The sequence below is a fragment of the Nonomuraea sp. NPDC051298 genome (assembly GCF_055586305.1).
The window spans coordinates 1-54,748 of record NZ_JBVJIM010000025.1; the positions used below are offsets into that span (position 1 = coordinate 1).

61 protein-coding genes, 2 tRNA genes and 1 riboswitch (1 of these 64 cut by a window edge) are annotated in these 54,748 nt (G+C 70.4%); of the genes, 34 read left to right on the forward strand and 29 right to left on the reverse strand.

Going from position 1 to position 54,748, the window contains the following annotated elements; all coding sequences use genetic code 11:
- From ACZ6S0_RS42765 to ACZ6S0_RS42815, 11 genes are all read left to right on the forward strand, one after another.
- Positions 1-450, forward strand: a 450-nt coding sequence (locus tag ACZ6S0_RS42765) for a hypothetical protein (protein ID WP_465925068.1), incomplete at its 5' end; no start/stop codon positions are given.
- A gap of 101 nt (positions 451-551) precedes the next feature.
- On the forward strand, positions 552-818 hold the full coding sequence (locus ACZ6S0_RS42770) for a hypothetical protein (protein WP_465925069.1): 267 nt from the start codon (positions 552-554) through the stop codon (positions 816-818).
- Positions 819-820: 2 nt separating this feature from the next.
- Complete coding sequence (locus ACZ6S0_RS42775) at positions 821-1,531, forward strand: peptidoglycan recognition protein family protein (RefSeq protein ID WP_465925070.1); 711 nt, start codon at positions 821-823, stop codon at positions 1,529-1,531.
- A gap of 155 nt (positions 1,532-1,686) precedes the next feature.
- A complete protein-coding gene (locus ACZ6S0_RS42780) occupies positions 1,687-1,959 on the forward strand; it encodes a hypothetical protein (RefSeq protein ID WP_465925071.1) in 273 nt (90 codons plus the stop codon).
- 201 nt (positions 1,960-2,160) lie between these two features.
- The gene (locus ACZ6S0_RS42785; RefSeq protein ID WP_465925072.1) at positions 2,161-2,352 is read left to right on the forward strand and encodes a hypothetical protein; all 192 of its coding nucleotides are present in this window, start codon (positions 2,161-2,163) and stop codon (positions 2,350-2,352) included.
- Complete coding sequence (locus ACZ6S0_RS42790) at positions 2,352-2,867, forward strand: DUF6879 family protein (protein WP_465925073.1); 516 nt, start codon at positions 2,352-2,354, stop codon at positions 2,865-2,867. Before ACZ6S0_RS42785 ends, ACZ6S0_RS42790 begins: the two co-directional genes overlap by 1 nt.
- Before the next feature lie 19 nt (positions 2,868-2,886).
- Complete coding sequence (locus tag ACZ6S0_RS42795; RefSeq protein ID WP_465925074.1) at positions 2,887-3,741, forward strand: helix-turn-helix domain-containing protein; 855 nt, start codon at positions 2,887-2,889, stop codon at positions 3,739-3,741.
- Between the two features lie 33 nt (positions 3,742-3,774).
- A complete protein-coding gene (locus tag ACZ6S0_RS42800; RefSeq protein ID WP_465925075.1) occupies positions 3,775-4,059 on the forward strand; it encodes a hypothetical protein in 285 nt (94 codons plus the stop codon).
- Positions 4,056-4,319, forward strand: coding sequence for a DUF6907 domain-containing protein (locus tag ACZ6S0_RS42805; RefSeq protein WP_465925076.1), 264 nt, complete (start codon positions 4,056-4,058; stop codon positions 4,317-4,319). The genes ACZ6S0_RS42800 and ACZ6S0_RS42805 overlap by 4 nt, the downstream gene beginning before the upstream one ends.
- A 190-nt stretch (positions 4,320-4,509) precedes the next feature.
- Positions 4,510-5,181, forward strand: coding sequence for a hypothetical protein (locus ACZ6S0_RS42810; protein WP_465925077.1), 672 nt, complete (start codon positions 4,510-4,512; stop codon positions 5,179-5,181).
- Between the two features lie 218 nt (positions 5,182-5,399).
- Entirely contained in the window at positions 5,400-5,753 is a 354-nt protein-coding gene (locus ACZ6S0_RS42815; RefSeq protein WP_465925078.1) for a hypothetical protein, read from the forward strand.
- 52 nt (positions 5,754-5,805) lie between these two features.
- On the opposite strand, the gene ACZ6S0_RS42820 is transcribed toward ACZ6S0_RS42815, so the two are convergent.
- The 4 genes from ACZ6S0_RS42820 to ACZ6S0_RS42835 all read right to left on the reverse strand — a co-directional run bounded on the left by ACZ6S0_RS42820 (position 5,806) and on the right by ACZ6S0_RS42835 (position 7,853).
- Positions 5,806-6,150, reverse strand: a complete 345-nt coding sequence (locus ACZ6S0_RS42820; protein WP_465925079.1) for a hypothetical protein — start codon at positions 6,148-6,150, stop codon at positions 5,806-5,808.
- A gap of 53 nt (positions 6,151-6,203) precedes the next feature.
- Positions 6,204-6,596 (reverse strand): hypothetical protein, encoded by a 393-nt coding sequence (locus ACZ6S0_RS42825; protein ID WP_465925080.1) that lies wholly within the window; start codon positions 6,594-6,596, stop codon positions 6,204-6,206.
- Complete coding sequence (locus ACZ6S0_RS42830; RefSeq protein ID WP_465925081.1) at positions 6,593-6,949, reverse strand: hypothetical protein; 357 nt, start codon at positions 6,947-6,949, stop codon at positions 6,593-6,595. The genes ACZ6S0_RS42825 and ACZ6S0_RS42830 overlap by 4 nt, the downstream gene beginning before the upstream one ends.
- A 79-nt stretch (positions 6,950-7,028) precedes the next feature.
- Entirely contained in the window at positions 7,029-7,853 is an 825-nt protein-coding gene (locus ACZ6S0_RS42835; protein WP_465925082.1) for a DUF6907 domain-containing protein, read from the reverse strand.
- Positions 7,854-8,033: 180 nt separating this feature from the next.
- Between ACZ6S0_RS42835 and ACZ6S0_RS42840 the strand changes: the two genes are divergently transcribed.
- The 4 genes from ACZ6S0_RS42840 to ACZ6S0_RS42855 all read left to right on the forward strand — a co-directional run bounded on the left by ACZ6S0_RS42840 (position 8,034) and on the right by ACZ6S0_RS42855 (position 10,178).
- A complete protein-coding gene (locus ACZ6S0_RS42840) occupies positions 8,034-8,249 on the forward strand; it encodes a hypothetical protein (protein WP_465925083.1) in 216 nt (71 codons plus the stop codon).
- Positions 8,250-8,440: 191 nt separating this feature from the next.
- Positions 8,441-9,286, forward strand: a complete 846-nt coding sequence (locus tag ACZ6S0_RS42845) for an NUDIX domain-containing protein (RefSeq protein WP_465925084.1) — start codon at positions 8,441-8,443, stop codon at positions 9,284-9,286.
- Positions 9,287-9,473: 187 nt separating this feature from the next.
- Positions 9,474-9,563 (forward strand) — tRNA-Ser (locus tag ACZ6S0_RS42850).
- Between the two features lie 165 nt (positions 9,564-9,728).
- Positions 9,729-10,178, forward strand: coding sequence for a BP74-related protein (locus tag ACZ6S0_RS42855; RefSeq protein ID WP_465925085.1), 450 nt, complete (start codon positions 9,729-9,731; stop codon positions 10,176-10,178).
- Between the two features lie 58 nt (positions 10,179-10,236).
- Here ACZ6S0_RS42855 and ACZ6S0_RS42860 read toward each other — a convergent pair whose 3' ends face one another.
- Entirely contained in the window at positions 10,237-12,504 is a 2,268-nt protein-coding gene (locus ACZ6S0_RS42860) for a MinD/ParA family ATP-binding protein (protein ID WP_465925086.1), read from the reverse strand.
- A 114-nt stretch (positions 12,505-12,618) separates the two neighbouring features.
- Between ACZ6S0_RS42860 and ACZ6S0_RS42865 the strand changes: the two genes are divergently transcribed.
- Both ACZ6S0_RS42865 and ACZ6S0_RS42870 read left to right on the forward strand, forming a co-directional pair.
- A complete protein-coding gene (locus ACZ6S0_RS42865) occupies positions 12,619-13,575 on the forward strand; it encodes an NAD(P)H-quinone oxidoreductase (protein ID WP_465925087.1) in 957 nt (318 codons plus the stop codon).
- A 5-nt stretch (positions 13,576-13,580) separates the two neighbouring features.
- On the forward strand, positions 13,581-14,093 hold the full coding sequence (locus tag ACZ6S0_RS42870; protein ID WP_465925088.1) for a bacterial proteasome activator family protein: 513 nt from the start codon (positions 13,581-13,583) through the stop codon (positions 14,091-14,093).
- Positions 14,094-14,098: 5 nt separating this feature from the next.
- Here the strand turns inward: ACZ6S0_RS42870 and ACZ6S0_RS42875 are convergent, their stop codons facing one another.
- Positions 14,099-14,896 carry an HAD family hydrolase gene (locus tag ACZ6S0_RS42875; protein WP_465925089.1) on the reverse strand — a complete coding sequence of 266 codons (798 nt, stop codon included), beginning with the start codon at positions 14,894-14,896 and terminating at the stop codon, positions 14,099-14,101.
- A 223-nt stretch (positions 14,897-15,119) separates the two neighbouring features.
- Here ACZ6S0_RS42875 and ACZ6S0_RS42880 point away from each other — a divergent pair, with 223 nt between their 5' ends.
- Both ACZ6S0_RS42880 and ACZ6S0_RS42885 read left to right on the forward strand, forming a co-directional pair.
- A complete protein-coding gene (locus ACZ6S0_RS42880; RefSeq protein WP_043619750.1) occupies positions 15,120-15,323 on the forward strand; it encodes a cold-shock protein in 204 nt (67 codons plus the stop codon).
- A 181-nt stretch (positions 15,324-15,504) separates the two neighbouring features.
- Positions 15,505-16,890: a beta propeller repeat protein gene (locus ACZ6S0_RS42885; protein WP_465925090.1), complete on the forward strand. Its 1,386-nt coding sequence runs from the start codon at positions 15,505-15,507 to the stop codon at positions 16,888-16,890.
- Here ACZ6S0_RS42885 and serS read toward each other — a convergent pair.
- From serS to ACZ6S0_RS42905, 4 genes are all read right to left on the reverse strand, one after another.
- The gene (serS, locus tag ACZ6S0_RS42890; RefSeq protein ID WP_465925091.1) at positions 16,854-18,116 is read right to left on the reverse strand and encodes a serine--tRNA ligase; all 1,263 of its coding nucleotides are present in this window, start codon (positions 18,114-18,116) and stop codon (positions 16,854-16,856) included. The genes ACZ6S0_RS42885 and serS overlap by 37 nt on opposite strands.
- A gap of 368 nt (positions 18,117-18,484) precedes the next feature.
- A complete protein-coding gene (gene pheA, locus ACZ6S0_RS42895) occupies positions 18,485-19,405 on the reverse strand; it encodes a prephenate dehydratase (RefSeq protein ID WP_465925092.1) in 921 nt (306 codons plus the stop codon).
- A 129-nt stretch (positions 19,406-19,534) separates the two neighbouring features.
- Positions 19,535-19,954 carry a DUF4446 family protein gene (locus ACZ6S0_RS42900; RefSeq protein ID WP_465925093.1) on the reverse strand — a complete coding sequence of 140 codons (420 nt, stop codon included), beginning with the start codon at positions 19,952-19,954 and terminating at the stop codon, positions 19,535-19,537.
- 22 nt (positions 19,955-19,976) lie between these two features.
- Positions 19,977-21,182 carry a glycosyltransferase 87 family protein gene (locus tag ACZ6S0_RS42905; RefSeq protein WP_465925094.1) on the reverse strand — a complete coding sequence of 402 codons (1,206 nt, stop codon included), beginning with the start codon at positions 21,180-21,182 and terminating at the stop codon, positions 19,977-19,979.
- A 563-nt stretch (positions 21,183-21,745) separates the two neighbouring features.
- Here ACZ6S0_RS42905 and ACZ6S0_RS42910 point away from each other — a divergent pair.
- Positions 21,746-24,346 carry a hypothetical protein gene (locus ACZ6S0_RS42910; RefSeq protein ID WP_465925095.1) on the forward strand — a complete coding sequence of 867 codons (2,601 nt, stop codon included), beginning with the start codon at positions 21,746-21,748 and terminating at the stop codon, positions 24,344-24,346.
- Here ACZ6S0_RS42910 and mptB read toward each other — a convergent pair.
- From mptB to ACZ6S0_RS42930, 4 genes are all read right to left on the reverse strand, one after another.
- Positions 24,231-25,817: a polyprenol phosphomannose-dependent alpha 1,6 mannosyltransferase MptB gene (gene mptB, locus ACZ6S0_RS42915; protein ID WP_465925096.1), complete on the reverse strand. Its 1,587-nt coding sequence runs from the start codon at positions 25,815-25,817 to the stop codon at positions 24,231-24,233. The genes ACZ6S0_RS42910 and mptB overlap by 116 nt on opposite strands.
- Positions 25,818-26,375: 558 nt before the next feature.
- Entirely contained in the window at positions 26,376-26,915 is a 540-nt protein-coding gene (locus tag ACZ6S0_RS42920) for a DinB family protein (protein ID WP_465925097.1), read from the reverse strand.
- 88 nt (positions 26,916-27,003) lie between these two features.
- Complete coding sequence (locus ACZ6S0_RS42925; RefSeq protein ID WP_465925098.1) at positions 27,004-27,732, reverse strand: glycosyltransferase family 2 protein; 729 nt, start codon at positions 27,730-27,732, stop codon at positions 27,004-27,006.
- Positions 27,733-27,874: 142 nt separating this feature from the next.
- Positions 27,875-28,222, reverse strand: a complete 348-nt coding sequence (locus tag ACZ6S0_RS42930) for an STAS domain-containing protein (protein ID WP_344897121.1) — start codon at positions 28,220-28,222, stop codon at positions 27,875-27,877.
- Between the two features lie 238 nt (positions 28,223-28,460).
- On the opposite strand from ACZ6S0_RS42930, the gene ACZ6S0_RS42935 reads away from it, so the two are divergent.
- Complete coding sequence (locus ACZ6S0_RS42935; protein WP_465925099.1) at positions 28,461-28,805, forward strand: hypothetical protein; 345 nt, start codon at positions 28,461-28,463, stop codon at positions 28,803-28,805.
- A 41-nt stretch (positions 28,806-28,846) separates the two neighbouring features.
- Here ACZ6S0_RS42935 and ACZ6S0_RS42940 read toward each other — a convergent pair whose 3' ends face one another.
- Both ACZ6S0_RS42940 and ACZ6S0_RS42945 read right to left on the reverse strand, forming a co-directional pair.
- Positions 28,847-30,001, reverse strand: a complete 1,155-nt coding sequence (locus ACZ6S0_RS42940; RefSeq protein ID WP_465925100.1) for a sensor histidine kinase — start codon at positions 29,999-30,001, stop codon at positions 28,847-28,849.
- Positions 30,001-30,696 (reverse strand): response regulator transcription factor, encoded by a 696-nt coding sequence (locus ACZ6S0_RS42945; protein ID WP_465925101.1) that lies wholly within the window; start codon positions 30,694-30,696, stop codon positions 30,001-30,003. Before ACZ6S0_RS42945 ends, ACZ6S0_RS42940 begins: the two co-directional genes overlap by 1 nt.
- A 94-nt stretch (positions 30,697-30,790) precedes the next feature.
- Here ACZ6S0_RS42945 and ACZ6S0_RS42950 point away from each other — a divergent pair, with 94 nt between their 5' ends.
- The 3 genes from ACZ6S0_RS42950 (at position 30,791) to ACZ6S0_RS42960 (ending at position 31,960) form a co-directional block, all read left to right on the forward strand.
- A complete protein-coding gene (locus ACZ6S0_RS42950) occupies positions 30,791-30,964 on the forward strand; it encodes a hypothetical protein (protein WP_465925102.1) in 174 nt (57 codons plus the stop codon).
- On the forward strand, positions 30,964-31,161 hold the full coding sequence (locus ACZ6S0_RS42955) for a DUF6412 domain-containing protein (RefSeq protein ID WP_344897106.1): 198 nt from the start codon (positions 30,964-30,966) through the stop codon (positions 31,159-31,161). The genes ACZ6S0_RS42950 and ACZ6S0_RS42955 overlap by 1 nt, the downstream gene beginning before the upstream one ends.
- Positions 31,162-31,318: 157 nt before the next feature.
- A complete protein-coding gene (locus tag ACZ6S0_RS42960; protein WP_465925103.1) occupies positions 31,319-31,960 on the forward strand; it encodes a YidC/Oxa1 family membrane protein insertase in 642 nt (213 codons plus the stop codon).
- Here ACZ6S0_RS42960 and ACZ6S0_RS42965 read toward each other — a convergent pair.
- Positions 31,944-32,381, reverse strand: a complete 438-nt coding sequence (locus tag ACZ6S0_RS42965) for an ATP-binding protein (protein WP_465925104.1) — start codon at positions 32,379-32,381, stop codon at positions 31,944-31,946. The genes ACZ6S0_RS42960 and ACZ6S0_RS42965 overlap by 17 nt on opposite strands.
- 136 nt (positions 32,382-32,517) lie before the next feature.
- Positions 32,518-34,386, reverse strand: coding sequence for a sensor histidine kinase (locus ACZ6S0_RS42970; RefSeq protein ID WP_465925105.1), 1,869 nt, complete (start codon positions 34,384-34,386; stop codon positions 32,518-32,520).
- Positions 34,387-34,480: 94 nt separating this feature from the next.
- Here ACZ6S0_RS42970 and ACZ6S0_RS42975 point away from each other — a divergent pair, with 94 nt between their 5' ends.
- Complete coding sequence (locus tag ACZ6S0_RS42975; RefSeq protein WP_465925106.1) at positions 34,481-35,059, forward strand: methylated-DNA--[protein]-cysteine S-methyltransferase; 579 nt, start codon at positions 34,481-34,483, stop codon at positions 35,057-35,059.
- On the opposite strand, the gene ACZ6S0_RS42980 is transcribed toward ACZ6S0_RS42975, so the two are convergent.
- The 7 genes from ACZ6S0_RS42980 to ACZ6S0_RS43010 form a co-directional block, all read right to left on the reverse strand.
- On the reverse strand, positions 35,019-36,356 hold the full coding sequence (locus ACZ6S0_RS42980; protein ID WP_465925107.1) for a purine-cytosine permease family protein: 1,338 nt from the start codon (positions 36,354-36,356) through the stop codon (positions 35,019-35,021). The genes ACZ6S0_RS42975 and ACZ6S0_RS42980 overlap by 41 nt on opposite strands.
- Positions 36,347-36,460, reverse strand: a riboswitch (TPP riboswitch). Its footprint overlaps the gene before it by 10 nt.
- An 87-nt stretch (positions 36,461-36,547) precedes the next feature.
- Positions 36,548-37,705, reverse strand: a complete 1,158-nt coding sequence (locus tag ACZ6S0_RS42985) for a sensor histidine kinase (protein WP_465925108.1) — start codon at positions 37,703-37,705, stop codon at positions 36,548-36,550.
- Positions 37,702-38,358 (reverse strand): response regulator transcription factor, encoded by a 657-nt coding sequence (locus tag ACZ6S0_RS42990; RefSeq protein ID WP_465925109.1) that lies wholly within the window; start codon positions 38,356-38,358, stop codon positions 37,702-37,704. The genes ACZ6S0_RS42985 and ACZ6S0_RS42990 overlap by 4 nt, the downstream gene beginning before the upstream one ends.
- Positions 38,359-38,470: 112 nt before the next feature.
- Positions 38,471-38,794: a rhodanese-like domain-containing protein gene (locus ACZ6S0_RS42995; protein ID WP_465925110.1), complete on the reverse strand. Its 324-nt coding sequence runs from the start codon at positions 38,792-38,794 to the stop codon at positions 38,471-38,473.
- 43 nt (positions 38,795-38,837) lie between these two features.
- Positions 38,838-39,716, reverse strand: coding sequence for an Fpg/Nei family DNA glycosylase (locus ACZ6S0_RS43000; protein WP_465925111.1), 879 nt, complete (start codon positions 39,714-39,716; stop codon positions 38,838-38,840).
- A 30-nt stretch (positions 39,717-39,746) separates the two neighbouring features.
- Positions 39,747-40,352 (reverse strand): TenA family protein, encoded by a 606-nt coding sequence (locus tag ACZ6S0_RS43005; RefSeq protein ID WP_465925112.1) that lies wholly within the window; start codon positions 40,350-40,352, stop codon positions 39,747-39,749.
- A 40-nt stretch (positions 40,353-40,392) separates the two neighbouring features.
- Positions 40,393-41,658 carry an LCP family protein gene (locus tag ACZ6S0_RS43010; protein WP_465925113.1) on the reverse strand — a complete coding sequence of 422 codons (1,266 nt, stop codon included), beginning with the start codon at positions 41,656-41,658 and terminating at the stop codon, positions 40,393-40,395.
- 245 nt (positions 41,659-41,903) lie between these two features.
- Here ACZ6S0_RS43010 and ACZ6S0_RS43015 point away from each other — a divergent pair, with 245 nt between their 5' ends.
- Both ACZ6S0_RS43015 and ACZ6S0_RS43020 read left to right on the forward strand, forming a co-directional pair.
- A complete protein-coding gene (locus ACZ6S0_RS43015; RefSeq protein ID WP_465925114.1) occupies positions 41,904-43,253 on the forward strand; it encodes a hemolysin family protein in 1,350 nt (449 codons plus the stop codon).
- Positions 43,250-44,260: a hemolysin family protein gene (locus tag ACZ6S0_RS43020; RefSeq protein WP_465925115.1), complete on the forward strand. Its 1,011-nt coding sequence runs from the start codon at positions 43,250-43,252 to the stop codon at positions 44,258-44,260. Before ACZ6S0_RS43015 ends, ACZ6S0_RS43020 begins: the two co-directional genes overlap by 4 nt.
- A 280-nt stretch (positions 44,261-44,540) precedes the next feature.
- On the opposite strand, the gene ACZ6S0_RS43025 is transcribed toward ACZ6S0_RS43020, so the two are convergent.
- A tRNA-Leu gene (locus ACZ6S0_RS43025) sits at positions 44,541-44,623 on the reverse strand.
- Positions 44,624-44,823: 200 nt separating this feature from the next.
- Here ACZ6S0_RS43025 and ACZ6S0_RS43030 point away from each other — a divergent pair.
- From ACZ6S0_RS43030 to pknB, 7 genes are all read left to right on the forward strand, one after another.
- On the forward strand, positions 44,824-45,564 hold the full coding sequence (locus tag ACZ6S0_RS43030) for an FhaA domain-containing protein (RefSeq protein WP_465925116.1): 741 nt from the start codon (positions 44,824-44,826) through the stop codon (positions 45,562-45,564).
- Between the two features lie 17 nt (positions 45,565-45,581).
- Positions 45,582-46,052 carry an FHA domain-containing protein FhaB/FipA gene (locus ACZ6S0_RS43035; protein WP_465925117.1) on the forward strand — a complete coding sequence of 157 codons (471 nt, stop codon included), beginning with the start codon at positions 45,582-45,584 and terminating at the stop codon, positions 46,050-46,052.
- Positions 46,049-47,371 (forward strand): Stp1/IreP family PP2C-type Ser/Thr phosphatase, encoded by a 1,323-nt coding sequence (locus ACZ6S0_RS43040; protein WP_465925118.1) that lies wholly within the window; start codon positions 46,049-46,051, stop codon positions 47,369-47,371. Before ACZ6S0_RS43035 ends, ACZ6S0_RS43040 begins: the two co-directional genes overlap by 4 nt.
- A complete protein-coding gene (locus ACZ6S0_RS43045) occupies positions 47,372-48,793 on the forward strand; it encodes an FtsW/RodA/SpoVE family cell cycle protein (RefSeq protein ID WP_465925119.1) in 1,422 nt (473 codons plus the stop codon).
- Positions 48,790-50,250 (forward strand): peptidoglycan D,D-transpeptidase FtsI family protein, encoded by a 1,461-nt coding sequence (locus ACZ6S0_RS43050; RefSeq protein ID WP_465925120.1) that lies wholly within the window; start codon positions 48,790-48,792, stop codon positions 50,248-50,250. Before ACZ6S0_RS43045 ends, ACZ6S0_RS43050 begins: the two co-directional genes overlap by 4 nt.
- A gap of 22 nt (positions 50,251-50,272) precedes the next feature.
- On the forward strand, positions 50,273-51,643 hold the full coding sequence (locus tag ACZ6S0_RS43055) for a serine/threonine-protein kinase (protein ID WP_465925121.1): 1,371 nt from the start codon (positions 50,273-50,275) through the stop codon (positions 51,641-51,643).
- A gap of 82 nt (positions 51,644-51,725) precedes the next feature.
- Positions 51,726-53,597 carry a Stk1 family PASTA domain-containing Ser/Thr kinase gene (gene pknB, locus ACZ6S0_RS43060; protein WP_465925122.1) on the forward strand — a complete coding sequence of 624 codons (1,872 nt, stop codon included), beginning with the start codon at positions 51,726-51,728 and terminating at the stop codon, positions 53,595-53,597.
- A gap of 205 nt (positions 53,598-53,802) precedes the next feature.
- On the opposite strand, the gene ACZ6S0_RS43065 is transcribed toward pknB, so the two are convergent.
- The 3 genes in view from ACZ6S0_RS43065 to ACZ6S0_RS43075 are tightly spaced (at most 1 nt apart) and all read right to left on the reverse strand, a layout consistent with a single transcriptional unit that may run on beyond the window.
- Positions 53,803-54,375 carry an anthranilate synthase component II gene (locus ACZ6S0_RS43065; protein ID WP_465925123.1) on the reverse strand — a complete coding sequence of 191 codons (573 nt, stop codon included), beginning with the start codon at positions 54,373-54,375 and terminating at the stop codon, positions 53,803-53,805.
- The gene (locus ACZ6S0_RS43070; protein ID WP_465925124.1) at positions 54,372-54,530 is read right to left on the reverse strand and encodes a hypothetical protein; all 159 of its coding nucleotides are present in this window, start codon (positions 54,528-54,530) and stop codon (positions 54,372-54,374) included. Before ACZ6S0_RS43070 ends, ACZ6S0_RS43065 begins: the two co-directional genes overlap by 4 nt.
- A 1-nt stretch (position 54,531) precedes the next feature.
- Positions 54,532-54,748, reverse strand: partial view of a class E sortase gene (locus ACZ6S0_RS43075; protein ID WP_465925125.1) — the final stretch only. The gene runs 395 nt beyond the window's last position; only the last 217 of its 612 coding nucleotides appear in the window; its start codon lies beyond the right edge, outside the window; the stop codon is at positions 54,532-54,534.

Genomic DNA, 54,748 nt, shown 5'->3' on the forward strand with positions numbered 1-54,748 from the left:
CAGCCGCCGCTCACCATCGTCCGCAAGAACCAGGCCCAGTCGCTGCCGCGCTTCGCCCACGACCCGGTCACCTGGGACACCCTCGTCCACGACACAGCCGACGCCTACAACTCCAGCGACAGGACACGGCTGACCGCCACCAGGACCGGCTACCACCTGCTCACCCTCCAAATGCAGTGGATCCAGGACCCCATGGAGGCGGACCAGCGCTTCAACCTCGTGTTCATCTACACCCCCGCAGGAGTACGACGCGAAGCGCTGTCCATGTTCAGCAACCGCACCAAGCAAACCTCCGAAAGCCACACCGCCGCCGCAATCATCCAGTTGACCGCCGGCGACTACCTCATCGTCCACGCCAGGAAATGGCCCTCGGCCGACCAACTCGCAGGACTGAACCCCGACAGCGGCCACTACGGCGGCCAGCTCGAAATGCGCTGGCTATCCACCTGACATCCCTGATCGTGCCGCCCGTGGCTGGGTGCGGACGGGCGGCACCCCTTCTTTCACCAACTCGCGGCTGCTCGCCGTACCAACTCAGCAAGGAGTCGTGCGTGACCAGTGACCCCCTTGGTCCGGTGACGATCGGAGCACGCGAAATCTACGACGAGCTGCGCAGCGTCTCCGGCAAGGTCGACCAGCTCGGCAACAAGGTCGACCAGGTGGCAACCGCTCACGAGGACATGCGCAGCGACCTCACCGACCACGAGGCGCGGCTGCGGGTCCTCGAACGCAGCCGCTGGCCGCTCCCGTCCATCGCCGCCCTGTTCGGCGCCGCGAGCCTCGTCATCGCCCTGATCACGCTGATTCAAGGAGGCTGACAGTGCCCTATCTGACCCAGCTCGCCGACGTCGCCCGCCGCACTGGCTTCCCGGTCGAGGAGGTGCCCGGCTGGCGGACGCGCGGCCACGGGCCGCAGCCCGAGGTGGAGGGGTTCGTCTGCCACCACACCGCGGGCCCGGCCGCAGGCGGCGACTACCCGTCCCTCCGCGTCGTACGGGACGGCCGCCCAGGTCTGGACGGCCCGCTCAGCCAGTACGGGCTCGGCCGGTCCGGGCGGATCTACGTGATCGCCGCCGGCCGCTGCTGGCACAACGCCCCCTCGACCAGCGCACTGCACGACAACTCCAGCAGCATCGGGATCGAGGCCGAGAACAACGGGTCGCAGCCCTGGCCGCAGGTCCAGCTCGACGCGTACGTCCGGCTGTGCGCCGAGCTGTGCAAGGAGTTTGGCCTCGACGCCAGCCGGGTGAAGGCCCACCGCGAGGTCAACCGCGGCAAGCCCGACCCCCACAGCATCGACATGACCGACTTCCGCGCCCGGGTGGCGCGGTGGATGGAGGAGGACGACGTGGACATCGACGCGATCTGGCACGACGCCAGGATCGTCATGAACAAGGGCGAGACGGGCGAGTCCTCGCGCAGCCCCGCCGCGTTCCTGCAGGAGATCGAGACCGAGCAGGACCGCATCAAGGCCCGCCTCGACGAGATCAGCGCCAAGCTCGACCAGTTGCTGGCTGCTCGCGTCGCCTGACCTAAAGATCAGGCGTGATTAAATCACGCGCCCTTGTTAGGTCGCGATCACGGTGTTGGAGAACGCCTGATTTTATCAGCGACTTCTCAACACCCTGCCTCGGACCAGCGGAAACACCGCTGAATCTATGACTCCCCGACCTCGTTGGAGGGCCCATGTACGACCTGATCCTGTCCTGGATCCGCACCGCAGTCCCTGCCGCGGTCGGCTCCGTCATCGCCTGGTTCGTGCTCCAGGGGTTCGAGATCGACCCTGACACGGCCACTCAGGTGAGCCTGGCCGTGGGCGGCGCGTGCGTCACCCTCTACCAGGCCGTCGTCTCGACGCTGCAGCGCAAGTGGCCGATCGTCGGCGTACTGCTCGGCTCCACGCGGGTGCCCGTCTACAAGCCGGGCGTCTCCCAGGGACAGCGCATCCACAGCCTGTAAGCCTCGGTAACGAGCGGCCCCGCCATCTCCTTCGGGAGGTGGCGGGGGCTTTCGTCGTGCTGCTACGGAAAGGTGAGAATCACGAGCGAGACAGCCCAGAGCTGGATCGCCGACTCTTGACTCAGGGCTCTGTTGAGCCGAGCATCAAGTGGGTCTACAACACTCTGCAACAAGTGAGGGGCGACGGTGAAAATCACACTCGTGGCAGTAGATCCCGATTCGCAGCCGCAAGGATCCCCCACGCTCTACCAGACCGACCGCGGATCCTGGCTCGTTCAGGGCTGGGTCGTCACTGACCCCGAGGTGCTGGCGCAGATGAACATTCCCGCCGGCGAGGTCGCCTGCGAGATCCCAGACAGGCTCGTCCCCTTCTTCTTCCGCGAAGGCGACTGATGGGGCTCTCATACGAGCAGTTCAATGCGCTATTCACGCAATTCGAACAGTCCGCCATCCACTTGGAGATGCGCGACTCCTACGGCACGGAGGTCGAGCTACCCCATCTGGCCAAGTGGGCGGCCGGTGAACCGGACGACCTCGAATGGCTTCGCGAATGGTGCGACCTCGTGCGCGACGGCACCAAAGCGGGGAAGACGTTCAAGCGCGCCCACGTCGTAAGTGAGCCGCTCAGCGACTATCAGCGCTGGTCACACAGCATCATGCAGCCTCACATCGACGCTGGATGCGGGGTGCGCTGGGTACCTCGACGGCGCGTATCGTCCATCGCGTTCCCCGGCAACGACTTCTGGTTGTTCGACGACCGCATGGTCGTGTTCCACCACTACGCGGGCAACGGCCAGAACATCGACTTCACCACCTCGACCGATCCGCACGACCTCCTGTTGTGCAAGTCGGCCTTCGAGGCTGTCTGGGAGTTGGGTATCCCGCACGACGAATACAAGCCCTCTTGAACGGCGAGAAGATCGCCCAGTGACCAGTTCGGCCCAACAGGCACGGCAAGCCTTCGGTGACCGTCTCCGAGAGATCCGCTTGGATGCAGGTCTCTCGGGACGGCAGCTCGCGGCGGCCGTCGGAATTCATTTCACCAAGGTAAGCCGCGTGGAGCACGGCAGGCAGACCCCCACCGATGCCGAGATCCGCGCCTGGTGCTCCACCTGCAATGCCGAAGACGAGACCCCCGGCCTGATCGCCCAGGCACGCAGAGTTGATTCTCTCTACCGAGAATGGCGCAGGCAGGCGCGAACCGGCCTGCGGCGCCTCCAAGAGGACATCGCGACCCTCTACGAGCGCACCAGACTGTTCCGCGTGCACGAGCACTGGAGCATCCCCGGCCTGCTACAGACCGCCGCCTACTCGGTCGAAAGCATGGCCTACTGGGCTCAACTCCTTGACCTCCCCGACGATCGCGAGGCTGCGACCGCTGCCCGCCTGGCCCGCCAACGCATCCTGCGAGAGGGAGACCACCGCTTCGTGTTCCTGCTCGCGGAGCAAACACTGCGGACCCATGTCGGCTCGGTCGAAACCATGCTGGAGCAGCTCGACCGTGTCATGGCGGCCATGTCGCTGCCCAATGTATCGATCGGGATCATCCCCGCAGGGGCTGGCCTGGGCGCCCACACGCAAACCGCCTTCTGGATCTTCGACCAGGGTCTCGTCAAGGTCGAGACGTTGACGGCAGCACTCGACATCACCAGGACCGAAGAGATCCACATCTATCTGACCGTCTTCGAGCAGATGGGCCGCGCCGCAGTCTACGGGGACGAGGCCAGGTTGCTCATACTCCGGGCGAGAGACGAATTTCTGCAACAACCTGAAACATCGTAGATAGGCGCCCCGGAGCACTTCTACGGTCCCCGTATGAGCAGTCACGGGCTCGAATACCCCATGCGAGCGCCGGTCCGGCGGGACACGGGCGCCCCCACGAGCAGGCCGGCCGGCACCGGGACCGTGACTCGGTGCCGGCCGGCCGTTGAGATCCCCGAGATCCCCGAGTTCCGCGACGTCGAGCAGCGGCCGGACGGTAGCTGGCGGGCGATCCACAAGCCGAGCGGCGATGTCATCACCGCCGGGACGTTCGAGCGCCTGGAAACCATCGAGGCCCCGGCCGCTCGCCTGGCCCACACCTGGCGGGGGCGGTTGTGAGCGGATGCCCGGCCTGGTGCGCCGGAGACCACGAGGGCGAGCGGCGCCACCTCGCCGAGCTGCAGACGGTGCGTCTCGACTTGGCGGATGTCGAGCGCCCTCCGGTGCTGTTCGTCGACCTGCGCCAGGCCCCGCACGACGAACAGCCCACGGTGCATGTGGACGTCGATGAGACGCCGGCTCTCCAGCTCTCGCCGGGCGAGGCCGTGAGCCTCGGCTGGGCGCTCATCGAACTCGCGCTGATGGCGGGCAGGCGATGAATCCCATGGACCGGCACGGCGGCGAGTCAGCTCTCGGGCGTCTCACTGCCGTGCCTCCGCGTGCGGAGGGGCGCGCGGGATCGGCGGCACGGCCCCAGCGCAGTGGGGTCGTGCCGCCCTTCAAGCGGCCACGGTGGGCCTGGGTGGGCGCCTCGGCGTCCCCGTTTCTGGCGGGCGGCGGGGTGACCTGGTGACGGCGCCCCAGGTGGGACACGGTGTCCCGTACGTCACTGCCTACGACGGCGAGGCCATCGGCTACCAGCTTGCTCTGGCACCGCACTCCGGGGCGACGGACGGGATGCGGCTGTCCCACATGGATCCGGTGGAGACGGACTGGCTGTACGGGGTGCTGTGGCACCGGCAGGGCGTATCCCGCGCCGGACGCCCGCTGTGGAAGATGGTCAACACCCCGCGGCAGCGCCGCTGCATGACGCGCCACCTGTGCCAGGTGTGCGGCCGGTCGGCCGTGGACGGCGACGGCCGGATCTGGTGGCTGATGCCCGAGCCCCCAGGAACGACCGGCGGCGGCCTCCAGTTCACGCACGCCCCGCCCTGCTGCCGCCCATGCATCCCCGTGGCCCGCGCGCTGTGCCCGCGCCTACGCCGAGAGTCGCACGTCTACACCGCACAAGGCGCCGAGCCGTACGGGGTCGTCGCGGGCCTCTACCGGCCTGCCCCAGGGCGCACGGTCGTCGTCGTCCAGGACGCCGTGGAACTACCGCTCGACGCCTTCCGGTCCCTCGAATACGCCCTGGCCACGCAACTGATCGTCTCCCTCGACGGGCTGCGGCGGGCCGAACTGGATCACCCGGACAGCCCTGCTCCCGCCTCGCGTCAGGCGTTGCGGACGGGAGCAGGGTGAAGAACTGCCCCCGCCTGGCGCCACACGAAGTGGAGACGCGCCAGACGAGGGCCTCAGACGTGGTCCCCGCCCGCCGCCTTTGGAGGAGTCGGCCCAGGGCGGGGACCACACGGAGCCTTCCCCGGAGGTGCTCCGCGCCGGTCGGGCTCGCGGTCCAACCGACCGCCCCCGCAGCGGAGACCCCGAGCACGGCCGATCGACACGAGAGGAGGTACCCCATGCCAACGTTCGCGACGACGTCGCCGTGCGGCGTCGCCTGGTGCCGCGCCCCACACCGGCCCGGCGACCAGCCCGGCCACGCCGCCCAGCTTGCCGTCTGGACCCTCGGCGAAGTGGTGGTCACGGTGTTCGTCGGCCAGGTGGACCCGCACCCGCCCGTCGTCCGGCTCACCCGTACCGGCGCCCACGGCCGGCGCACACGAGACCTCACCCTGGAGTGCGCCGCCGACCTGGCCGACATCCTGGCCGCGCTGCCCGGTCGCATGCCCGAGCTGATCGCAGCCCTGCGTACAGCAGCGACGGCATCCGCGCCCGAGCAGGCGCCGCCCCCGCGCCACCGGGCTCGTACATGACGACGCCCCGCCGATCAGGTGATCGGCGGGGCGTGCGTGGTGTTCTGGACGGTCAGCGCTCGGCCGCCCGCCGGTCGGGCAGGCCCGCGCGCTCCAGTCGCGCCTGGCGGTGCTCGCGCAGCGACACGACACCGAGCCGGGCCCGCGCCGCCGCGAGGATCGCGCGGCCCTTCACCGCGCGCTCGTAGACGGACTCCCGCTTGATACCGAGAATCCGCCCCAGCTCGGCGAAACTGTAGCCGCGCGGCTTCTCCTGGTTGATCGCGATCGCCGTGTTCATCGCGTCGCGCAGGTGCTCGCGCAGAGGCTCGACGTGGACGAGCCCGGCAGGGTCGTCGGCCAGCCGCACGCCGAGCGCGTCGACCATGCGGTGCAGCATGGCAACGTACTCCTCCATCTCTACGATGCGTGGTGCGCGCTTGCGCCGGGGGGAGGTAGCCATGACCCTGGTCACCGCCCTTCCGGACGCTCAGCGTTAGGCATGGCCTCACGCCCGGGGGTGTGAGGGTCAGCCTCACGCTCGCCAGGCGTCGAGAGAAGGAGCGCCGCGGCGGTCGTCAGCGCCTCTCCGAAGGCCGCGCGGCCGTTGTGGGGCAGCGCCGTGATGGCCCGGCCCATGGTCGCCGCGATGGCGGCCGTGATGTGCGTGACGGTCGTCTCGCTGTCGGTGTCCTCGACGACGACCACGGCCGGGGCCTCGCTGTGGCCGGGCTGCCAGTGCTGATACAGCTCGACGATGACGATCAGGCCGCGGCCGGTGTCCAGCTCGGCGATCTCGCGGGTGTGCGTCTGATAGTCGGCCCGGTGGTGTTGCGCCGTGCACCACGGGATATGGCACTTCACGGCTGGGCCGCCGCGTTCAGTTCGTGGGTCGCCTCCGCGAGAAGTTCGGCGAACTCGCGCAGGCCGCGCCGGTCGAACAGGCCGGGCCCCTCGAACGTGCGGATGATGGACGCGATGGCGTCGGCGTGCTCGGCGGGCAGGTCGATGTACGCGGCGACACCGTGACCCGGGAAGATCAGCCGTACGACGGGCGGCGTGGTGTCGTCGGCGTACAGGTTGACCTCGATCACCTTGTCGGGCTCGTCGAGCAGCTCGATGAGGTCGAGGTTGGCCATGTGGTGGCCGCGCTCGTGGGTGGTGATGCTGCACCACTCGTAGAGGGTGCACCCGGGCGACGGTAGGTTCTGGTTCACGATCTCTCCCTGGTGTTGTCAGGTGACGGGATCCAGGCCCCCGGCCCGGTGCTCCAACACCGGGCCGGGGGCTGTCGTGCTATATCGGGCTGGCCTCGCCACGTCCTTGAGCGACGAGGAACAGCAGGTCGTTCGCGAGCTTCTCGGCCTCGCCCAGCGTGGCGATGGCGCACTGACGGTCGCCCACGGTGAAGCTGATGCGCGGCTGCTTCTCCCTGTACTTGCGCTCCAGGGACAGGGACATCTCCGGCGGCGCGAAGTGCGACGGCGGGCCCGACACGACGGGCTCCATCGTGACGAGCGGGACGGACATCGACACGCCGAAGTGGATACGGTCGTCGGGGGATGTTCCCGTCTCGTGGTCGAGGCCGCCGTAGCACCACGGGTCGCACGGGTCTTCGGTCAGCCACGCGGCGGGCTCGGCGGTCCCGTTGCGGACGCTGCGGCGCATCCGCTGGTGGGCGCGCATCACGCTCAGCCACTGGCCCTTGTACTCCCGGATCGCCCGGACTCCGGCGTCGCGGGCGGCGGCCTGGATCGACGACGGCATCTCGAAGGTGCGGGCGTCGCACCCGTCCGTGTCGTCGCACTGGTACACGTCGCGGCCGTCGACCTCGCCCGCGACGTGTACGGGCCGGCCGGTCGCCCCGCACTCGACGCAGGCGATGCCCGCGCCCTGGTCGTCGGTGACCGGCGGTGCGTCCGCCATGCGGGCGTTGAGGGCGCGCTGGATGATGCCGGCGCACGTCTGGCAGCCGTGTGTTCCAACGCCCGCGATGGTGCGGATGTCTTCGGTGCTGCCGCAGTAGGTGCAGGTGTCGGTGCTGGGCCGTGCCGTCTCGGCGTCGGCACGGTCCCGGGTGGTGTCGGTGGCCTCGCCGTTGAGGCCCGTACGCTGTTGCATGAGCTGGGAGCCTTCTTCCCGGTCAAGGTCCTCGCCCGGTGCTGGAATCGCCTGGCGAGGGCCGCTCCCCACAGGGGCAATATGTGAACTCTCTTGGCCTATTCTGTTCACATTGAACGCTGAGACACAAGAGACTTGGCGAACTTTCTTGGCCAAGCTATTTGTGCAACCATGGTGGGCGTGACGACTGACGAAGAGCGCCTCCAGCGCATCGGGACCCTCCGGAGAGAACTCGACGCCAAGCGCGCCGAACTCTTCGCGGAGATCCACGACGCCTTCCACGAGAACCGCGGCCATCCCCAAGTCCGGGGGTGGCTCGCCAAGGTCGCCAAGGCATCCGACTACACGCGGGAGTACGTCGCGCAGATCCGCGACGGGAAGGTAAAAGCCGAGTGAGCCCTTATCCATGGGCCGCGCGTGGGCCGTTTCTGGGCCGTCTGAGGGCCGACTGAGGCCAATCATGACCAACATCAGCCAATGATGTAATTGCAGATGAAAGGGGGTACCGCACCTAATATGGCAGGTCACGAAATCGCAGGAAGAACTACCAGCATTTCTCCAAGGGCGGCGGCTGAGACAATCCCCTCATGACGGCGAAGGACGGCGACGGCTGGGCCGCGTGTTCCCAAGGCCACCGGCACTGGGGCGTCCACGGCGCCTCCGGGCTCCTCCTCGTGCACCATGACGAGGGCGGCGTCCCGTACGTGCTGATGCAGAAGCGCTCCTGGTGGAGCCACCACGGCGGCACCTGGGGGCTGCCCGGCGGAGCCCGCGACAGCCACGAGGACGCCGTCACCAGCGCGCTGCGCGAGGCCCGCGAGGAGGCGGCGCTCGGCGCGGAGGGGCTGCGGGTGCAGGGGGTCTATCTCGACGACCACGGCGGGTGGGCGTTCGAGACCGTGATCGCCGAGTCGGCCGAGTTGCTGGCCGCCACGCCGGCCAACGCCGAGAGCAGCGAACTGCGCTGGCTGCCCCTGCCCGAGGTGACCGCGCGCAGGCTGCATCCCGGCTTCGCCGCCACGTGGAGCGAGATCCAGGTCGCGATCAGGCCCGAGACCATCGTGCTCGACGTGGCCAACATCGTCGGCGCGCGGGCCGAGCGCGGCTGGTGGAACGACCGGCTGGGGGCGGCGACCCGGCTGCTGCGGGAGGTGTCGGGGCTGCGGCTGACGCATCCGGTGCTGGCCCAGTGGTATCCGCGGGTGGTCGCGGTCGTGGAGGGGGCGGCGAAGAGCGCGCCCGCCGTGCCGGGGATCCAGGTGGTGGCGGCGACGGGGAGCGGCGACGACGCGATCGTCGACGTCGTACGCCGGGCCAAACCGTGGGAACGAGTGCTGGTCGTCACGGCGGACCGCGGGCTTCGGGAACGGGTCCACGCGCTGGGCGCCGAGACCGTGGGCCCGAAGTGGCTGCTGTCACAGCTCGGCGGCTGAGGCCACCCTCTTGGCCCCGCCAGAGTTCGGTGGCGGCCCTGGAGGCCCGTCAGCCGTGAGCTGGTCGAGGTCGCCGTGGAGGCCCACGACCGTGTCACGATCTCCGTGCCGCACCCTCGACGTCGAGATCCGCCACCGCCTGAACTCACACCCCTGTCACCACAGCCGCTATCGTGGTTTCCGCACAGGAGGGTTCGCATAGTGGACGAGTGCAGCCGCCTTGAAAGCGGCCAGGTCAGCGATGGCCTCGTGGGTTCGAATCCCACACCCTCCGCCACCCTCCCCGGGCCGCCGCGAGCCCTGGTGAGCATCCCTTGAGCGTCCTGTCCCCGGGTTCGGGCAGGGTCCTGTGGCCTGGACGCTATTTCACTGTGTGTAGTCACGCCGATACTTTCCGTGGCGTGGGGTTGAGTCCCTCACCCCCCGACCTCGGAGGGAACCAATGTCAGGCATCACCCCCAAGATCGGCGTCTCGTTCGCGGCGGCCCTCGCCGTGCTGACCGCCGCCGGGCCGGCGACGGCGACCGGCACCGCGCGGCAGGCCGCCCCCGTGGCGTACTTCACGATGGAGGACATCACGCGCGAGCGCTTCGTGATCGAGCTGCGCGACCCCGACAAGATCCAGCACGCCCGTGACCTGATCGGCGGTGAGACCCGTTCGCGGCCCCACGTCGTCGGCCGGATCCTGAAGCGGACCGCCCCCTACAATCCCCGCTGGAGCTACCACTACCGGCCGGACACCGTCGACTTCTTCGAGCTGGCCTTCGAGGTGTGCGACGCGACCGTCCCGTACGTCGAGGAGCACCTCGACGAGGCGGGCGGCGCGTTCCTGCCCGGCCTCGTGTGGTGCCCGTGGACCTCCCGGCTGGTGAACGAGGTGTACCCCGCCTGAGGCGTCCCGGCGTGCGGTGCGGAAGTGCTCACCGCGCGCCAGTCCGCCGGCCCGTGACTCACTCGCGGACGCCCGCGAACCCCTCGCCCACGCAGGCGGCGAGTTGGAGGTAGGCGTCTCTGGTCGCCTCCTGGAGGCGGTCGAGGTCGATCTCGGCCCCCTCCTCCAGATGCGGGTCGTACGGCACCCGGATGACCGCCCGGCACCTGGCGGCGAAGTGGGCCTCCAGCTTCTTGATGTCCACCGCCGACTTCGACCGGGGCCTGACGCTGCACAACACCACGGTCGCGTTCTTCACCAGGTCGCCGTGGTGGTGCGCCTCCAGCCAGTCGAGCGTCGCGGAGGCCGCCCTGGCGCCGTCGACCGACGGGGAGCTGACCAGCACGATCTGGTCGGCCAGCCCGAGCACGCCGCCCATGGCCGAGTGCAGCAGCCCGGTGCCGCAGTCGGTGATGCAGATCGAGTAGAAGTTCTCCAGCACCTGGGAGACGGCCTGGTAGTCGGCGCCGCTGAACGCCTCGGAGACCGAGGGGTCGCGGTCGGAGGCCAGCACCTCCAGCCGCGAGGGCGCCTGCGAGGTGAACGCCCTGATGTCGACGTAGCGCTTGACCTGGTCGCGCTCGTTGAGCAGGTCGCGCACGGTGGCCGAGGTCTCCAGGACGAGCTTGTCGGACAGCGTGCCCCGATCGGGGTTGGCGTCGACGGCGATGACGCGGTCACCGCGCATCTGGGCCAGGGTGGCGCCGAGGCCGACCGTGGTCGTGGTCTTGCCCACGCCGCCCTTCAGGCTCAGCACGGCCACCCGGTGGTGCCCGGCGGTGACGGGGGTGCGGGCCCTGGTGATCAGCTCGCGGCGGCGGCGCACCTCCGGCGGCTCGCCCGGCTTGATCCACCCGCCGGACGCCTTGTACACCACCCGGCGCCAGCCCTTGGAGGGCGCGTTGCGCCGGCCGCGAAGCAGGGACTCCGGGTCGAGGCTCTCGGCGGTCGGGCGTCCGGTCACCGGCGGCCTGGGCTGGACGGTGAACACCGGGGTGGGGGCCGGGCTGCGGCGCGGCGGGGTCGGCGGGATCTCCCGCTCGGCGGGCCGCCATTCGGGTTGCTCGCCGCGCTGCGAACGCTCCGGCTCGGCCGGCTCCGCCCATTGCGGGGGCTCCGGCTGCTCGTTCCACTGCGGCGGCTGCTCGGGCTCCTCGGCCCGCTGCGGGCGCTCCTGCTCGCTCCACGAGGGCCGTTCGGGCTGCTCGCTCCACTGCGAACGCTCCGGCGCCTCGCGCTGCTCGCTCCACTGCGAACGCTCCGGCTCCGGCCACGAGGGGCGCGAGTCCCGCTCCGGCCACTGAGCGCGCTCGGGCTCCCGCTCCGGCCACTGCGGACGCTCGGACGACTGCTCCGGCCACTGCGGAGCGCTGTCCTGCGGCCGCTCCTCGGCGCGCGCCTCCGGATCGCTCCACAGCGGGCGGTCGGCACGCGGCATCGTCTCCGACGCCTCGGCGGCCCGCTGGGGGCGGTCGAGGTGCGGGCGGGTCTCCGGCGCGTCCAGAGACTCCGTGGCGGACCCGGTAGCCGACCCGGTGGACCCGGGAGGCGACACAGTGGACCCGGGAGGCGACACAGTGGACCCGGTAGCCGGGGCGGCGGCCTGTGGCTCGGCGTCGGCCCAGGCCGGGCGCTCGCCGCCCGGCTGGGTGTCGGCCCAGGCGACCCGCTCCTCCTTGACCGGCTCTTCCTCGGCGTGGGGCGCGGGCGCGGGCGCGGGTGGCGCGGGCTGCTCCTCGGCGGAGACCGGCTCCGGCTCCGCCTCCGGCCGCGCGGGCTCCCCGGCGGACGGCCGGTCACCCTCCTCCTGCCGCCCCTGGTCCCGGCCCGGCCCCGGCCAGTCGGACGGCGACAGCCACGCCGTCTCCTCCGCCGACTCGGGCGACGTGAACGGCAACGCGTACGTGTCGGTGTCGTCGGGTCGCGGCAGCGGCTTCAGCGGCGCGTGGAACGGATCGTCCGCGCTCGGCGCGGCCGGGGTCGCGGGCTCGTCCTTGGCTCCGGCCCTGCCGAGCCACTCCCCCGCCTCGCTCTCGCTCTGGGGGACGCCCTCGGCCACCGCTGGGCCGTACACGGTGTCGACCGCCGCGCGGAACAGCGGCGGCGTCGGCGTCTCGTGCTGCTGGGGCACCAGGAGCCAGGGGTCTTTGGGGTACGGCGATGCGACCGGCTCGTCAGCCGGAGCAGCGGAAGCGCTGACAGGGACGGGGGCCTCCTCCGTCTCCTTGATCGCGTCGAGCCAGGCGAGCTGCTCCTCGAGAGATTCCTCTCGATCGTGTCTTGCCACCGTGTTCCCCCTCGGGTGGGTCTAAAGGGGCAGCAAATACATTGCAGGTTAACGCCATCGGCTCGTCCGCAGCCCGGCAACCCACAACTTCTTTGCCCGGCTACCGTGGTTCGCATGCGAGCCATTGAGATCGCCGAGCCTGGCGGGCCTGAGGTGCTGGAGTGGCGCGAGGCGCCGGAGCCACGCGTCGAACGGGGAGACGTGCTCATCGACGTCACGGCCTCGGCGGTGAACCGTGCGGACGTCCTGCAACGGCAAGGATTCTACGACCCTCCCCCCGGCGCCTCGCCGTACCCGGGGCTGGAGGTCTCCGGCGTGGTGGCCGAGGTCGGGGCGGACGTCGAGCAGTTCAAGCCGGGGGACGAGGTGTGCGCGCTGCTCGGCGGCGGCGGTTACGCCGAGCGCGTAGCGGTGCCCTGGCAGCAGGTCATGCCGGTGCCCGGCAGGGTCTCGCTGCGCGAGGCCGCCGCGCTGCCCGAGGTGGCCTGCACGGTCTGGTCCAACGTCTTCATGATCGGGCGGCTGCGCCGGGGCGAGACGCTGCTGGTGCACGGCGGGGCGAGCGGCATCGGCACGTTCGCGGTGCAACTGGCCAAGGCGCTCGGCTCGTACGTCGTCACGACCGTCGGCTCGGCCGCCAAGGGCGAGCGCGTCAGAGAGCTGGGCGCCGACGAGGTCATCAACTACCGCGAGGAGGACTTCGCGGAGAAGGCGCACGCCGACGTCATCCTCGACATCATGGGTGCGAAATACCTGGCGGGCAACGTGCGCGCGCTGAAGACCGGCGGCCGGTTGGTGATCATCGGGCTGCAGGGCGGGCTCAAGGCCGAGCTGAACCTGGGCGTCCTGCTCGGCAAGCGCGCCGCCATACACGCCACGACGCTGCGCGCCCGCCCCGTCGACGAGAAGGGCGTCATCGTCCGCAGCGTCGTGGACAACGTCTGGCCCCTGATCGGGGCGGGGGCGGTGAGTCCGGTCGTGTACGCGGAGGTCCCCATGTCCGAGGCCGCCGAAGCTCACCGAATGTTGGATTCCGGGGAGCACGTCGGCAAGATCCTGCTAGTACGGTGAGTGTTATGAATGCTGAGGACAACAACACCCCCCACATCGTGGTGGTGGGCCCCGACTTCCAAGGTCAGGGCGACAATGGCGACGAGGATCGCTCGGTCACCAACCTGGTCGAGCAGCCCGCCAAGGTGATGCGTATCGGCAGCATGATCCGCCAGCTTCTCGAGGAGGTCCGCGCGGCTCCCCTCGACGAGGCCAGCCGCAAGCGGTTGAAGGAGATCCACGAGTCCTCCATCAAGGAGCTCGAAGACGGTCTGGCTCCCGAGTTGGTCGACGAGTTGGAGCGGCTCTCGCTCCCGTTCACCGACGACAACGGCGCCCCGCCGAGCGACGCGGAGCTGCGCATCGCGCACGCCCAGTTGGTGGGGTGGCTCGAAGGGTTGTTCCACGGCATCCAGACCACGCTGTTCGCACAGCAGATGGCGGCCCGTGCCCAGCTTGAGCAGATGCGCAGGGCGCTGCCCGGGGTGCCGGGCGACGAGACGCAGCGTCCGCACGGCGGCTCGGGGCCCTACCTGTAGGGGCCCTACCCGTAGAGCTCCTCGATCACCAGCGCGACGCCGTCGTCGTCGTTGGTCGCGGTCACGTGATCGACCACGGCCAGCACGTCGGGGTGCGCGTTGGCGACCGCGTACGACGTGCCTGCCCAGCTCAGCATGGGCAGGTCGTTCGGCATGTCACCGAACGCCACGGCCTGCGCGGGCTTCACCTCGTGCTGCCCGGCGAGCGCCGCCAGGGCCGTCGCCTTCGTCACACCGTGGGCGCTCATCTCGATCAGCCCTCTGCGGCTGGAGTGCGTGGCGGTCACCAGATGCCCCACCAGCCCGTGCACGGTCGCCTGCAGCTCGTCGGCGCCCATGGCCGGGTGCAGGGCCAGCAGCTTGGCGCACGGCCGGGAGGTCAGCGAATCGGTCCGGGCCGCCCGCAGGTTCCGGTCCAGGCCGCCGAGCCGGAAATCTGACTCATGCGCAAAACCGGCTTCATACTCGACCGAAAATGCGAGATCGGGCACGTTCGCTCTTAGCTGAGCGATGACTTCCTCTAGCACATCGACGCTGATCAGGTGAGATTCCACTATCCGTTCGGTATGGAGATCGTAGATCAGCGCTCCGTTCGCACAGATCGCGAGCCCGTGGTGACGTACGACACCCGCCAGACCCCCCATCCACCGGGGCGGACGCCCCGTCACGAACACCAGCACGGCCCCTGATTCCTCGACTTTTCCGAAGGCCGCCACCGTGCGGGGAGACACGGTTCCGTCAGTGCGCAGCGCGGTGCCGTCGAGGTCGGTGGCCACAAGACGCGGCGAGGGAAGGCTCTGCATAACAGGTTCCAGTTTGCCCGGTGATGCCGCCGGACAGAAATCTTCGTTGGGACGGGAACACCAACGCGCCAGAATGGTGTTAGATGTGATGGCGTTGTATTAGCTGATCCCGTAGTGAAAACCAGCATGACTTTGTCTGAGCCACCCCGGGTGCTTGCTGTACGACACACCGGGACCCACGAGGTGTGGGTCCCATAGATTCACATCCTGAGGGAGAGCTTTTATGGCTCAGGGAACCGTCAAGTGGTTCAACGCCGAGAAGGGCTTCGGCTTCATCGCCCCGGACGGCGGTGCGCCGGACGTGTTCGTGCACTTCTCCGAGATCGTCGGCAACGGCTACCGCAGCCTTGAAGACGGCCAGCGGGTCGAGTTCGAGATCACGCAGGGCCAGAAGGGGCCGCAGGCCTCTCAGGTCCGAGCCATCTGACCTGTAGCAGCGAGATAGACCGGGGTTCGCTTCCAGCGGGCTCCGGTCTTTTGCTTTCCCACCCCCGATCGCCCTGACGCGCCTGGCGGCCCCCCGGCGAGTTGGTGTCGGGTTGGTCACGGGTGTGACTCGACTCACGGAGGGCTCGAACCTCCGGACCCTCCCGGCCATCGACCTGGGTATGAGGTACGCGTGGTTATGTCACCCCGTGACCGTGGCCGGGGTGCTCGTGCTCTTGCTGAACGACCACCTGTTCAAACCGGTCTGGCCCGGGTTCGTGACGGGCAAGCTCAGCGACGTCGCCGGGCTCGTGGTCGCGCCCGCGCTGGTAGCCCTGCTGTGCCGGCGGCGGGCGGATCTGGCGGCGACCGTACTCACCGGAGTGCTCTTCACGCTCGTGAAGACGACGGAGACGGGCGCTGAGGCCGCCTCCCAGGCATGGTCCTATCTCGCGGGCCCGTCGCGCGTCCTGGCCGATCCTACGGACCTCCTGGCGCTGCCGGCCCTGGCCCTCGCCTGGTGGGTACGCGGCCGCAGCCTCCGCCACCCGTCTTCGGCCCGCTGGCGGGTCGTCGTGACGATGCCCCTGGCGGTGCTCGCGGTCACCGCCACGAGCGCCACGCCCCCGCCGCCGTCGGCCGAGGCCGTGGAGGTGGACCGGGGCGGCCGGATCCACGTCCGAACGGGCGACATGACCGCCCTGGCCTCCGACGACGGCGGCCGTACCTGGTCGGAGGTGAGCGGCGACCGCGACGCACGGGGACAGAGCGCACAGTGCGTACCAGGGGCCGCCACGCGGTGCTACCAGGTGGTCAAGGACCGGCTGGGCGTGGAACAGTCGGACGACGGCGGCCGTACGTGGCGTCCGGCGTGGCAGTTGTCAGCCGACGACCTGGAGCGGGTGACCAGGCGGCACGACGGGCGCGGCGAACTGCGTTCGATGGCGCTCGGCGTGCAGGCCCGGCCGGGCGGCCACGTCGTGGTCGTCGCGAACGGCCTGGACGGCATCGTCGTCCGCGACGCCTCCGGCACGTGGCGTCACGTGGGCTGGCCGGGGGCCGAGCCCGCCACGGTGGACGTGGGCCGGGAATGGCGCGTGGCGGTCTTCCTGGCCGCGTGCATGTTGTTCGGCGGGGCCGGGGCCGGACTGCGCCGGTATTCGCGCTCCTACACGGGTTTCGCGCTGGCGGCCTGCCTCGGTCTCCTGCCGGTGCTCGGGACGGGGCCCGGCTTCCCGTTCGTCGGCACCGAGGAACTGGGGCTGTATCTCGTCGGCCTGCTCGCGGCCTTGACGGGCACGGTCGTATGCCTCGCGCTGGCGCTGGCGGGTCGGGCGCGGCCCGTGCCCGCCGCCGTCGGGCTGCTGGCCGCACCGCTCGTCTACGCGAGCGTCTACCTGCCGTTCGCGGGGTGGGCCGAGGGCACGCCGGACTCGTACTGGCTGGCGACCGCGCTCGCCGTGCTGCTGACCGCCCTCGTGCTGCTGGCGAGCGCCGTCGCCGTCAGGAACGACGCCCGCCGCGCGAACACCTACTTCGACGGCGCGAGCACGTCGAGCCCCACGTAGGGGCGCAACGCCTCGGGAACCACCACCGAGCCGTCGGCCTGCTGGTGGTTCTCCAGGATCGCCACGATCCAGCGGGTCGTGGCGAGCGTGCCGTTGAGCGTGGCCAGGTGCTGGGGCTTGCCGTCCTTGTCGCGGAAGCGGACGGCCAGCCTGCGCGCCTGGAACTCGGTGCAGTTGGAGGTCGAGGTCAGCTCGCGGTAGCGGCCCTGGGTGGGGATCCACGCCTCGCAGTCGAACTTGCGGGCGGCCGACATGCCGAGGTCGCCCGCGGCGGTGTCGATGATCCGGTAGGGCACCTCGATCTTGGCCAGCATCTCCTTCTCCCAGGCGAGCAGGCGCAGGTGCTCCTCGTGCGCGTCTTCCGGACGCACGTACGAGAACATCTCGACCTTGTCGAACTGGTGGACGCGGATGATGCCCCTGGTGTCCTTGCCGTACGAGCCCGCCTCGCGGCGGAAGCACGACGACCAGCCCGCGTAGCGCAGCGGCAGGTCGTCGGCGGCCAGGATCTCCTGGGAGTGGTAGCCCGCCAGCGACACCTCCGAGGTGCCGACCAGGTAGAGGTCGTCGTCGGGCAGCCGGTAGATCTCCTTGTCGTGGGCCACGTGGAAACCGGTGCCCTGCATGGTCTCCGGCTTGACGAGCACCGGCGTGATCATCGGGGTGAACCCGGCCTCGATCGCCTGCTGCATCGCCATGTTGAGCAGCCCGAGCTGCAGCCGCGCGCCGACGCCCTTGAGGAAGAAGAAGCGCGAGCCCGACACCTTGGCGCCGCGCTCCATGTCGATGGCGCCGAGCGCCTCGCCCAGCTCCAGGTGGTCCTTGGGCTCGAAGTCGAACTCCCGGGGCGCGCCATACGTCTCGAGCACCACGTAGTCGTCCTCGCCGCCGGGCGGGGCGCCCTCCTCGACGACGTTGGGCACCGTCTGGAGCACCTCGTCGAGCGCGGCGCTCAGCTTCTCCGACTCGGCCTCGGCGGCCTTGACCTGGGCCGCGAGGTCTTTGGCCCGCTGGAGCAGCGCGGCCTTCTCCTCGCCCTGCGCCTTGGAGACCGACTTGCCCATGCTCTTCTGCTCGGCGCGCAGAGACTCGAACGAGGTCAGCGCGGATCGGTGGCGCTCGTCGAGGTCGAGCAGCGTGTCGACGATCGAGTCGTCCTCACCGCGGGCACGCTGCGACGCCCGTAGCCGGTCGGGGTCCTCACGAAGGGTACGCAGGTCAATCACAAGGAAAGGCTACCGGCGCGCGGAGGGGTAGCGCCCCTGGATTGCCACGGAGTCGACCAGGTCGGCCCGCCGGGTCTCCGGCGGTGGCCGCCTCGCCCCGACAGGGGCGACCCACCGCCTCGCGCGAAAGCCCTTCGTCAGACCTTGCGGCTTCGTCAGACCTTTCCGGCTTCGTCAGACCTTTCCGGCCCCGTCGGACCTCTCGGCCCCCGTCGGACCTTTTCGGCCCCCGTCGGACCTTTTCGGCCCCCGTCGGACCTTCCCGGCCCCGTCGGACCTTCCCGGCCCCGTCAGACCTTCCCGGCCCCGTCAGACCTTCCCGGCCCCCGTCAGAGCCTTCTGGCCTTCGTCAGACCCCTCCGGGCTCGTCAGAGCTTTCCCGCTCGGATCCTCGCCAGCCACTCGGCCGCCTCCGCGAACTCCGGATCGGAGGTGCCCCGCTTGATCTGCGGCGCGATGCCGTCGGCTCGCGGGTAGCTGCCGAGGAAGCGCACCTCGCCGCAGATCCGGTGCAGCCCGGCGATGGCCTCCCCGACCCGCGCGTCGGCGACGTGCCCCTCGAAGTCGAAGTGGAAGAAGTAGCGCCCGATGCCCCCGCCGGTCGGCCGCGACTCGATGCGCGTCAGGTTGACCCCGCGTACGGAGAACTCGGTCAGCATCTCCAGCAACGCGCCCGGATGGTCGTCGGCCAGGAAGACGACCAGCGTGGTGCGGTCGGAACCGGTGGCCTGCGGCAGCGGCCCGGGACGACCGACCTTGACGAACCTCGTCACCGTGTCGGACCTGTCACCGATGTCGGCGGCCAACTCCACCAGCCCGTAGTGCTCGCCCGCGATGCGGGCCGCGATGGCGGCGTCGTAGGGCGAGCCGGGCAGCGAGACCTCCTGCGCCGCGGCGGCCGTCGAGGGGGCGGCCACCACGACGGCGTCGGGCAGCTCGCGGGAGATGTAGTTGCGGCACTGGGTGATGGCCGCGGGATGCGTGTAGACCCGCTTGATGTGGGGGATCTCGGTGCCGGGCCGGGCCAGCAGCGAGAACTGCACCGGGAGCAGCAACTCGGCGTTGATCAGCAACGGCTCGCCCCAGGCGAACTCGTCGAGCGTCGTGGTGATCGCGCCCTCGATGGAGTTTTCCAGCGGCACCACCGCGCCGTCGGCGTCACCGGCGCGGGCGGCGTTGAGCGCGGCGCTCACGGTGGCGCAGGGCAACCGCTCGGCAGTGGGGTCGAGGAGCCGCAGGGCCTCTTCGGTGAAGGTCCCTTCCGGCCCGAGATAGGCAACTCTGGGCATGCGTACAGAGTATCCGCAGGTGGACGCCCATGCCGACCTTTCGCCTGACGGCGTATTCCCGGCCGGGCCCGTTCCCCCTGCGTCCCGCCCGGATCCGGTCGCGAACCGCGGCGGCGACCGCGTGTCCCTTCAGATGGACGGGGAGACCGGGGCGGCGACCTGCGGACCGAGGCCGAGCCTGGCCGCGCGCACCGCCTGCTCCTCCTCCGGCGACAGCGGCTGCTGCCCCTTCCCGCCCACCACGGCCCGTACGTAGGTCCGCGTCTCGCTCCGCCCGTTGATGGACGTCAGGACGATGCCGTCGCCCAGCCCGTTGATCATCGCCACCGAGAACGACAACCGCCCGGTCATCTCGGACAGCGCGTCGTAGCGGCACACGGCCACGTCCCTGATGGCCCTGAGATCGCCCCGGCCCTCGCTGATCTGCCGCGAGAGCATGCGCCGGCAGTCTTCCATCGTGGCTCTGGCCTGCCGAAGCGCGAAATAGCCGATCATCACGCCACTGACCCCGGCCACGACGCCCACGATCACCCATGTGGTAACGAGCACGGCACAGAGGGTAATGGCTGGGTCAAGCGAGTCGCCGCCGTTTCGGCAACCAGGACACCAACAACCACACCAGGGCCAACGCCCCGAGCCCGAACCCGTTCTGGACGATCTTCCCCAGCACCAGGCTCACCCCCGGGATGTCGGCGGCCTTCAGCGAGACCCCCCACCACGGGACCGGCACCACGTAGTACAGCCACACCCCGCCCGCCACCCACAGCCTCACCCGGTCGCGCCCGTCGCCGACGATCGCCGCGAGCACCACGACCACCCAGGCCAGGTGGTGGATCCAGGCGACCGGCGACAGCAGCACGGCCATCAGGCCGACGAGGGCGACCGCCGTGACGGGGTCGTTCGCCCGGTACGCGTCGCGCGCCCCCCGGAACCCGTACCAGCCGACCGCCGCCACGATCACCACCCAGATCGCGGACGTGAGCAGCTCCGGCAGATACAACCTGATCAGCATGCCCCGGATCGACTGGTTGGTGGTGGCCGCGTTCGCGCCCAGGCGTTCGGGGTCGAGCAGCGCCGAGAACCAGAAGTCGGCCGCGTCCTGCGGGATCACCGCGAACGGCAGCAGCGTCAGCACCGCCGCCACGAACGACGCCATGAAGAACGTCCGCCACTGCCTCGTGACCAACAGGTAGATCAGAAAGACGCCGGGAGTGAGCTTGACGGCCGTGGCCAGCCCGATCAGGAACCCGCGCGGCCACCAGGGCCGCTTGGCCACACAGTCGGCCACGCACAGGGCGACCAGCAGGATGTCCACCTGCCCGAAGCGGACCTGATCCCTGATCGGCATCAGGTACGTGCACATGACCATGAGCAGCCCGAACACCCACGGCACGTACTTACGCAATGCCTCCCGCTCCAGCACCTGCCGGAACGAGAACCCGACCGTCACGGCCAGCGCCACGAAGATCCCGGCCGTCCACACCCACTGGGCCGTGCCCCACGACATCTCCGCGAGCCCCACGGCCAGCATCGCGGCGATCGGCGGATACGTGAACGGCAGCAACTGCGGCGCGGGCGTGAAGTATTCGTACACCGGCCGCCCGTCGAGGAGCATCTGCCCGCCGGTACGGTAAACGTCGAGGTCAACCAGGCGTTGGTCGTCGGGGTTGGTGAGCCACAGGTGCACCAGCGGGGCCGCGGCCGCCACGACGGCGAGCGCCACGATCGCCCATGCCCACCACTGCCGCCGCTTCACCCGTACCTCGCCACTTGTCACGGTGTGGCACGTTACCGTGGCTGTTGCTGATCGAGGGGCAGACTACTGGGGGTCCGTACATGCCGAACGCCACGCCGTACCCATCCGGGGCCCGGCACGCACCCTCCCGTCCCCCCACGACGCCCCCCGTCACCTCCCTCCCCACGACGCCCCCCGTCGCCGCCCTTCTCACAACGCCCCCCGCCACCTCCCTCCCCAGGAAAACCCCCGTCACCTCCCTCCGCACAACGCCCCCCGTCACCCCCCTCCCCACGACGCCCCCCGTCGCCTCCCTCCCCAGGAAAACCCCCGTCACTTCCCTCCGTACAACGCCCCTCGTCACCTCCCTCCGCACAACGGTCCCCGCTCCCGTCCTCCCCACGGCGGTCCCGGCCACCGCCACGCCTCGCATCCACCAGACCGTCGCGCGCCAGGTCGGCCGGAGCGTCCGGAGCCTGCGGATCGGCCGGAGCGACCGGGTCGGCCGGAGCGTGCGGGCCGGTCGGGGCCTGCGGGCCGGTCGGGGCCGCCTGCGAGCCGGTCGGGGCCTGCGAGCCGGCCGGAGCGTGCAGGTCAGCCGGAGCGTGCGGGCTGGCCGGAGCGACCGGGTCGGCTGGGGCCTGCGGGGCGGCCGGGGCGCCGGCTGGGGCGTGCGGGTCGGCCGGGGCGTGCGGGCCCTGGGTGCGGCGTTCGTCGCCCTCGCCCTCACCACGCTCCTTCTCACGCTCCCCGCCGAGGCCGCGCCCGCCCTCGTCCACGCCACCGCCGCCCCCCAGGGCCGGGTGGCGCTGATCGGGGTTCCCGGACTCGAGTGGAGCGACCTCAACGAGACGCGGACGCCCAACTTGTGGCGCCTGGTGGGCCAGGGCGCTTCGGCCTCCCTCTCCACCCGGGCCGTGCCGCCCCCTGACCGGGGCATCACCTGCCCGGTGTCCGGCTGGCTCACGATCTCGGCGGGCCAGCGCGCCGGCACGGCGGGGAAGGGCTGCCCGCCACTGCCCACCCCCCAGCCCACGGGACAGGGCGGCGCCACGGTGCCCGGCTGGGGTGAGCTGGCCGCGTACCAGTCGCAGACGGGCTTCGACGCCCGGCTCGGCACTCTGGGGCAGCTCGTCGGGGACAACGGCGGCAAGGTGGCCGCCATCGGCCCCGGCGCCGCGCTGGCCGCTGCCGACACGGCCGGAAATATCGCCAAATACGCCCCCACCCTCGACGCCCTGGGCGATCCCACCCCCTACAACCTGATCGTCTTCGACGCCGCCGACCTCGCCGACGCCTGGCTGAAGCAGCCCCTCGACGAGTACGGCGTCCCCACCGCCCTCCCCGCACCGGCCCGCCAGGCCGCGACGGCCCAGGCGGACCGCCGGATCGGCGACCTCGTCGCCCGGCTCCCCGCGAACACCACCGTCCTGCTGGCCGGGGTCTCGGACGTGACCCCGAACGCCCACCTCCACCTGGCGCTCGCCACCGGCCCCGCCCCGGGGGGACAGCCGTACCCGCACGGCTTCCTCACCGCCTCCTCCACCCGGCAGGACGCCCTGGTCACGATCACCGACCTCACGGCCACCGCCATCCAGCTCCTGGGCCTGACCCCGCCGCGCGAGGTGGTCGGCCGAGCCTGGCAGCCCGGCGGCACCGCCCCGGCCACCCCGTCCGCGACGGTGACGGAGCTGGCGGACGGTGACCTGGCCAGCCAGGTGCTGCGTGAGGTGCGCGGCCCGTTCTTCACTGTCTTGGTCACCGTCCAGCTCCTCTTCTACGCCTTCGCCGCCCTCGCCCTCCGCCGCCGCCGTACGACCGCCCGCCCACCCGCACGCTCCCCGTCGGCCACCGCCGCCTCCCCAGCCCCACCAAGCCCAGGCGGCACCAGCCCAAGCCACGCAGCCCCAAGCGACGCAGCCCCAAGCGACGCAGCCCCAAGCGACGCAGCTCCAAGCGGCACCGGCCCAAGCGACGCAGGCCCGGCCGCAGACGACACCGGCACCGACGACACCCGCACCCCCACCCGCACCGACACCGACGAAACCGGCACCGACACCGGCGCGACCCGCGTGGAGCCCACATCCGCCTCGGACGCGAGCCAGGATTCCGCGCACCTGGAAGACCCGGCGAGCGCCTCGGGGCTGCTCAGGTCCGTCCAGATCGTGGCGGTGGTCAGCGGCGCGATCCCGGTCTCGACCTTCCTGGCGCAACTGGTGCCCTGGTGGACGCTGCCGGTGCCCATGGTGTCGGTGATCGTGACGATCCTGGCCATCGCCGGGCTCATCACCGCCCTCGCCTTCGCGGGCCCCTGGCGCGCCCACGTGCTCGGCCCTCTCACCGCCGTGTCCGCCGTCACCTCGCTCGCCCTCCTCCTGGACGTCATCACCGGATCGAGCCTCCAGGTCAACGCCGTGACCGGGTACGAGCCCGTGACCGGAGGGCGCTTCTACGGCTTCAGCAACATCGCCTTCGCCGTCTACGCCACGGGCACCGTGCTCGGGCTGGCCGGGGTGGCGCAGTGGCTGCTCGGCCGGGGCGTGTCGAGGGCCGTGGTCGTGACGTTGTGCGCGTTGTACGGGGCCTTCGCGGTCTTCGCGGACGGCTGGCCGTCGTGGGGCGCGGACTTCGGCGGCGTGCCCGCGTTCGTGATCGGCCTGGCCGTCTTCCTGATCCTGCTGTCGGGCCAACGGGTGTCGGTGCTGAGGCTGGCGCTCGTGGGGCTGGCCGGGGTCGTGCTCGTAGGGGCGATCTCGGTCTTCGACTGGCTGCGGCCCGCCACCGAGCGGACGCACCTGGGCAACTTCGTGCAGCAGATCATCGACGGCGCGGCCTGGACCGTCGTCGGCCGCAAGTTCGGGGCCATGATCGGCGTCACCGTGGGCAACTGGCCGTTGACCCTCCTCTCGCTGGTCGCGCTGGCCTTCCTGTTTCTGGTGCTGGCCCGCCCGTCGCGCTGGGGCGCCTCCGCCCTGGGCCAGGCGTACGGGCTGGCCCCGACGCTCAGGGCCGGGCTCTTCGGGGCCCTCACGTGCGCCTTCGTCGGCTTCCTCATGAACGACTCGGGCATCGCCATCCCCGCCATGGCGCTCACGGTGGCCGTGCCGCTGACGCTCGCGGCCTGTGTGCGCGCGCTGCAGCTCGCCACGCCCACACGACCAGAGCCACGGTCAACGCAAGCAGCACCCAGGCGAGCCGGGGCCTGAGCACAGTGCTGAGCCAGCCGAGGTCGCCGGGCTGCCCCTCCACCCTGGCCGGAAGGTACGCGAGCGACAGGACCAGCAGATGGGCCACCACGAACCCGTCGAGCGCCGAGGCCCCCACGAGCGCCAGCAGCCCCAGCGCCAGCCCGTCGTACCAGGGCAGGATGTAGGGCGTCGCGAACAGGTAGGCCACCACCAGCCCCACGGCCACGACCGGCGCCGTGAGCGCGCGCCCGGAGTCCGGCGCCCTCGCGGCGTCCCCGGGCGCCAGGGGCGGCAGGGGCGCCCGGGACGGCAGGGGCGGCAGGGGTGGCAGGGGCGGCCAAGAGCCGGTGACGCCGGACCGGGAGGCCAGGCGGAGCAGTGACCAGGCGACGAGGCCGAGGACCAGGAGCGAGCCGATCTGGATCTCACCCCGGTAAGCGCTCCCGGTCCCCACGATCGACTGCAACCAGCCCTGCACGAGCTTCCAGAACGAAGCGTGCGAGATCGACTTGCTCGTACGGGTGATCGGCGCGATCGCGTCGGGCCCGACGACGGCGTAGCCCGCGACCACCACCAGGAGCGCGCACCCCGCCATGAGCGCCAGGCGGGCCGGACGCCGTCGCAGCTCCCAGGCGGGACCCAGGGCGACCAGGCCCGCGTTGACCTTGATCGCCACCCCCAGCCCGAGCAGGGCTCCCGAGCCGATGGGCCGGCTCCTGGCGAGCAGCGCGGCGACCATGCAGGCGATGGCCAGCGTGTCGACGTGCATGCCCGCGACGAGTTGGTAGAGCAGGAGGGGGTTGGCCGTCCACAGCAGGGCCGCCCGCCGCCGCCGAGCCGGGTCGTCTCTCGTGAAGCGGTCGATGAGCAGCCCCGTGGCGACGAACGCGCCGGCGTTGACCAGGGCCAGCACGAAGATCGTCAGGCGGAGGGAGTCACCGCCGACCCAGCTCGCCAGGGCCTGCACGGCCGTGGCCACGGGGCCGTAGACGCTCGGCTCCTCGCGCCACGGCTCCTCGACGGCGTCGGCTATGGGATCGCCCGGCAGGTCGACCGCGCCGTGCGTGTACGGGTTGAGGCCCAGCGTCACCATGCGGCCGTAGGCGGCGTAGTTGAGGTGGTCGGCGGAGCCGGAAGGGGGCAGGAACGCCAGCAGGACGGCGGCCACACAGCCCATGAGCACCAGGAGCCGAGGGCTGGGCGACGGTCGCGCACCGGGCCGGGGCAGGGCCAGCGGCGACAGGGCCGCGAGCAGGCCGAGGCCGCCCAGCACGATGGCGGCCGCGCCGAGGGCTATCGCCAGGTGGGGCTCGGGACCGACGCCGAGCGAATAGGGCGGTTGCCAGGCCGGGCCGCCCAGCGCGGGCACCATCGGCGACGGGCCCAGCACGCCGATAGTGATCGTCAGCAGGATCGAGGCGCCGATCGCCGCCAGGGCCGGCCCGCCGAGCCGACCCCGTGTCTTTTCGAGCCACGTCCGCGAAGTCACCGGGAAATTCCAGCACACCCGCGAGCGGTCCCCCGCCGAACCAGGCCCGGCTGTGGACAACCGCCCACCGAACCGTCCCCCTGTGGACGACGCACTCTCAACCCAGGCGCCCGGCCCGCTCCACCCCCGACCACGCCGAGCACGGCACCCCCGCCCCAGAGTCCCCCAGGGGAGGCGCCTCCGCCCACGACCACACCGAGCACAGCGACTCCACCCCCGGAAGGGCTGAGCAGAGCGACCCCGCCCCAGAGGACACCGAGCGAAGCACCTCCGTCCCCGAACGCCCCGAGCACAACGACTCCGCTCTCAAAGGGGCTGAGCGGGGCGAAACCGTCCCTGAGGGCGCTGGGCGGGGCGAATCCATCGCTGAGAGGGCTGAGCGGGGCGACCCCGACCCAGAGGACACCAACCGAAGCACCCTCACCCCCGAACACCCCGAGCACAACGGCTCCACTCTCGAAGGGGCTGAGCGGGGCGAAACCGTCCCCGAGGGCGCTGGGCGGGGCGGATCCGTCGCTGAGGGGGCTGGGCGGGGCGATGGCGTACCGCACTGGATCGTTATTCGCCGGTCTGCCCGTCGACCGACTCCCGGATGAGGTCGGCGTGCCCGTTGTGGCGGGCGTACTCCTCGATCATGTGCACCAAGATCCAGCGCAGGCTGGGCGCATGCCCGTTGGGCCAGGAGCGCCGGGCCATCTGCCCCAGATCACCGGTTTCCATCGCCTCCGCGAGCAGCGCCCGGGAGCGCGTCACGGCGTCCTGCCACAGCTCCAGCAGTTCCTCGGGCGAGTCGACCGCGGCAGAGTGCCACTCCCAGTCACGATCCGACTTCCAGTCGACCGTGCCCCACAGCGGCTGGCCCTCGCGATCGTGCAGGTAGCGGGAGAACCAGTGGTTCTCCACGTACGCCAGGTGCTTGAGCATCCCGCCCAGCGTCATCGACGACGCGCCCACGGTCGCCTTGAGACCGGCCGCGTCCAGCCCGGCGCACTTCCACGCGAACGTGGCGCGGTGGAACTCCAGGAATCCCACCAGAGTGCCGAACTCGTCGGCCGCCACGGGAGGCTCGGGGCGGCCCTGTTCGTCCATGTCGGTCATGGGCGGCGAGTCTAACGAGCGCACGGGCTCCTGGGCATGGTGAGCGGCACCGGGCGACCGCGGGAAACGCGCGCTCCGATGCCGGACGTCACCGCCGCAGGCCCAACCTGTCCAGGTTCTGGGCGACCAGCGGCTCGCGTACGGCCAGTGCCCGCGCCACGTCCCGCAGTTGCCTGGCCCGGTGGAGCTGGGCCCGCCAGTCGGTGCCGGTGGCCCGGTGGGCCATGTCCACCTCGACCTCCGTGACCCGGTAGCGCTTGCGCAGCAGGTCGATCGTCAGCGCGGTCTCCACCCCGAACCCGTGCGCCAGCGGCCGTGCCGCCTCGAAGGCCGCTCTGGTGAGGCAGCGTTGCCCGTTGAGCGGCTGCGTGGCGTCGAAGCCGGTGGCCCGCCGGATGCCCTCTTTCGACAGGCGCACCACTAAGCCGTGGCCGCCGAGCCGCACCCTGGTGGTGAACACCGCGATCGTCATGTCGGCCTCGCCCTGGCGTACGGGCTCGACGAGCGGGGCCGCGGCCTTGGCCGTCTCGCCCAGGTCGGCGTCGAGGAAGAGCAGGTGGCGGGGGGCGGCGTCGTCGTCGAGGAGGCGTACGGCCTCGGCCCCCGTCTCCATCGCCGCCGCCTTGCCCCGGTTACGGCTGTGCCGCACCACCCGGGCCCCGGCCGCGCGCGCCACCCGGCCGGTCTGGTCCGTCGAGCCGTCGTCCACGACCACGACGAGGTCGACGCCGGGCAGGGCCGCGGCCGCCTTGACCGTGGCCCCGATGCGATCGGCCTCGTTGGCGGCCGGGATGACGACCGCCGTGTCGCCGCTCATCGCCCATCACCTCCGCACACGGCACCGCGCCGAACCAAACCACGCCGGACCGAACCACGCCGGACCGTGCCGCGCGGTGCGGCACGATCGGCCCGGCGCCCGTGGCGGGCGGAACCGTACGGATCGTCGGATTGGGCCCTCGTCATGATCCCTCGGTGATGAGGAGCTCCTGCGGCACCTCATCGTGCACGGTGAACACCGAGTCGAGCCCCGTGACCTGCAGAATCTTGCGTACGGCGGGACGCGGCGCGGCCACTTCGAGCGCCCCTCCCTGCTCTTTCATGCGTTTGAGTGCCGAGAGCAGCACGTTCATCCCCGTGGAGTCGCAGAAATCCACGGCGGACATGTCGATGACCACCCGGCTAGGCCCGTCCTGCAGCAGCCGAGTGAACTCGGACTGCAGGTGAGGCGCCGTGTAGAGGTCTATTTCTCCGGTGACGGCGACGACTGCGCACCCGGCATGTGATCGGGTCGAGACCTTGAGCTCCACATGGGCAGGCTAGCGGCGCGAAGGCTTCCGGTCACGTTGTCACGCCGATAGGGCAACCACAGGTTTTTGTCCTGCGTTTGGGCTCCATGAAAACGGAGAGTACGCGAAGCTTGACAGCGTGACACCGCAACCGGCACCGCTTCGTGGTGAAGGAGGGGCTGGGGCACGACCGACGGGCCCCGTATCGATGAAAGCAGAAAAAGCCGAAGATCCGCAGCGTCAGGGGCTCCGAGAACGCTTGGAGACCATCCTCATCCGCACAGAGAAGGCGACTTCATGGCATGACGAAGCAGGGCGCCTGCGCGGCCTGGTGAACCACGAGGGCTACGTACCGATCCGGGCCCGCCTCGCGGTCGAGGACCTCGAGTTCCTCGCGGCGGCGCGCACCGAGCTGCTCCGGCTCTCGGAGCTGGGGCTCAGGCTGCTCGATCTCCATCAGCCGCGCGACGCGGGGGGCATCACGAGCGACACCGCCCACCCGATCCTGCGGTGCCGGAGCTGCATGTGGCGCTGGCCGTGCCCGACGTTCCGAGCCATGGCGGAGTCGTTCGGGACCGTACGGGACCTTCCTGAGAGCGCCTGAGGCCCCAGCTACCGCGGGCGGGGCGGACGTACGGGCGGTCATCACCCTCCGACCAGGGGCAGCCGGATCTCGAACCGGCACCCCGGCCCGTCGTTGACCACCCCGATCACCCCGTCGTGCGCCTCCACGATCCCCTGCGCGATGGCCAGCCCCAACCCGGCTCCGCCGTCGGCGGTGGGAGTACGAGCCGTCTCCCCCCGGAAGGCCACCTCGAACACCCGGGGGAGATCCTCCTCAGGTATCCCCCCACAACAGTCGGCAACCGACAGACAGGCCATCCCCTCCGCATCGACCCCGGCCCTGAGCACCACGGTCCGATCGGACGGCGTGTGCCGGATGGCGTTGACCACCAGGTTGCCCAGGGCCCGCCCCAGGGCGCCCGCGTCGGCCTCCACGGGCACGGCGGCCGGCGCCTCGGCCGTGAGCACGACCCCCTTGGCCCGGGCGAGCGGCTCCGCACCGGCCAGCGTGTCGGCGACCAGGTCGGCCAGCCCGATCCTGGCCCGCGAGAGCCGCAGCGCCCCCGCGTGGATACGCGACAGCTCGAAGAGGTCGTCCACCATCGCGGACAGCCGCTCCACCTCCAGCTTGATCTGCCCGTGGTAGCGCGCGACCGTCTCGGGGTCGGACACCACCCCGTCCTCCAGCGCCTCGGCCATGGCCCGCATCCCGGCCAGCGGCGTACGCAGGTCGTGGCTCACCCAGGCCACCAGCTCCCGCCGCGCCCCCTCCAGGGCGCGTTCCCTGGCGTACGCCTCCTCCAGGGTGTTCGCGATCGTCTGCAACTCGGCGGGCAGCCCTCGGGGGGCGACGAACGGCACATGCCGCACGGCCGCCACGAGCCGCGTGCTCTCCCCGACCACCCGCTTGGCCAGCACGAACGCCACCCCCAGCCCCACCAGCCCGCCCACGGCCACCACGCTGAGCACGAAGTCCTTGGTCGGCCCCTCGATGATCATCTTCGTGATGATGGACACGACGCCGGCCAGCGTGGCCACCACCGCGACCACCACGACCACGGCCAGCATCACGCCGATGGAGCGCGTACGCAGCCGTCCCATCACCCAGATGCCCGCCAGCGCGACCAGCAGGCCCAGCCCGGCCGTGACAGCCACGACCATGGGCAGCTCGCCGGACGCCACCGCGGCGGGACCGGCCCGCGCCATCGGGAACGCGGGCATCGGGAACGCGGGCATCAGGAGCCCTCCAGCGGCTCGTACCGGTAGCCGACCCCCCACACGGTGACGATCCTGCGCGGCTCGGTCGGGTCGGGCTCGATCTTCTCCCGCAGCCGCCGCACGTGCACGGTCACGGTCGAGGAGTCGCCGAACGACCACCCCCACACCTGGCTGAGCAGCGCCGACCTGCTGAACGCCTGCCGGGGGTTGCGCACGAGGTAGGCCAGCAGGTCGAACTCCCTGGCCGTGAGCGGCACCTCCGCGCCGCCCAGCCGTACCTCGTGGGCCCCCACGTCCACCGTCAGGTCACCGTCGCGCAGCACCCCGGTGCCGCCGGTGACGGAGGCCCCGCGGGCCCGCCGCAGCACCGACTGCACGCGCAGCGCCAGCTCGCGCGGGCTGAACGGCTTGGTCACGTAGTCGTCGGCCCCGGTCTCCAGCCCCACCACCCGGTCGATCTCCTCGCCGAGCGCGGTCAGCATGATCACCGGGACCGGCCAGCGTTCCCTGAGCTTCCTGCACACCTGGAGCCCGTCGATCTTGGGCAGCATGAGGTCGAGCACCATGAGGTCCGGCGGGTGCGCCAGCGCCCTGCGCAGCGCCTCCGCGCCGTCGCCGACGCACTCGACCTCGTGCCCGTCGCGCTCCAGATAGCGCGCGACCACCTCGGACACCGTCGGGTCGTCGTCCACCACCAGGATGCGCGTGCTCACCCCCTCACGGTACGGCCGCCCCGCCCGGTAGTGGGGTGTACGTCATCGCTTCGTAAGGCTCGCGGACCATCCCCCGAGGACGTACGGTGGCTGCATGAGTAGAGTCGTGATGCTCGTCCTCGGGGCCCTGCTGGGCCTCTTCGTGCTGTTCAACTTCCTGCTGCCGATGCTGGCAGGTCTGATCAAGCTGGTCTTGATCGTCGGCGTCATCGCCGTCATCGTGTTCGTCGCCGTCACGCTCGTCGGCAAGTCCTCGCGTTCGAGCTGATGCAACTGCTGTTCGACCCGTGGCTGATCGGGATCACCATGCTGGCGATCCTGCTGCTGGCCACCTGGGCGGCCATGTTGCTGCCCACCCTGAGCGGGGAGCCGCCGAGCTTCCCGCTGGCCTACGCGCGCCGCACGGCCTTCCAGCGGCAGCGCGATCCTGACGCGGCCGGTCGGTCACGTCCACGAGCCCCTTAGGCCCGCCCCGCCTTCCACGTTCAGGCGGGGCTTACCAGGCCGTTCCCACGGCCTCCCGTCGAGTTCCTCGACGTACTTCGACGTCATTTCGATGTTCCTCGATGTTCCTCGACGGTGACGAGTGAGCCCCCTGGTCCACTTTCAGAGAACAGGGCTCATGATCGATTCTCTTGTCACGTTCGTCATCAGCATGTCCGGCGGCAGCGCCGCGCTCGGGATCGTGCTGTTCACCCTCGCCGTACGACTCCTGCTGCTGCCGCTCAACGTGCGCCAGGCGCGCACGATGAAGATCCGCGAGCGGCTCGCCCCCAAGCTGCGCGAGTTGCGGAAGCGCCACCAACGCAACCCCGAGCGGCTGGCCAAGGAAATGAACGCCCTCTACGCCAAGGAAGGCACCTCGCCGTTCGCCGGGTTCCTGCCGATGCTGGGGCAACTGCCGTTCATGTGGCTGATGTACCGGGTCGCCACGCATCCGACCGCGCTCGCCGGGCACGACCTGTTCGGGGCTCCGCTGGGGCAGCATGTGGCCGGAGTCATCGCCAATTACGGTCTGGTCAGCATGCCAGTTTTGGTCTTCGTACTGGTCATCGCCCTGGTCGCGGCGGTGGCATGGCTGTCGACCAGGCAGATCAAGGTGGCCGAGGAGCAGCCGGAGCTGATGAAGAAGATCATGCGACTGCTGCCGTACGGCTCGGTGCTGGCCGCGCTGGTGCTCCCGCTGGCCGCCGGGCTCTACCTGCTCGTGTCCGCGGCGTGGACCGTCAGTGAGCGGGCCGTGCTCGCTAGCCGGCCTCTCTGAGTGCCGCGACCTGCCCGTTCACCGACTGGCTCGGTGCGGGCAGGATCGCCCATACGGTGGTCGTGTCACCGTCGTGGCGGACCCCCCAGCTCTCCGCGACGTATTCCACGATGCCCAGCCCGCGGCCCCCGAGCGAGGACAGGGTCGGGCGGCCCGCCCGCGGCTCCGTCGCCGCTCCCCCGTCACTCACCGCCACTTCGATGTGATCGTCGCTGCGCAGCCACGCCACCCGCACCATCCCCGACGGGAGCGGATGCGCGTGCCGCAGCGCGTTGCTCAGCAACTCGCTCACCACGAGTACCGCATCGTCAATCGCGGCAGTAAATACCCCACAATCATGCAAATCAGTGCTCAGACGCTGGCGGGCAACGGCAACGCTGGACGGCGCGTACGGCAGCAGCACCACGCTTGACACACCCACCTCCCCGTTCCCTGTGCCCCCCGCGGGAACACTCCCCGGTACGACCGAAATGCCCCGTTACTCGATCCCAGAAACCGCATCTCGATCACAGCTTGTACACATTGGACGATAGGCCAGCGCAACCGTGACCACCTCGTTACCGCATCGGTGTGTCGGATCCGATAGTGGACGCCCGTCTGAGCACGAGTCGCATTCTCGTGCCTCCTCCCGGTCGCGGATGAGCGCTGACGTCTCCTCCCTGTGCCCTGGCGAGGCTGCGGACGATGTAGAGCCCGAGCCCCACTCCACCAAACCGTCTCCGGTCGCCGCTGTCCACCTGGACGAACCTTTCAAAGATCCTTTCCCGGTCAGTCGGGGCGATACCGACGCCCTCGTCGTCGACCACCACGACGACGCTGCCGCCCTCCGGCCAGGCCGACACGCTGATCAGTCCGCCCTTGGGCGAGTACTTGAACGCGTTCTCCAGCAGTTGCCCCAGGACGATGTCGGTGGCCAGGGCGTCGCCCAGCACGCGCGGCAGCCCGTCCGCGATCTCCACCTCGACCCGGTGCCTGTCGGACAGCTCGGGCAGCCCCAGCGTGGCCCCGTCGATCCGCTCGGCCAGGTCGAACTCCTCGATCCGCACCTTCAGCTCGTCGGCCCCCGCCCTGGCCCCGAGCAGCAGGTGGTCCATCAGCTCGGCCAGCGACCGGGCCCGCTCGGCGATCATGTGAACGGCCGCGCGCCGCTCGGGGTCGCTCATGGCGTCCCAGCGCGAGTCGAGCGTGCCGGCGAAGCCCCGGACGATCGTGATCGGGGTACGCAGCTCGTGACTCGTCGTGGCCAGGAACAGGTCTTTGGCCTCCTCCAGTTCCTTGGCCGCGGTCACGTCGCGGAAGTCGACGACCACCTCGCCCGTCTCCTCGATCTGCGCGCTCACGACGTCCAGCCAACGGCCGTTGTCGAGCTGGAAGGTGCCCTTCTCACCCGCCTTGGGCAGCGGGAACGGCGGCGGCCCGCCGATGACGGCCTCCCCGGGCAACGCGGTCAGCACGGCGGCGGCCGGGTTCCAGCGCACGACGAGGCCGTCCTGGTCGAGCACGGCGATGCCGTCGGCGCTGGCGTCGAACACGGCCCGCTCGTGGGCCCGCTGGCGTACCGCCTCCTGGTAGGCCACCGCGTTGCCGACGGCGATGCCCGCGTGCCCGGCCAGCAGCTCCAGCAGCTCCAGCTCCAGGTGTCCGGGCGTGCGCCGGGCGAACAACGCGTAGAGCGCCCCGTACGGGCGCCCGCCCACGGCCGCGAGGCCGAGCGCGATCGTGTGCAGGCCGTCCAGCCGCGCCCACACCAGGTCGTCGAGCCCGCCGGACTCCAGCAGCACGGTCTTGCCGGTGCGCAGGAGCCGGTCGACCAGGCTCGTCCGCAGGCCGGTGGTGGCCCCCCTGAGCGACTCGGGTAACTGGTAGGTGCTGACGAGCCGCAGCCGTTCGCCCTCGATGAGCACGAATCCGCCCGCGTCCGCCCCCGTCAGCTCGGTGAGGCTGGCCGAGATGCGATCGAGCACGGCGGACAGCTCCAGCTCGGAGTTGATGTCGCCCACCACGTCGGTGAGCCGGCGCACGAGCCTGGCCCTGCGCGCGCTCCGCAGCTCGGCCATCTCGTCGGCCCTGGCCGGGTGGTACACGCACACGTAGCCGGCCACGGCGCTGCCCAGGCGCAGCGCGCTGATGTCCACCCGCAGGTCGAGCAGGCAGCCGTTGCTGTGCACGCGCTTGGTGCGCAGCGAGACCGGCGCGCCGGTGCGTACGCGCTCCAGCACGGCGTTGTGCTCGGCGCCCAGCTCATCGGGCACGATCGGCGCCCGGCGGCCGACGATCTGCTCGGCCGTCCACCCGAACAGACGCTCGGCCGCGGCGTTCCACACCAGCACGCTCTCGTCCCTGTCGAGCGCCACGACGGCGTTGGGCGAGCTGGCGAGCGCCGCACGGGCGATCTCATCGTCACTACCGGCCCATTCGTCCCCCACACCTCCATAGTGCACGTGGCGCGGTGGCCGCGTCGGGCGATCGGTCCGATACGCTGCGGTCACGGTGGTTCCCGGTGGTAGGAGGGTGAGGGGTATGTCGAGCAACGATCTCGATGCCCTGCTGCGTGTGACCTCCAGCAGCTATAGGGGCGAAACGCCACCCGACATCGCGTTCGGCACCTACGACGGGGCCGTGGGCAGGCTCGTGCTGGCCGTGACCGGCAAGGGCATCGCGGCGTGCAGCTTCGAGCCGGAGAACGACGTGTTCGAGCTGATCGCCAGGCATGCGAGCAGTTTCATCGGGCCCGACGCGCGGCGGCTCGACCCGGTGCGCAGAGAGCTGGACGCGTACTTCTCCGGCCGGTTGCGGGCGTTCGCCACGCCGGTCGATCTCACGCTGGCCACGACCTTCGCGCGCACGGTGCTGCAGAAGACCGTGGCGGTCCCCTACGGCACGACCACCACGCTGGAGCAGATCGGCGAGAGCATCGGCCGCCCCCGCGCGCTGCGGGCCATCGGCAACGCGCTCGCCTCCAACCCCGTGTGCGTGATCGTGCCCTGCCACCGGGTGGTGCGCGAGGACGGCCAGCTCGGCGACTACGCGGGCGGCCTGCCCGCCAAGCAGCACCTGCTCAACGTCGAACGGCGGGCCGCCGCGTCAACAGGCCGATGACCAGCGTCACCAGCGCGGCCGCCAAGGCCCCGCCGAGCGCGCCGTTCATCCACGGCTGCCGGGCGAAGCCGATGGCCTCGCGCAGGCCCGCCCACAGCCCGTCCCAGGCGGGCACGGTCGGCGTCGAGGTCGTCAGCCAGTAGGCCACGAAGCCCAGCGCCCACGGCACCAGCATCGCCCACCGCGAGGGCGCGTCCTGCGCGGTGTTCCAGCGGCCGGCTCCGCCCAGCACGAAGTACTCGATCGCGAGCACCGCGAACATCGGGACGAACACCGCGCCGATCACGCTGAGGAACGAGCCGTAGGAGTTGACGTCCACGAAGAGGGCGATCACCACGGTGAGCACGCCGATGACGGCGGAGAAGACGCGCCGGTCCATGCGCGGCATCAGGTTCTGCAGCGACACCGTGGTGGAGTAGACGTTGGCGAACGACTGGTCGGTCTCCCGCAGCACCAGGATGCCGAAGAACAGCGCGCCCAGCGGCACCGCCACGAACGGCCCGAACACCGACGTCGGATCGGCCGACACCCCGGCCGCGCCCGCGATGGCCACCGCGTAGACGCCCAGCCCCAGGCAGGCCACCTGGGCCAGCGTGTAGCCGCCCACCACGCCGGTGAACGCGGCCCGCCCTGAACGCGAGTGGCGGGCGAAGTCGGCGGCCATCGGCACCCACGACACCGACAGCGCGATCACGTAGTCGACCGCGGCGGGGAAGGCCGTCCAGTCGCCGCCCTGGTGCACGGGGGCCTCGCGCAGGAAGAACACCGTGAACCAGACCATCGAGACGATCACGCCGACGGTGACGTACCGGCGCAGCAGCCGGACCGAACCGAGCGGCCAGATCGTCAGCGCCGTGGTCAGCACCCCCGCCACGATCACCCACACCTGGTACGGCACCGACCCGAAGATCGCGGTGGCGCCCTTCGCGATCACCCACAGCTCGAACGCGCCCCAGCCCAGCATCTGCACGATGTTCAGCACCGTGGGCACGTAGGAGATCCTGGCCCCGAACAGCCCGCGCAGCAGCACCATCGCCGGCTGCCCCGTACGCGTGCCAGGCACGGCCGACAGACCCACCATGGCTGTGCCGATCAGGCTGCCGACCACCGTGGCCACGAGCGCCGCGGCCAGGCTGAGCGGGGCGTTGCCGAGGGGATCGAGCAGCACCAGCGCCCCGGAGAAGCCCAGCAGGCTGACACCGAGGTTCGCCCAGAGCGCGCCCTGGTCGAGCACCCCCAGGGTCCTCGGCGGCCGGCCTTCGAGGGTCAGCGGGACTTCTTCGACGCCATGCGTCATCGCACACTCCCTACGCCGGCATTACCCGGACAGGTTCATGCGGTCGGCAGCGGATCTGGCTGCCCTCTCAGCCCGGCGAACCCCGAGCTCCCGCGACGATCGGTCTGCGAACCGGAGATCACCCCGGCGCGCGACCCCATGATGCACTATTCGTCCGTCCTCAGCCACCCCCCGGCGCCGACAGCGCCGCCTCACCCGATGGGCAGCTCCACGGTGATCGTCAGCCCGCCCTCGTCACGCGGCCGGGCGACGACCGTGCCGCCGTGCGCCTCGGCGATCACCCGTACGATCGAGAGCCCCAGCCCGCTGCCCCGTTCAGAGCGCAGCCGGTCGCCGTGCAGCCGGCGGAACGGCTGGAAGATCGTCTCGATCTCGTACGCCGGCACCTGCAGCCCGGTGTTGGCCACCACCAGCTCCGCCTGCTCGGTGCGCTGCCGCGTGGTCACCCACACCTCGCCCTTGGGGTGGTTGTGCCGGATCGCGTTCTCCACCAGGTTCTGCACCAGCCGCTCGACCAGCACCGCCTCGCCCATCGTCGGAGCCGCGTCGAGCAGCCGGTGTATCGTCACCTCCCGCTCGGCCGCCTCGGCCGCGGCCAGGTCCAGCACGTGCTCGGCCACGTCCATCAGGTCGAACGAGTGCCGGTCGAGCACCGTCTGCTCGCCCTCGGCCAGCGCCAGCAGGCCGTCGATGAGCCGCTCGTGGCGGCCGTTGACCAGCAGCAGCGACTCGCCCAGCCGCTTGACGTCGTCCGTGGCATCGGGCCGGCGCACGGCCACGTCCACCAGCGTGCGGTTGATCGTCAGCGGGGTGCGCAGCTCGTGGGCGGCGTTGGCGACGAAGCGCCGCTGCCCGTCGAACGAGCGGGCCAGCCGGTCCAGCATCGTGTCGAAGATGTCGGCCAGTTCCTTGGCCTCCTCGCGCGGCCCCTCGTACGCGATGCGCTCGGTCAGGTCGTGGCTCTGCGCCACCCGCCGCGCGGTCTCGGTCACCGCCTTGACCGGCCGAACCACCCAGCCCGCCGCCCGCCAGCCGACCGCGAACGCCGCACCCGCCCCGGCCAGCACCGCCAGCGCGCCGACGTTCCTGACGTTGGCGAGCGTGTCGCGTTGATAGACGGCGACCACCTGCATCGCCCGGCTCCGCGCGATCTCGTAGGCATCGTTGCCGCGGATGAAGCCGCGGGTGAAGCCGCGGCCGTCCTGAACGCTGATCGAGTCGGGAGTGAGCAGCCCGCCGCGGTATTCCAGGCTCTGCGACGTCACCAGGTAGACGCCCGTCAGGACCAGCCCTCCGAGCACCGCGAACAGCGCCGCGCAGGCCAGCGCGAAACGCAACCGCACGCTCATGGGACGCGGTATCCCGCGCCGGGCACGGTCTCGATCACCTGGGGCTCCCCGAGCTTCCTGCGCAGCTTCATCATCGTGGTGCGGACGGTGTTGGTGAACGGATCGATGTGCTCGTCCCACACCCGCTCCAGCAGTTCCTCGGCCGACACGACCGTGCCCGCGGCCCGTAGCAGCTCGGCCAGCACGCCGAACTCCTTGCGGGCCAGCGGCACGTACACGCCGTCGCGGAACACCTGCCGGTGCGCCCAGTCGAGCCTGACGCCCGCCCGCTCCAGGATCGGCGGATCCGCCCGCCCGGTACGGCGGCCGAGCGCGTGCACCCTGGCCACCAGTTCCTCGAACGCGAACGGCTTCGGCAGGTAGTCGTCGGCCCCCAGCGACAGCCCGGCCACCCGCGAGCGCACGTCGCCTGCCGCGGTCAGCATGAGCACCTTGGCCGACCACTGCCGCTGGACCACGGTCCTGCACACGTCGTCGCCGTGCACGCCGGGCAGGTCGCGGTCGAGGATGAGCACGGCGTACTCGTTGACCCCGAGCCGCTCCAGGGCTTCCTCCCCGTCGTAGGCGACGTCCACCGCGAGCGCCTCGCCCCGCAGGCCCTCGGCGATCGAGTCGGCGAGCATCCTCTCATCCTCGGCGACCAACACGCGCACGAACGTCACTCCCTCATCAGAGCGCTGAATGCCGCGATCATCGCGGGAACCGCATAACGCGGACGTAACCACTTCCGATGCAGCCCAGGCCATGGTGCGCCGCCTGCGGCCCTCAGGCCACGAAGGGCGGCTGCCCCGTCTCGCTGTCCATCGGACGGCCGGCGGACTCCCACGACCGCATGCCGCCGCCGACGTTGACCGCCTCGTGCCCGAGCTGGTTGAGCCAGGCCGCGACCTGCATGGACCGGCCGCCCACCCGGCAGACCACGTAGACCGTGCGGTCTGCGGGGACCTCGCCGACCCGGCCCTGCAGCTCGGTCATCGGGATGTGCACGGCGTCGGGGGCGTGGCCGGCCCGCCATTCGTCCTGCTCGCGGACGTCGAGCAGGTAGACGTCGGCGGGAACGGCGGCGGCCTCGATCTCAGGAACGGTCATGTCTCCATCATCTCGCGTCGCGCCGGCAAATGTCCCTGAGCGGCTATTTCAGCAGCCTGGACAGGCGGCGGTCGGCCAGCGGCTTGCCGCCGGTCTGGCACGTGGGGCAGTACTGCAGCGAGGAGTCGGCGAACGAGACCTCCCTGATCGTGTCGCCGCACACGTCGCAGGGCTGCCCCGTGCGGTTGTGCACGCGCAGCCCCGACTTCTTCTCCGCCTTGAGGTCTTTGGCGGCCAGCCCGTGGGCCCGCTCGACCGCGTCGTGCAGCGTCGCGACGATGGCCTCGTGCAGGTCGGCGATCTGGTCGTCGGTCAGCGTGGCCGCGATCTTGAACGGTGACATCCGCGCGGCGTGCAGCACCTCGTCGGAGTAGGCGTTGCCGATGCCCGCGATGATCTTCTGGTCGCGCAGCAGCCCCTTGATCTGGGTGCGGCTGCCGCCCACGATCTGCTTGAGCGCGTCGACGGTGAACGACTCGTCGAGCGGGTCGGGGCCGAGGGCGGCGACGCCGGGCACATCGTCCGGATTTTTCACGACATAGACGGCAAGGCGCTTCTGCGTCCCCGCCTCGGTCAGCTCGAACCCGGGCGCCAGGCCCTCCTCGTCGGGCGCCAGCCGTACGCGTACCGCCAGCGGCCCCTTGCCCGGCCGCACCGGCTTGGCCCCCGACAGGTCGTCGCGCCAGCGCAGCCACCCGGCCCTGGCCAGGTGGATGACCAGGTGCAGGCCGTCGCAGTCGAGATCGAGGAACTTGCCGTGCCTGGCCACGGCCATGACGGTCAGCCCGCCGAGCGCCGTGACCGGCGGGTCGAACGTCTTGAGAGCCTGGATGGCGACCACGTCGACCCCCAGGATCGTGCGGCCCACCGCCCGCTCGCGCAGGAAGTGGGTGAGAGACTCCACTTCGGGAAGTTCGGGCATGCCACCAGAGTACGATGCGCCCCCGACCGCCTACGGCACGTCCCAGAACGCCAGCTCGTGTGCCATCCCCTCCTCGAACAGGGCCTGCGCCCGCGCCGGATCCGGAGCGGCCTCGTCGATCATCTGCGCGATCCGCACGGTGAGCGCCGCGAACCCGGGATCGGCGTACGTCTCCACCCAGGCCCGGTAGCGCGGCTCGGCGGGCGGGCGCTCCGCCAGGATCCTGCCCAGGCTCGAATACCCCCACATGCAGGGGTACAGCGCCGCCAGCCCCTCGCCGTACGACGCCGCGGACTCCAGCAGGAACCCCGTGTACGCCACGCACGCCGGCCCCTTGACCGCACCCTCCAGATCGGCCCCGAACCCGGCCGACAACGACCGGTGCAGGCTCAGCTCGTCGTGGAACGTGGTGTGCGCCAGGTCCACCAGGTCTCCCAGGTGGGCGTCCGGCGCCTGCCAGGCCAGCCGCGCGAACACCCGTACGTAGTCCAGCAGGAACAGGTAGTCCTGCTCCAGCCACGACCGGAACACCGGCTCCGGCAGGTCCCCACGCCCGATCCCGGCCACGGTGGGGTGATCGAGCTGCGCCTGGAGCAACGGCCGTCCGACTGCGTGCAACTTCTCCGAAACGCTCATGCCTGGGAGATTAGTGGCGGGTCGCCGTCGTCGGCCGAGGTCAGCCGGCGTCGATGATGTCCTTCGGCACCGGCTTGTCGTCCTTCAATGCCTCGAACAGCGCCAGCGCCTTCGTACGGTCCCACTTGACCGCCGTGCCGCCGCTCGGGACGGCCTCGTTGCCGCCGAAGGGCACGACCGTGGTCACCGGGCTGTCGCCCATGGCCAAGCCGAGCGAGAGCATGTCGAACGCCCCCGTCCCCGAGTCGACCTCGACCGCCGCGGTGGCGCTGGAGGCCAGCGGGATCGCGGTGAACGGGTTGAGCAGCACGCCCGGACTGGCGGCCTTCTTCACGACCGCGCTGAGGAACTGCCGCTGCCGCTTGGTCCGCTCGAAGTCGGGCAGCGCGCCGCCCTTGCGGGTGCGTACGTAGCCGAGCGCCTGGGAGCCGCTGAGCACCTGCGTGCCCTTCTTGAGGTTCAGCCCCGCCTTGGGGTCGTCGACGGCCTGCCGGACGTTGATCTCGACCCCGCCCACGGCGTCCACGATGTCGACGAACCCGGCGAAACCAATCTCCATGTAGTTGTCGACGTGCACCCCGGTCACGCTCTCCACGGTGCGCACCAGCAGCTTGGGGCCGCCGAGGGCGTAGGCGGAGTTGAGCTTGTCGCGCCCCTTGCCGGGGATCGTGACGGCCGAGTCGCGCGGCAGGCTGACGAGCGTGGGCTGGTCGCTCCCCTCGGGGATGTGCAGCAACATCATCGAGTCCGTACGCTGCCCCGCGGCCTGCCCGGTCGCCAGCTTCTTGCGCTGGGCGGCGGTGAGCCCCTTGCGGCTGTCGGAGCCCACGAGCAGCCAGTTGGTGCCGGGAGTGTCGGCCGGGCGCCCTTCGTAGTCGGCCAGCACGCCGTCGATGCCGGCCAGCCGCGAGTTGACCCAGAAGATCAACCCCACGACCGTGACGAGCAGCACGACCAGCACACCGGCGACGATCTTCAGAACCGTCCTGCCGGAGATCCGCCTGCCCGGACCACGAGGGCCGGGTGGACCGCTCTCGGAGGGCTCGCGGCGCGACCTGAGCGGCCTGATCGGGCTGCTGCCCTTCCGCTCGCGCCCGTACACCCGCGAGCCGCCGGGCTTGGGCCCCGCCTCTGGAGGCCCCTGGGGGGCCGCGTTGGGAAGCTGGTGCGTGGGGGCTCCCGGCCCTCCGCCGGGCATCCGGTGCGCGGGCGCTCCTCCCGAACGCAGGCCGTCAGCGGGCCGTGGTGGCAGCGGGCGGCCGTCGCCCGGCGAGCGCATGGCCCGCGTCCGGTCGTCCTCAGACACTTTCGCCTTCTTCCCTTCGCTTTGTCATAAACGCTACGTCCAACCCCTGGGCAGTGAAGACCTTCCGTCAAGGTTTTCCCACGGAAAAGTACGTGGAACTAGCGGAGAGTCACTGCGGAAACATAGATGCCACCAGCATCGTTACGGTTATGGACGACCGCTATCGAAGGGAAGATCGTGTCCGATCCGGACCCCTGGAGTCTTCGCCCGTGCGCTGGCACGGGTTCCTCTGAGGGCTCACTCCGGTGAGCGCCTATCTCGGGCTGCTGGCCCTCCTGCTCCTCACCGCGGCAACCGGCTACTTCGTCGCCCAGGAGTTCGCCTTCGTCGCCGCCGACCGTGGGATCCTGCGCGAGCAGGCCGCCACCGGCGACACCTCCGCCGAGAAGGCGCTCCAAGTCACCTCTCGCCTGTCTTTCATGCTCTCCGGCGCGCAGCTCGGCATCACGGTGACGGCGCTGCTGGTCGGCTTCCTGGCCGAGCCGGCGATCGCCACCGTCGTACGGCCGTGGCTGACCGACGCGGGCCTGCCCGACGCCATGATCACGGGTGTGTCCTTGGCCATGGGCGTCTTCGTCGCGACCGTGGTGCAGATGGTCTTCGGCGAGCTGGCCCCGAAGAACCTCGGCATCGCCAGGCCGGAGCAGGTGGCCAAGTTCCTGGCCCGCTCGACGCTGGTCTACCTGGCCGTCGTCGGCCCCCTGGTCAAGCTGTTCGACTCGGCCGCGACGGGCCTGCTCAGGCGGGTCGGCATCGAGCCGGTGGAAGAGGTGGAACACGGCGCGACCCCCGAGGAGCTGTCGCGCATCATCGCCGAGTCGACCCAGGCGGGCGAGCTGCCCGCCCGGCTGTCGGACCTCCTGGAAAGAGCCCTGGAGTTCGGTGACCGCACGGCCGAGGAGATCATGGTCCCCCGTCCGAGGGTCGTGGCGCTGCGCGCCTCGCAGCCCGTCTCCGACCTCCTCTCCGTGATGCGCGACTGCGGCCACTCCCGCTACCCGGTCCTGACGGACGACGGTGACGTGGCGGGCGTGACGGGCGTACGCGAGCTGGTGGCCTCCGGCCTGGACGAGGGCTTCGTCTCGGCCATCACCCGCCCGGCGATCCTGGTGCCCACCTCCGTCCCGCTCCCTGCCGTCCTCGACCGCCTGCGGGCCGCCAAGGACGACATCGCCTGCGTCATCGACGAGTACGGCGGCCTGGCCGGCGTGATCACCGTGGAGGACCTGGCGGAGGAGCTGGTCGGCGAGCTGGTCGACGAGAACGACCCCGAGCCGGTCGGCGCGGTCGAGCACCCGGGCGGCGTCTGGGAGGTCCCCGGCAGCCTTCGCCTCGACGAGGTCGAGCGCGCGACCGGCGTCTCCCTCCCCGAGAGCGACGACTACGACACTCTGGCGGGCCTGGTCCTGGCCAGGCTGGGCCGGATGCCGAACCCCGGCGACATGGTGACCGTGCCGATCGCCCAGGAGGCCGACCTGTTCACGGACGAGGAGCAGGAGCACCAGGCGGAGCTGACGGTGATGTCGCTCAACCGCCGGGTGCCCGAATGGGTCCGCCTGATCCCGCTCCGGCACGCGGAGGCGACCCGCCGATGACCATGATCATTCTGAGTGTGGCCCTGCTGGCCTTCAACGCCCTGTTCGTGGCGGCGGAGTTCGCCTTCGTCTCGTCACGGCGGCATCGCCTGGAGGAGATCGGCGCGGGCGGCAACCGCCTGGTCAGGATGGCGGCGCGCTCGGCCGCGGGCGGCAGCCGTCAGCTCTCTCTCATGCTCGCGGGCGCCCAGTTGGGCATCACCCTGTGCACCCTGGGCCTGGGCCAGGTGACGGAGCCGGCGATCGAGCACTATCTGGAGCCGGTCTTCGCCGCCATCGGCGTACCCGAGGCCCTGCGCCTCCCGATCGCGCTGACGCTCGCCCTGGCGCTGGTGACCTTCCTCCACATGGTGGTGGGCGAGATGGCCCCCAAGTCGTGGGCCCTGACCCACCCGGAGCGGGCGGCGCTGCTGCTCACCTTCCCGTTCCGTGCGTTCACCACGGTGATGCGCCCGCTGCTCTCGTCGCTCAACGCCCTGACGAACGTCATACTCCAGCTCTTCGGCGTCCAGCCGAGAAACGAGCTGGCGACCACCAGGACGCCCCGCCAACTGGCGCTGCTGGTCGGCGAGTCAGGCCGGATGGGCCTCCTGGACCGCGCGGAGCACGACCTCCTCACCAGGGCCCTGCGGCTGGACGACGAGGGCATCGAACGCCTCATGGTCCCGATCGCCCAGGCCATCAAGGTCCCCGCGACCGCCACGGCGACGGAGATCAGATCGACGGCGGCGGGCAGCGCCCACCTGAGACTCCTCGTGGAGGGCCCGGCAGGCGTGGAGGGCGCCCTGCACGTAAGAGACGCACTCCTGAAGCCGGGAAGCAAGGCCACAGACCTGTGCCGACCACTCCCGAAGCTCCCCAGCACCACTCAGGTCCCCGAAGCGGTAACCGCCCTACAGGAACAACGCTCCCATTTGGCCCTGGTAACCGACCAAGAAGAAAAAGTCATCGGAATGGTGAGCCTCACCGACCTGGTAGGCGAACTACTGGACACAAGAGCAGCCTGACTGTGAGCTAAAACACAGAACCCCCGGGTGGCCGACAACCACCCGGGCAGAAAAGAAGGACACACCCCTTGCGAACAAGTCCCCACTTCGCCAAGGTGGTCCTGCCCCAAGAAAAAACAGACAGCAACCACGAAGGTTTGTGACGGGGGTCTGGGGCCAAGGGCCCCAGGAGCGAAGCGACCCACCTGGGGGTCCGGGGGTTACCCCCCGGTCAGAAATGACGAGGGGACCCGAGGGAGCGAGCCGTAAGGCTCGCGACCATGGATCCCCAGTCACCGAGTGGGCGAGGAGGGATTTGAACCCTCACGTCCTTTCGGACACACGGACCTGAACCGTGCGCGTCTGCCGTTCCGCCACCCGCCCTTGTGGGTGCGGAAAGAACAGTAGCACGGAACAGCCACTGGTACTGAACCCGGATACGATCGCATAAGACACGGGAGCGGAGGAGCTGGGCGCGGCAGCCGACGAGCGCCAAGGGCCACTGTGACGTGGGACGAGCGGGCACCGGGCGCCGAAAGCGTCTGGGGGCCGCGATCATATGCACGGAGGAAGGGAGGTACCCGGTGGGAGTCCTTCAGCGCTTCGAGCGAAGGCTCGAAGGCTTGGTTGAGGGGGCCTTTGCGCGGGCGTTCAAATCTGACCTTCAGCCGGTCGAGGTCGCCAGCGCGGTTCAGCGGGAGATGGATGAGCGTGCGGCGATCGTCGCGCAGGGTCGCACGCTCGTGCCCAACGACTTCGTGGTAGAGCTGTCCACGACCGACGCCGAACGGCTCGAGGTCTACGCCGACAGCATCAGCCACGAGCTGGCCAACCTCGCCAGGGAGTACGCCAAAGAACAGGGCTACTCCTTCGTGGGACCGGTCCGGGTCCGCTTCGAGACCGCCGGCGACCTGGCTGTGGGGCTGTTCCGCATCCGGTCGGGGGTCATCCGCGGGGCGACCGTCGAGCAGGACGAGATCCGCCAGCCGGCGAGCGACCTGCCCCCGTCGAGGCCGAACGCCTTCCACGGGCGGCCGCGGCTGCTCGTCTCCACCCAGGACGACCCGCAGGGCGACCGCTCCTACGAGCTCACCACTCCGGTGACCTTGCTCGGCAGGGGCACCGACTGCGATCTTCGTCTTGTCGATCCGGGAGTCTCGCGGCATCATGCGGAGCTGCGCGTCGAGGGCCAAACCGTGGCCCTTGTGGATCTCGGGTCCACGAACGGCACTTTTGTCAATGGCCAGCCGGTACGCAGGATCGAGCTCCAGAACGGCACGCGAGTGACCCTGGGGCGTACGACTCTGGTGTTCCGGCGCGATTAGGGGTAGACAAACGGTCCATGTCCGAGCTCACGCTGCTGCTGATCCGGCTCGCGTTCCTGGCGGTGCTGTGGTTCTTCGTCATTGCCGCAGTCGGCGTGATCCGGACTGACTTGTTCGGCTCACGCACGGCTCCCGCGGGTGGGCGCAAATCGCCCAAGCCCGCCAAACCCGTGGCAAAGCCCAGGAGCAAAAAGGGCGAGCCACGCCAGCTCATCGTCACCGGTGGCCCTCTCCAAGGCACCACCATCAACCTCACGGAGACGCCCATCACGATTGGCCGGGCGAATGACGCCACGCTGGTAGTCACGGACGACTACGCTTCCAGCCGGCATGCCCGGCTCTTTCCTCAGGACGGTCAATGGATCGTGGAAGATCTTGGGTCCACCAACGGCACGTATCTCGACCGCTCCAAAGTCACCCGTCCGACCCCGGTGCCGCTCGGTGTTCCGATCCGCGTCGGCAAGACAGTCATTGAATTGCGCAAATGACCATCGCACTCCGCTACGCCGCCCGCTCGGACGTCGGCCTCCTCCGCGAAGGTAACGAGGACTCGGCGTACGCTAGCGGCCGCCTGCTCGCCGTCGCCGACGGCATGGGCGGGCACGCACACGGCGAGGTGGCGAGCTCAGTCGCCATCGCCGCCATGGCCTCTCTGGAAGAGGCCCAACAGGGGGGCGACCTGCTCAACGCCATCGAGGCAGCGGTACGCGACGCCAATCGCAGGCTGCACGAGATGGTGGGGCGGGATCCCAGCCTCAAAGGCATGGGCACGACTCTGACCGCCATGCTCTGGAACGGCACCCAAGTCGCCCTGGTCCACGTGGGCGACTCGCGGGCCTACCTCCTGAGACGCGGCGAGCTCTACCAGATCACCCATGACCACACACTGGTGCAGCAGCTCGTCGACGACGGGCGCATCACGCCGGAAGAGGCCGCCACGCATCCGCAGCGTTCGATCCTGCTGCGCGCGCTCGACGGCAGCGGCGAGGTCGATCCCGATCTCACGCTGCGCGAGGCACAGGTGGGCGACCGCTACCTGCTGTGTTCCGACGGCCTGTCGGGCGTGGTGAGCGCGGAGACGCTGCACGCCACGCTCACCAACATCGACGACCCGGAAGAGGTCGTCCGCCAGCTCATCGATCTGGCGAACCGGGGTGGCGGGCCCGACAACATCACGTGCGTGCTGGCCGACGTGCTGGAGCTCACCGAGGGGCAGCAGGTGCCCGTGGAGGCCGCCGTGGTCGGCGCCGCGGGCATGAACCGGCTGCGCGGTGATCCGCAGGACGCCTCGCCGGGGCGACCCGGCGCGGTGACCGCACCCCAGCCGGTGCTCACCGACGACGACTTCGACGAGCCGGGCGCGCAGGCGTCCCGGCGCTCGGGCAGGCGTCGCCGGGTGTGGCCGGTGCTGGTCACCGTGCTCGGTGTGGGCATCGTCGCCGTCGGCGTCGTTGGGTACTTTGGATACCAGTGGACTCAGGAGCAGTTCTTCGTCGGCGCCAGGGGCGATGAGGTGGTCGTGTTCCAGGGGGTCCAGAAGGAAGTGGGGCCGTTCCAGCTCTTCCACGTCTCCAAACCCACCGGCAGGCAGCTCTCCCAACTGTCGGAGGCGGACCAGGCGCTGATCAAGGGCGGCATTCCCGTCACCACGGTCACAGAAGGCTTGACGAAGATCAACGGTTTGAAGTTCACAGGCGACCAGAACACGGGCGATCAGAACACCGAAGAGGAAGCTCCCACGGAGGCGAGCACGTCGTCACCCCCGCCGTCCGCGTCCCCCACCGCGACCAGGACGAGACAGCAGTAGATGAGCGAAGTCGCGGTCTCCCCCGTCCCGATGCCGGCCAAGCGCCGCGGGGCCCAGCTCTTCATGCTGGCGCTCGCGGTGGCCATCGTCATGGGCGCCTACGCCAACGTGGGCCTGGCGATCGACGGCCGGATCCCGGCCGGCATGCTGACGTACGGGCTGGGTCTGGGCGGTCTGATGCTGGCCGCCTACCTGGTGCTGGCCAAGTTCGCGCCGTGGGCCGACCCGCTGATCCTGCCGCTGGTGACCCTGATCAACGGCCTGGGCCTGGTGATGATCTACCGGCTGGAGTCGGGCGGCATGCCGCTGGCGTCGGCCACCAGCCAGATCATGTGGACGGCCGTGGGTGTCGTGATGTTCACGGTCACCCTGATCGTGCTGCGTGACCACCGGACGCTGCAGCGGCTCACGTACACGGCGGGTGCGGTGGGGATGGTGCTCCTCGCGCTGCCCGCGGTGCTGCCCGCCAGCATCAGCGAGGTCCAGGGCGCGAAGATCTGGATCCGCTTCGGCGACTTCGCCTCCATCCAGCCCGGCGAGTTCGCGAAGCTGCTGCTCGTCGTCTTCTTCGCCGGTTACCTGGTGGCCAAGCGCGACGTGCTGGCGCTGGCCGGGCGCCGGCTGCTCTTCATCGACCTGCCCAGGGCCAGAGACCTCGGCCCCGTGCTGGCGACGTGGGTGCTCAGCCTGCTGGTGCTGGTCTTCGAGAAGGACCTGGGCACCTCGCTGCTGCTCTTCGGCACGTTCATCGCGATGTTGTACATCGCCACCCAGCGCACCTCGTGGGTGCTGATCGGGGTGCTGCTCTTCGTCGGCGGCGCGTATCTGGCCGGGCTGGCCTTCGACCACGTCGGCGCCCGCTTCGACGCCTGGCTCGACCCGTCGAACGCGGTCTACTTCGGCAACGACCCCATCTGCCAGACGGATCCGATGGGCGACGCGATGTGCGGCAAGAGCTTCCAGATCATGCAGGCGTTGTACGGCTTCGGCGCGGGCGCCATCCTCGGCACCGGCCTGGGCCAGGGCAACCCCGACGAGATCCCGCTGTCGTTCTCCGACTTCATCTTCGCCGCCACCGGCGAGGAGCTGGGCCTGACCGGGCTGATGGCGCTGCTCATGATCTACGCGCTGCTGGTCGAGCGGGGTCTGCGCACGGCGATCGCGGCCCGCGACCCGTTCTCGAAGCTGCTGGCGGGCGGCCTGTCGTTCATCCTGGCCTGGCAGGTCTTCATCATCGTCGGCGGTGTGACCAACCTGATCCCCCTGACCGGCCTGGTCACGCCGTTCATGTCACAGGGCGGCTCGGCGCTGCTGGCTAACTGGATCCTTATCGCGCTCCTGGTACGCATGTCAGACGCGGCGCGCAGGCCCCCGCCCCAGGCGATCCAGAACGAAGGAATGACCCAGGTGTTCCAGCGATGAACCGGACTCTGAAACGAGCGGCCGTGGCCTGCCTGGCCATGTTCGCGCTCCTGATGGTCAACGTCAACATCCTGCAGGCGGTCAACGCCGAGGGCCTGCAGGACGACGCGCGTAACCGGCGCAACTTCTACGAGCGCTACGCCGTCGAGCGCGGCCGCATCACGGCGGGCGGCAAGGTGATCGCGCAGTCCGTGGAGACGCAGAACAAGGACTTCCGATTCGTCAGGGAATACCCCGACGCCAAGCTGTACGCCCACGTCACCGGCTTCTTCTCGCCGGAGAGCGAGAGCGCGATCGAGGACAGCGAGAACCAACTGCTCGACGGCTCCAGCCCCGACCTACTGCTGCGACGCAGCATCGACCTGTTCACGGGCGAGCCCGCCCGCGGCGCCAACGTCGAGCTGACGATCAACCCGAAGGCCCAGAAGGCCGCCTACGACGCGCTGCGGCAGAGCGGCAAGCGCGGCGCGGTCATCGCGCTCGACCCGAAGACCGGCGGCATCCTCGCGATGGTGTCGCTGCCCACGTACGACCCCACCGAGCTGTCGGGCACCAACAAGAGCGAGGTGTTCCCGCGCTACGACGAGCTGGCAGCGGACAAGTCCCAGCCGCTGCTCAACCGTACGATCGCGCAGACCTACCCGCCCGGGTCCACGTTCAAGGTGGTGACGATGGCGGCGTACCTGGAGGACGACTCCTCGCGCGGCCCCGACACCACGGTGGAGGCGCCGCAGCGGCTGACCCTGCCCAACACGACGGTCACCCTGCCCAACTACGGCGGCGCCGCCTGCGGCAGCGGCCAGGTCACCCTGGTGTTCGCGCTGGAGAAGTCCTGCAACACCCCCTTCGGCGCGATGGGCATGGAGCTGGGCTTCGACAAGATGAAGGAGCAGACCGAGAAGTTCGGCATGGGGCAGCAGCTCGCGGTGCCGATGTCGGTCGCGCAGAGCGACTTCGGGAAGGAAGAGGACCAGGCCGCCCTGGCGATGGCCTCCATCGGGCAGCGCAGCAACCGCATGACGCCGCTGCAGATGGCCATGATCGCGGCCGGCATCGCCAATGACGGGACGGTGATGAAGCCGTACCTCGTCAACAAGATCAGCGACTCCAAGGGCGACGCCGTCGACGAGGCCAGCCCGGAAGAGCTGTCCCAGGCGGTCAGTTCCGAGACGGCGGGCAAGTTGCGCGACATGATGGTGAGCGTGGTCGACAACGGGACCGCCAACCTGGCGCAGGTCTCAGGCGTCCAAGTAGCCGGTAAGACGGGTACGGCGGAGACCACCGACGGGCAGCCTCCGCACGCCTGGTTCATCTCCTTCGCTCCCGCCAACGACCCGAAGGTGGCCCTGGCGGTCATCGTCGAGTCCGGCGCCGCCAAGGTGGGCGCGGAGGCGACCGGCGGGCACACCGCCGCGCCGATCGCAAAGGCCGTGCTGGAGGCGGTGCTGAACAAGTGAGTGAACGGTAACCTGCTGGGTCATGCGGCTCCGTAACCGCTATCTCCTGCTCTCCCGCATCGCCACGGGCGGTATGGGGGAAGTGTGGCGTGCCCGTGACGAGCTGCTCGGGCGCGAGGTCGCGGTGAAGATCCTGCGCAGCCACATCTACGCCGACCCGACCTTCCGCGAGCGGTTCAGGAACGAGGCCCGGCTCACCGCCGCGCTGGCCGACCCCGGCGTGGCGCAGATCTTCGACTACGGCGAGCAGAGCGACCTGGCCTATCTCGTGATGGAGCTGGTGCACGGCGAACCGTTGTCGGCCATCCTGGCGCGCAACGGCGCCGTCGGGGCCGAGGTGGCGCTCGACGTGGTGCACCAGACGGCCAGGGCCCTGCACGCGGCCCACTCCGCCGGGATCATCCACCGCGACATCAAGCCCGGCAACCTGATGGTCACCCAGGAGGGTGTCATCAAGGTGACGGACTTCGGCATCGCGCGGGCTCTGGAGGCGGCGCCGGTGACGCAGACCGGCACGGTGCTGGGCACGGCCCAGTACGTCAGCCCCGAGCAGGCGCAGGGCTTCTCGCTCACGCCCTCGACAGACCTCTACTCGCTGGGCGTGGTGGCCTACGAGTGCCTGGCGGGGCACACGCCGTTCCGGGCCGACAGCCAGGTGGCGATCGCGCTGCTGCACCTCAACGAGGCGCCGCCGCCGCTGGGCGTCGACGTGCCCGCGCCGGTGCGCGAGCTGGTCATGTCTCTGCTGGCCAAGGAGCCCGCGCAGCGGCCCGCCACGGCGCTGGAGGTGGCCGACCGGGCACACGTGCTGCGTGAGTCGCCGGCCGGCGCCGAGCACGGTGCCGAGCTGAGCATGCTCACCGACCCGGGCGGCTTCCGCGTACGCGAGCCGTCCCCCGAGGACGAGCAGGCGACCGACGACCTGGCCCCGGCCACGACGGTGCAGGAGAGGCCGCAGGTCAGGCGGCGCAGGGGCGCGCGGACGCTGGCGCTGGTGGCCACGGCGGGCTGCGTGGCGGCGGTGGGGCTGACGGCGATCACGTTCGCCAACGGGCAGCCGACGCCGCGGGAGCCAGAGGTGGCCGAGTCGTCCCCGCTCCCGACGACCCCGGAGCCCGTCGCGTCCACGCCCGACGAGCCGCGCCCGACGAAGACCAGGCGCACACGGCGGCCTCCGGTGGTTCCGGCGAAGTCGCAGGGGCCGATAGCCTCGCCGTCAGCTACCGTAAGCAAGTCGGCAACTCCTACCAAGAAGCCGTCACCGAAGCCGACACCGACCACCCGGACCCCTACGCCCACCCCGACCCCAACGCCCACCACTACACCCACAAGCCCGACACCCACCGCCTCGCCGGACCCGGGTGATACAAACCCGACCAAAGAGGAGACGTGATGCGCTATGGGGGCGATGATGGACACCGGCAGCCCCCGAGCTGGCCGGTACCCAAGATGAACGGTAAGGGACAGTGCAGGAAATGACTCAGCCTCGGCTACTCGGAGGTCGCTACGAGCTCGACGGTGTCGTCGGGCGCGGCGGCATGGCCGAGGTGTATCGCGCCCGAGACATCCGGCTGGACCGCATAGTCGCGATCAAAACCCTCCGCTCCGACCTGGCGCGAGACCACACCTTCCAGGCCCGGTTCCGGCGCGAGGCCCAGTCGGCGGCCTCCCTGAACCACCCGGCCGTGGTCGCGGTCTACGACACCGGCGAAGACGGCACCGAAGGCACCCCCGTGCCGTACATCGTGATGGAGTACGTCGACGGCCGCACACTGCGCGACCTGTTGCGTCAGGACCGCCGCCTCCTGCCCGAGCGCGCGGTCGAGCTGGTCGACGGCATCCTGCGCGCGCTCGACTACAGCCACCGCGGCGGCATCGTGCACCGCGACATCAAGCCGGCCAACGTGATGATCACGCGCGCCGGCGACGTCAAGGTGATGGACTTCGGCATCGCGCGCGCGATGGCCGACTCCGCGGCCACGATGACGCAGACGGCACAGGTGATCGGCACCGCCCAATACCTGTCGCCCGAGCAGGCCCGCGGCGAGCGCGTCGACGCGCGCAGCGACATCTACTCCACCGGCTGCCTGCTGTACGAGTTGCTGACCGGCCAGCCGCCCTTCACCGGCGACTCCCCGGTCGCGATCGCCTACCAGCACGTACGCGAAGAGCCCATTCCGCCGTCGCAGATCGACCCCGAGATCCCCCCATGGGCCGACGCGATCGTGCTCAAGGCCATGGCCAAGGACCCGGGCCAGCGCTACCAGAGCGCGGGCGAGATGCGGGCGGACATCCAGCGGGCGATGTCCGGCATGCCGACCGACGCCCAGACGATGGCGATCTCCGGCAACTTCGGCCAGGGCACGCGCATGATGTCCGCCACCCAGACGGGGATGCCCGGCCCGGCCACGCAGCGCACCGGCGCGATCCCGCAGTACGACTACGGCGACGGCGACGGAGGCGGCCGTGGTGGGCGGCGCAGGGCGTCGGGAGGCGGCGGCAACGCCGTCAAGACCGCGCTGTGGGTCATCATCCCGCTGCTGATCATCGGCGGCTTCATCACCATCGGCTACGTGGTGTTCGGCAACAAGAGCACGCCCACCGACACGACGATCACGATCCCGTCGCTCGCCTCGCAGGAGCGGCAGTACGCCGAAGAGCAGCTCACGTTGCTGGGGCTCAAGGTCCAGGTCGTGCAGGAGTTCAGCGCCGACGTCGAGAAGGGCGCCGTCATCAAGACGGACCCGGCCGAGAACAGCAAGGTCGAGAAGGACTCCACGGTCAAGCTGGTCGTCTCCAAGGGCACCGAGAAGGTCAAGGTGCCCGACGGGCTCATCGGGCTGTCGCGGGAGGACGCCGAGAAGCTCCTGTCGGACGCCGAGCTGCGCACCACCATCAAGACGCGCAACTCGACCAAGCCGCAGGACACGGTCATCGCGACCGAGCCCAAGGCCGGTGAAGAGGTCGAGAAGAACGGCGTGGTCACCCTCGTCATCCCGAAGGAGCTGGGCTCGGTGCCCAGCGTGATCGGCCTGACCGAGGAAGACGCCACGGCCCAGCTCAAGGCCGCGGGCTTCAGGGCCAAGGTCGTGCCGCAGCCGAGCGACCAGCCCCAGGGCACGGTCGTGCAGCAGAACCCGGGTGAGGGCGCCAAGCAGCCGGCCAACACGACGATCACGATCGTGGTGTCCACCGGCCCCGAGGAGTCCGGGCCTCCGCCCACCAACGACTTCCCGACCGACGGGTTCCCGTCCGACCAGCCGACCGACGACTTCCCGTCGGACGACCAGCCGCCGCCGGACGACAACCCCATCGACGATGGCCTGGGTGGCGGTATACACGGCTGAGGCGGCCGTACAGGGACGTACACGGGCATGAGGAAAGGGCCGCCCCTCCCACGACGGGAGGGGCGGCCCTTCGCCTGTAGCCGGTCTCGTGCCTTTTCCTGCCTTCGCCGGTGACCGGTCCGTGGCCGGAAACGACGAACGCCCCCGCCGCTCGGGGGCAACGGCGGGGACGCTCACTTGTACGTCGCTCTACGCGAGAGGTTTGTTACACGAATCTTCGCCACCAATTCCGGAGAAGTCGGTGGCCGTGTTCGGAGAGCACTGATTCCGGGTGGAACTGGACACCCTCGACGGGGGCCTCGCGGTGCCGCAGGCCCATGATGACGCCGTCGTCGGTGCGGGCGGTCACGTCGAGCACGTCGGGCACGGTCTCGGGCAGCACGGCCAGCGAGTGGTAGCGGGTCATGCGCACGGGCGAGGGCAGGCCCTCGAACACGCCCTCGCCGTCGTGCGTGATGGCGCTGGTACGGCCGTGGAACAGCTCGGGCGCGCGGGTCACGGTGGCCCCGTAGGCGATGGCGATGGCCTGGTGGCCGAGGCAGACGCCGAGCAGCGGACGGTGCCGCTCGACCGCGTCGCGCACCAGGGGGACGCTGACCCCGGCCGCCTCGGGGGTGCCGGGGCCCGGGCTGATGAGCACACCGTCGAAGCCGTCGGCGTCGCGCACGCGTACGTCGTCGCGCGACCGCACGTCGCAGTCGGCACCCAGCTCGCGCAGGTACTGCACGATGGTGTGCACGAAGCTGTCGTGGTTGTCCACGACCAGCACGCGGCTCATTTCCTTACGGTCACCTCGTCTACCGTCACCAGGGGCTCCAGGAGCGGGAACACGACATACCAGAGTACGGCCACCGCCACCGCGAGCAGCACGGCGGCCGTCAGCACCCGGGTGCGCGGGCGGCCGGGCAGCTTGCGCCAGAGCCAGAGGTACATGTCACTCCTCGCGTGGTTCGCTCCGCTTGAGCACGCCGTAGACGATGAGGCGTTCGGCGGCCGAGTACTCGGGATGGCAGGTGGACAGCGTGATGAAGGCGCGGAGGGGGCGGATGTCGGGCTTGCCGGGCACCGGGGCGATCACCTCGATCTCGTCGGGGCGCACGATGTCCTGGGAGGTCACGCGGTAGGTGTAGCGGGCCTCGCGGGCCTCGACG

Excerpts from the sequence above, each read along its gene's own strand:
- ACZ6S0_RS42885 (WP_465925090.1), top strand. The coding sequence starts at position 15,505 with ATGAGGTACGCGTGGTTATGTCACCCCGTGACCGTGGCCGGGGTGCTC.
- ACZ6S0_RS42845 (WP_465925084.1), top strand. The coding sequence starts at position 8,441 with ATGACGGCGAAGGACGGCGACGGCTGGGCCGCGTGTTCCCAAGGCCAC.
- ACZ6S0_RS43045 (WP_465925119.1), top strand. The coding sequence starts at position 47,372 with ATGAGCGAAGTCGCGGTCTCCCCCGTCCCGATGCCGGCCAAGCGCCGC.
- ACZ6S0_RS42980 (WP_465925107.1), bottom strand. The coding sequence starts at position 36,356 with ATGACGCATGGCGTCGAAGAAGTCCCGCTGACCCTCGAAGGCCGGCCG.
- ACZ6S0_RS43040 (WP_465925118.1), top strand. The coding sequence starts at position 46,049 with ATGACCATCGCACTCCGCTACGCCGCCCGCTCGGACGTCGGCCTCCTC.
- ACZ6S0_RS42800 (WP_465925075.1), top strand. The coding sequence starts at position 3,775 with ATGAGCAGTCACGGGCTCGAATACCCCATGCGAGCGCCGGTCCGGCGG.
- ACZ6S0_RS42985 (WP_465925108.1), bottom strand. The coding sequence starts at position 37,705 with ATGAGCGTGCGGTTGCGTTTCGCGCTGGCCTGCGCGGCGCTGTTCGCG.
- ACZ6S0_RS43000 (WP_465925111.1), bottom strand. The coding sequence starts at position 39,716 with ATGCCCGAACTTCCCGAAGTGGAGTCTCTCACCCACTTCCTGCGCGAG.
- ACZ6S0_RS42995 (WP_465925110.1), bottom strand. The coding sequence starts at position 38,794 with ATGACCGTTCCTGAGATCGAGGCCGCCGCCGTTCCCGCCGACGTCTAC.
- ACZ6S0_RS42955 (WP_344897106.1), top strand. The coding sequence starts at position 30,964 with ATGCAACTGCTGTTCGACCCGTGGCTGATCGGGATCACCATGCTGGCG.
- ACZ6S0_RS42855 (WP_465925085.1), top strand. The coding sequence starts at position 9,729 with ATGTCAGGCATCACCCCCAAGATCGGCGTCTCGTTCGCGGCGGCCCTC.
- ACZ6S0_RS43070 (WP_465925124.1), bottom strand. The coding sequence starts at position 54,530 with ATGTACCTCTGGCTCTGGCGCAAGCTGCCCGGCCGCCCGCGCACCCGG.
- ACZ6S0_RS43005 (WP_465925112.1), bottom strand. The coding sequence starts at position 40,352 with ATGAGCGTTTCGGAGAAGTTGCACGCAGTCGGACGGCCGTTGCTCCAG.
- ACZ6S0_RS42870 (WP_465925088.1), top strand. The coding sequence starts at position 13,581 with ATGAATGCTGAGGACAACAACACCCCCCACATCGTGGTGGTGGGCCCC.
- pheA (WP_465925092.1), bottom strand. The coding sequence starts at position 19,405 with ATGCCCAGAGTTGCCTATCTCGGGCCGGAAGGGACCTTCACCGAAGAG.
- ACZ6S0_RS42820 (WP_465925079.1), bottom strand. The coding sequence starts at position 6,150 with ATGGAGGAGTACGTTGCCATGCTGCACCGCATGGTCGACGCGCTCGGC.
- ACZ6S0_RS42920 (WP_465925097.1), bottom strand. The coding sequence starts at position 26,915 with ATGACCGACATGGACGAACAGGGCCGCCCCGAGCCTCCCGTGGCGGCC.
- ACZ6S0_RS42865 (WP_465925087.1), top strand. The coding sequence starts at position 12,619 with ATGCGAGCCATTGAGATCGCCGAGCCTGGCGGGCCTGAGGTGCTGGAG.
- ACZ6S0_RS43020 (WP_465925115.1), top strand. The coding sequence starts at position 43,250 with ATGACCATGATCATTCTGAGTGTGGCCCTGCTGGCCTTCAACGCCCTG.
- ACZ6S0_RS42880 (WP_043619750.1), top strand. The coding sequence starts at position 15,120 with ATGGCTCAGGGAACCGTCAAGTGGTTCAACGCCGAGAAGGGCTTCGGC.
- ACZ6S0_RS42815 (WP_465925078.1), top strand. The coding sequence starts at position 5,400 with ATGCCAACGTTCGCGACGACGTCGCCGTGCGGCGTCGCCTGGTGCCGC.
- ACZ6S0_RS42790 (WP_465925073.1), top strand. The coding sequence starts at position 2,352 with ATGGGGCTCTCATACGAGCAGTTCAATGCGCTATTCACGCAATTCGAA.
- pknB (WP_465925122.1), top strand. The coding sequence starts at position 51,726 with ATGACTCAGCCTCGGCTACTCGGAGGTCGCTACGAGCTCGACGGTGTC.
- ACZ6S0_RS43050 (WP_465925120.1), top strand. The coding sequence starts at position 48,790 with ATGAACCGGACTCTGAAACGAGCGGCCGTGGCCTGCCTGGCCATGTTC.
- ACZ6S0_RS42925 (WP_465925098.1), bottom strand. The coding sequence starts at position 27,732 with ATGAGCGGCGACACGGCGGTCGTCATCCCGGCCGCCAACGAGGCCGAT.
- ACZ6S0_RS42975 (WP_465925106.1), top strand. The coding sequence starts at position 34,481 with ATGTCGAGCAACGATCTCGATGCCCTGCTGCGTGTGACCTCCAGCAGC.
- ACZ6S0_RS43065 (WP_465925123.1), bottom strand. The coding sequence starts at position 54,375 with ATGAGCCGCGTGCTGGTCGTGGACAACCACGACAGCTTCGTGCACACC.
- ACZ6S0_RS42780 (WP_465925071.1), top strand. The coding sequence starts at position 1,687 with ATGTACGACCTGATCCTGTCCTGGATCCGCACCGCAGTCCCTGCCGCG.
- ACZ6S0_RS42835 (WP_465925082.1), bottom strand. The coding sequence starts at position 7,853 with ATGCAACAGCGTACGGGCCTCAACGGCGAGGCCACCGACACCACCCGG.
- ACZ6S0_RS42875 (WP_465925089.1), bottom strand. The coding sequence starts at position 14,896 with ATGCAGAGCCTTCCCTCGCCGCGTCTTGTGGCCACCGACCTCGACGGC.
- ACZ6S0_RS43035 (WP_465925117.1), top strand. The coding sequence starts at position 45,582 with ATGTCCGAGCTCACGCTGCTGCTGATCCGGCTCGCGTTCCTGGCGGTG.
- ACZ6S0_RS42960 (WP_465925103.1), top strand. The coding sequence starts at position 31,319 with ATGATCGATTCTCTTGTCACGTTCGTCATCAGCATGTCCGGCGGCAGC.
- ACZ6S0_RS43055 (WP_465925121.1), top strand. The coding sequence starts at position 50,273 with ATGCGGCTCCGTAACCGCTATCTCCTGCTCTCCCGCATCGCCACGGGC.
- ACZ6S0_RS42950 (WP_465925102.1), top strand. The coding sequence starts at position 30,791 with ATGAGTAGAGTCGTGATGCTCGTCCTCGGGGCCCTGCTGGGCCTCTTC.
- ACZ6S0_RS42940 (WP_465925100.1), bottom strand. The coding sequence starts at position 30,001 with ATGCCCGCGTTCCCGATGCCCGCGTTCCCGATGGCGCGGGCCGGTCCC.